The sequence below is a fragment of the Streptomyces sp. genome (assembly GCF_035645055.1).
Lineage (GTDB): Bacteria > Actinomycetota > Actinomycetes > Streptomycetales > Streptomycetaceae > Streptomyces.
Genome location: NZ_DASQNH010000084.1, coordinates 57,672 through 108,139, shown reverse-complemented (window position 1 = coordinate 108,139; position 50,468 = coordinate 57,672). Strand labels below are relative to the sequence as shown.

Sequence of the window (50,468 nt, the reverse complement as noted above, 5' to 3'; positions counted from 1 at the left end):
TGGAGTCTCGCCGCCAAGTTCGGCAGCGGTGATTGTTTTTGGTCAACTGACGCCCCGTTGAACCTAGTTGAGCTGCGGTAGTTACAGAGGGTTCCAGAGGTATTGGCTGAAAGTCACCGGCGGTGCATGATGGTCGTCCGCCTGGGGGCGAATTGAACGGCATCTGCGCTGCCTGCCTTGCGAGCAGGGGCGGGCGGCGCGGGCAAACGGAGGCGATATGTCGCATCAGTACTCGTCAGCCGTCTACCACCTGGACTTTTCAGGTCGCATCCCTTCGGGTCAGCTCATCCACGTGGAGGACCATCCCGGCGAAGTGGCCGAGATCTACCTTCATCGGCTCCACGTGCGGAGCCCCCTCCTCTGGCAGATCAACTGGCTCACCCGTCAGCAGGTGGGGTACGGCCTGTGGCGTCAGCGATGGACCGAGGACGGGCGGATGTGCGCGCCCGCCGAGGGTCTCGGCGTCGCCGTCTCCCGGTGGGACATCGTGCCTGCCTCGGAGATGCCGAGCGACTGCTACGTCTTCCCGGTCGAGGACGACGGCAGCTGCGTATGGCTCATCCGGGTCGGCTACTGCACAGTCGAACTCCAGTCCGAGATGAATCGGATGCTTGAGCGCATAGCGGGCGACGGGTTGTGGCTTCAGGATTGGTATGGAGACGTCCGGACCACCGCGCTGACGCTCCCGGCGCCCTCCGGGCTGGCACCCGTGCTGACCCCATAGGAGGTGCTGAAAGTGACGGCGCCCCCGCAGGTAGCGGGGGCGCCGCGGTCCCTCCCGCTCCGCCTGGGGGGCTGATGTGGGAGGGCCGTAACGAGAGGGGGGTGGCTGATCATCTACACCGGAACTTCCCGGTCCCTCGCTAGATCAAACAATGTAGGCCTACGCCTACTGACAGAGGATCTTGAACCGGCGACGGTGGGCGGGTGCCGTCTGCCTCGCCCCCGCCGGATTGGGTGCTCGCCCGCCGCCGGGCTGTAGGTGACCGCATCCGCGCCGTGCGCCTCAATGCCAACCTCACCCAAGAGGCGGTCGCCCTCGCCGCCGGCGTCGACCGGCCGTCTGTCGTGCGTATCGAGCAGGGACAGCAGTCGCCCACCCTGGACACCCTGATCCGTCTCGCCGACGCGATCGGCGTGCCGCTCGCGGACCTCGTCCGCTGACACCCGGGCAGCGAGAGGCCCCGCCCATCCGCCACGGGGGGAGCAGACGAGCGGGGCCTGGTCCGGTCACGGCTTGCTGATCACGAAGGCTCGCACCGGACGCTCTTCCTTCGGGTCACGCGACGTCGGCTGCTGCGTGCGCTTCCACGCCGCAACCAGTTCCGCGTAGCGCGGGTCGATCCACTCGGACATGACCACCTCCTGGCGGGCAGGCTATGCCACGCCAGGCTTCTTCGGCTTCGGCGTGATGACGATCGTGCAGTCCGGGGCGTGCTGGCACTTCGCCGCCACCGACACAAGCGTCTCGTCGGACGGCGGCCCCCACAGCTCCGGGTCCGCTTCCCAGCCGAGGCTTGCGATGGTCTCTCGGGTCCGGTCGATGATCGGCGGGTCGTAGTTGGTGGGGTCGTAGCCCGGGTAGTGGTGGACGAAGCTCCCGCCCAGGCTCTCGCACAGCTCGGCGTACATGGCGGTGTGCAGGATCAGAGCGTGCCAGCCCTCATCCACGATTCGCGATGGGGCCAGACTGACGCCGGGGTTCTTGGCGCAGGCCGCGACGAACTTCATCGCCTCCTCGACGATGTGGCCAGCCAGTGCCTCGCTCATGTCGGGGTTGGCGTCCATCACCGTGCTGCGGACGCTGGCGAACTGGTCGTCGGTGATGAGCATGCGCGCGAGTGCGGGCACAGCGGGGTTGTCCGGCGGGTCCATGGGGCCCGGAGGTATGGTCACGGGGTCTCCTTCGCTTGGTGCGGATGGGGATGGCCCGCCCGGGTCGGGGCACCTTGCCGGGTCTGCCCGGCCTGGGCGGGAGTGGGATCCGCTGTCCGGCGCGGTCGGCGGGCGCCGGGAGCGGGGGTCTACATGAGCCGGGCTATGGCCTCAGGGAGAAACAGGCCGCGGGCCCGGTGCTCACGCCAGAGGCTACTGTCGTCGTGCTGGTCGTAGTGGGCGCACAGCTCGCAGCCGTCCGCGTGCGGCGACGGGACGACCTCGGGGTGCTCGGCGGCGATATGCCGGGCTACGAGGATCTGCGCGAGGAATCCGGTGTCCGACTCGTCGTGCAGCAGGGCGATCATCAGATCGTCCATCAGGTCGCGGCAGGCGTCACAGCTCGTCAGGGGCGGGCGCAGGATGGGCCAGTGGATGGGCTGGGGCAGCGGCGGCCGGTTCGCGGTCTGCGTCATCGAGTCCTCCGTGCCCGGTGGTGGTTGCGGATCTCCACGTTGCAGTCGCTGACCCGCGACCAGTCGCCGACGGCGCGTGCCTGCTCGCGCTGTTTCACCAGGGCCTGGCAGACGTCGCAGTCCTTCAGCGGCTCGGGAGGGTCCGGCAGACCGAGGTCGAGGGGCTTCTCCTGAACGCTCACGATTCGACCTCGCGCAGGTTCTCGTAGTGGTCGCAGAGGGCGTTGACCGAGCGGGCGAGCCGTTGCGCGTGTGCGATCCGCGCGGGAAGGGCCTGCCGTGGCTCCAGGCCGAGGCGCATGCGGGCCTCTCCGATGCCGGCGTGGGCGCACGCGCGGGGCACGTCGTCCTCCGGGAGGCGGGCGGCCAGGGCCTCAACGACGGGGATGGCGAGCATGAGGTGGCCGCGCAGCTGGAGCGTCAGCGTGTCCAGCTCGTCGTCGGACGGCAGTTCGGCGTCCTCAACGAGCAGACGGCGTGCGGCGGTACGCATCGCCTCGACGTCCAGCGGCGTCGCGTCCAGCACGTCTTTCGTGAGGATCACCGGACTGCCTCCAGGCCGCGAGGTGCCGGAACGGAGTGGACCAGGCCCAGGGCCTCGGCCAGCTGTGTGAAGAGGCGGTGTGCCTCTGTGCGGGACAGGACCAGGTCCACGTCGCCGCGGCGCTCGTCGACCGCGTACAGGGCGAGGGGCACCCGGACCTCGCCGGTGACGTGGACGGTGGTCAGCGGTTCGCCGCGGCGCGTGGACGCGTGCAGTCGTGCGGGGAGCATGCCGTACCCCGTTCAGTAGGCGACTGAGTGCGGAGCGTCACCGTACTGATGCGGGCAAGAGAGAAGGGGGACAGATTGTCCCCCTGTCCCACTCTGTCCCCCTGGTCAGCCGGTCGCGATGCCGACCTTCTCGGCGAGCGCGCCTGCCTCCCTGCGCATGGCCCGGGGAGCGTTCCGCCACAGGTCGGCGGCCACGGTCCGGGCGGACGGCGTGTAAGCGACGGTCTCGGCGCCGATCCTGTGGGCCATCTGCATGACGTGCAGGGCGGCGGTCCGGTCGCCTCGCTGGAGGTGCCCGCGGGCGACCTCGACCCACAGGCGGGCCTGCCGCTCGACCGAGGGCATGGTGTCGGGGTCGATGTCGTCGGCCAGGCCGATCGCCTTCTGCGATTTACGCAGGTCGGTGGCGACACTCACGGCGTGGAAGTCCACGTTGGCGCGCCCGAACACCGTGCTCGGGTGCACGTAGCTGGCGGGTAGGGACTTGGCGACCTGGTCGCCCTTGTCCCAGTACCGCCAGGCGTCGCCCTCGCGGCCCTCGCGCGCGGTGGTGACTGCGGCGTGCAGCTGGAGCGCGCCGTAGATGCCGCGCCAGTCGTCGGGTGCGGAGTCCAGGTGCGGCCGGATGAGGTCGGCCGCCTCCAGAACGACGCGCAGCGCCTCCTCGGGGTAGCTCGTTTCGCGCAGGATGTTGCCCATGTTCCAGGCCGCGGCCGCGATCGCTGCGGGCTGATCGGCGTCCTGCGCGGCCGCCAGCGCGCGGTCCGCGACGACCCAAGCGAGTTCGGCCGGCGCGACGTAGGCGGTGGCCTGCCCGGTCAGGCGGTAGACATCGGACAGGGCGACCAGCGCGGTGCGTCGCTGCTCGCCGTCGAGGGTGCGCACGGCTGCCTCGATGTCGCGGATCAACTCGGGGAGAACGGCGCCCACTTCGGTGCGGTTGTGCTGGGAGGTGTGCCACAAGCGCCATGTCTGGTCGACGCGGCCCTGGAGGATTGCCGGTTCTATCGGTGTGTCAGAGCGTCGGGCGGTCAGTGTGCGCTGCATGACAGCGGCCCAGATGCCGGGCATGGCCGGGTGGGGCAGCCTGCCAAGTGGTACCGAAGCGGCTGGCCCGTCGGTGCCGGTGATGACGGCCAGGTCGTGGACCTGGAGGGCGGCGGCCAGACGCAGCAGCAGCGTATGAGAGCGCAGTTCGCGTTCGCCCGTTTCGATCTTCTTCAACCAGTCGCTACTACGACCGCAAAGCTGTGCGAGTGCGGCCCGAGACATGCCGCGGGACTCCCGCAGGACCCTGATCCGTTCGCCGACGCTGAGTTCCGCTGAGAGATCCAATGGTGCCCCCTTGGGTGCCGGTGCCGGTGCCGTTGTCGTCAGGGTAAGGCGGCCGTCAATGTCGAACATGACGAATGGCCCCCTCCCGCCCGAAGGCGAGAGGGGGCATGAGGTCATGGGTACTGTCGTCGCTGCGGGTCGAGGCCTGCGGACAGCAGGTTCCCGCCGCCGCTCGGCTCCGGGTTGGGTGCGCCATCGCGGCGGCAGACGAGGGCGTCGGGGTCCCAGCTCGGGGCCTGGAGGCTGTACCCGTCGGGGCAGGAAGGTCCGGCGGGCCCGGGTTCCCCGCGCTCGCCTTGCGGTCCCTGCTCACCTTGAGGCCCCGGCGGGCCGACCGGTCCGGCCGGGCCCGGTTCCCCTTGCGGTCCTGGCGGTCCTGCCGCGCCTGCCGCTCCGGGCTCCCCTGCGGCACCCGGTTCACCTGCGGCGCCCGGCTCGCCGGCCTCCCCGGCGGCTCCGTCTCCTCCGCGTGCCCCCGTCTTCCCCGGCGCGCCGGAGGGCCCAGCGGGTCCGGGCGGGCCCGGCTCACCCTGTGGCCCTGGCGGGCCGGACGGTCCTGGCGGGCCGGTCACCGACGGGCCGGGCTCGCCGCGGCTCCCCGGGGGCCCGGCCACAGGCTGCGCCCCAAGAGCTTCCACCTGCCTGGCCAGTGCGTCCCGCGCTGCGTTGGCGGTGTGCAGATCGTGGCTGAGAGCCTGGACGCTGAGGACAATCCATGCGACCGCGGCCCCGAGGCCGACAGCGGCGACGACGGTCCACGCGTTGCCGCGCCGCCACCGGCGCTCCTCGGTCCGCATCTGCGACTGCGTCACGGTCAGGCCCCCCGAGTCAGCAGGATGATGACGGGCAAGAGGATTCCGATCAGCGGCACGATCACAGCGCCGATCAGCCAGCGCCTGGTGGTGACGAGCCGCTCGGCGTCCTTCTCCCGCAGCGTCTCCAGCGTGGTGACCCGCGCGCCGAGTGCCTCGTGGCGCAGGTCGTAGATGCGCTGGTCGACCTTCTCGTCCATGCGCCGGCCGAGCTGCTGGATGTCGTCGCGGAGGTCGACGAACCGGTCCTCGAACCGCCTGACGACCTCGCCGAGGGTCGGCTCATCGGTCACGTGCTGCTCCGATCAGAGAGCGGTCGGCCTGGCGTGCTGCGAGGCGGGCGCGGTGGGGGAGGCCGGGGAGACCTGGCCTCGGGTGATGAACATCAGGACGGAGAGGACCAGTCCGTTGATGGCTGCGGTGGTGGTGGGCTGTACTTCATAGCCGAAGGCGGCGATGGCCGAGGCCAGGGTGGCGACAAGGGTCGTGAAGGCCTGCACGGCGATCGGCCGGGTGAGGGCGGCGGCGATGGCGCCGAGGATCGCGGAGACGCCGGCCACGGTCCAGCCAGCTTGCTCCTCGGTGAGGCCGACGTTGAAGGTGACGACCAGGCCGAGGATCGCGCTGAGGCTGTTCAGCCAGAGCGCGGGTTCGCGTCCGAAGATCTTCATGGTGGTCTCTTCCTAGACGGGCTGCGCCAGCTGGCGGCAGCCGATGACGGTGCCCGCGCTGTCGCGGACTTCGCGGTAGGGGACGAGCAGATCCGACCGGCGCGGCGCCAGGGCCAGCGCGACGGGCAGTGACACGACGTAGGAGACGCCTGCGTGGCGGCGGGGCAGGCCCTGGGCGTGCCCGTACTGCACCACCTCGACCGGGACGCCATCGCGGTACTCGCGGGACAGCGGCACCACGCCGAGCCGGGCCGGGCGCTCCCCGGGTTCGATGACGTGCAGGAGGCCGGGCACCAGGTCGTCGATGCCGTCGGGCCGGTCGTCCGCGTAGAGCCTGATGGGGTGCGGGGTGAGGTTGACGATCACGCCACCACCCGGAACCCGTACTTCTGGCCGAGGCGGGTCAGGGAGTCCCGGCCGAAGTAGCCGTCCGCAGGCTCGCCCGGCTTCCGGCCGCGGTAGCCGCACCGCTCCTGCCACTCCGAGACGGCCGGCCGCGTCCGACTGCCGAGGGAGCCGTCGACCCACCGCAGCGCCAGGAATCCGGCCTTGTACAGGGCGGTCTCGACGATCAGGCCCTCCGCCCGGTAGGTGGTGCCACCCTGCGGCAGGCCCGGGTCGCGGCGCTGCGCGGCCTGGATGTGCGCCAGGCTCACCGTCGGTGGCTTCGATGGGGTCGACGGGGTCGGCGGGGCCGTCGGCTTCCCGGCCCGGGCGATGATGGCGGGCAGCAGCTCGGCGTGGAACTGGGCCGCCCGCCTGTCGCCGGGGCACTTGGTGCCGGAGGGGGACCACTCGGGGTGCATCCGGTGGATGCCGAACCCGGGGTCGTCCCAGTCGCGGCAGGCCCGCAGCGGGATGCCGTGCGTGCGGTGCGCCCACACGCCGAGATCGGCTAGCGCGTCGAGCTGGTCGTCCGTCCACGAGTCCGAGGCCTTCGTGTTGGAGGCGGTCTCGACGCTGACGGCGCCGGTGCCATCCGACCTGAGGTTGGCCCTGTAGTTGGCGTCGGCGCGGGTGGTGGTGGAGAGGTACTGACCGAGGCTGCCGTCGAAGTCGCAGCCAAAGTGCGATTCGAGGCTGGTGCTGTTCTTCCAGTAGGCGTACAGGCGCTGCTCGTCCCACGGGGCGACGATGCTGTGGAAGATCAGCTGTGTGGGTCTGATCGTGGGCTGCTCGCGTGCTTCCGGCTGCAACTCCAGCCGGACCGCGTCCGTGTACCAGGCCATGGGGCCTCCAGACATGAGAAAGGCCCCGGCCAACTGGGCGCGGGGCGGGCGGTAGAGGGTGGTCAGGTGGCGGGCTCGACGATCAGCTCGCGGGACGCGAACGACGCGGTATCGGTGCCCACGGACGACCTCATCAGCAGGCGGGTGTTGTAGGTCTCTCCCGGTGTGAGCCCGGTCAGCAGATGGACCACGCCGCTCCGGGCGAACGTGTTGCCGTAGTGGCTGGCGCCGATCGCGTCGACCGGGGTCTCCACGACGGTGCCGGCGCCGACGGTCCCACCGAGGCGGGTCTCCGGTGCGAGCAAACTGCCCGACGTCGCGGATGAGTTGACCATGCGGGCCGCCGCGTGGATCTTCACCCGGCCCGTGGTCGGCGCGACCCACACGACCGAGCAGTCCGCGCCGGACGTGGTGTACGCGGTCGACGTGGTCGTCACCGTACTGGACTGCGTGTCGGCCACCGTCGGCGGCGTGTCCGCCGCTTTGATGATGCTGCCGGGCGGCAGGTCAGGCATGCGCCCTCCTCCTCAGAGTGCTCGGACGGCGGGCCGTGCGAGCGTCACGGCCTGACCGGCCGTCTGCGGTTTGATGACCCCGTTCACGGACCGCGCCACCGTCATGATCTGCGGGTTGATGACCTCGAAGTTGTCGTACCTGATCTCGACCGTGGCCGCGTTGGTGTTCGTCGCGGGCCGACTCGACCGAGTGCCGATCTGATAGGCCGACGCGAGTGAGGTGTCGGTGCCCTCCACATGCCAGACGCTGGGCTCAGGAGCAGAAGCGAGCCAGGCCTTGGCCCTCAGCTGGCTGCCGCGGCCCTGGAACCGCACCCGGACGAACTGCCCGGGGGTGTGCGAGAAGGGCAGCGTGTAGACGCTGCCGACCGCCGTGTTCGCCCCGGCGAGCAACTTGCGGATGGACAGGACGACCGAGTTGCCCACGTTGAACCCAACTCTGGCCTGGTACATGTTGCTGGCGTCCTGCATACGCGCTGTCGGTCCCCCGAACAGGGCGTCGCCGGCCGCCGTGGCGCTGGTCGTGACGTCGCAGTACAGGTCGAAATCGGCGTGCACGGCGTTCACGGCGGTGCGGCGGGAGACGTCCACGGTGGTGAGGACTTGCACCCCGTACCCGGACTGGACGGCATAGTCCGACGCGGCCCCGCCGCCGACGACGGCCCACGGCGTGCCGGTGTCCGGCGAGCCCCAGCCGCCCGCGACGGTCCGGGAGAAGGTGTCCCGCAGCCACGATCTGACCACGCTGGCTGCGACCTCCTCGCCGCCGACCGTCAGCGCCAGCGGCATGTCCGCGGGCGCAGTGGTCCACGGCAGCCCGGCCGTGGTCAGGACGTGCAGAGTGGTAGCGTCCGCCGTCGCCGCGGCGGCCAGCTGGCTCCCCGAGGACTCCCGCCGGGCCAGTGAGAAATCGTTCCGGACCGCCACCCTCCACGGGGTGGCCGGGGCGCACACGAGATCGATCTCCCACGTGCGGACACCGATCCGCTCCGTGTAGCCCTGCACGAGCAGGTCGACGGGGCCGGGCGGCAGCCAGTCCGGCAAGTCCGTGATCCGGATCAGGTCGCCCTCGACGAGATCGAGGACGGAACCGATCAGCTCCGGTGCCTTGTGCAGGCGGATGGTGATGACCGGGTAGCGTGCCTCGTCGACGGTGCCGAGGTGCATACGCCAGTACGCGATGGGCTCCGTCTGCGAGTCGGAGTACAGGTTGAGGGTGACTGTGTCGTCGTAGCGGCCGACCCCGGCGGGCGGCGGGCTCACCGAGAGGGGGCCTGAGGTCAGCTCCGCCCGGCCCGACGAGCCGCCGATGCGTTCCACGGTGACGTCGTTGCGGACGGTCGAGTCGTCATCGATCGGCTCCAGCCGCCCCAGCGCCTTCGACCCGTAGGACAGGATCAGCACGGGCGCCTGGTTGTACTGCGACGTCCGCGAGCGGTACCTGAGCCCCAGCCGCTCGCGGCCCTCGACGAGGATCCCGCCGTCCGCCTGTTCGCACTGGAACAGCTGCTCCAGCAGTGTGGCCGGACGCTGAGGGCCCATCCGCGTAGTCTCGCTCTGCGCGCCGGTGACGAGGATCGGTAGGCCCTCTTCGCGCCCCAGCCTTAGCAGACGGGCAGCGGCGGTCTCGCCGAGGTAGCCGTCATCGGCTCCGTCGAAGATCTTCGTGTCCGTGGCCTGGAACACGGCGACATGGCCGATGACGGTGCCGTCCATGCCTACGCCGAAGGAGCTGCGGATCTGGCGGACAGTGCCGACCTGCCCGGGGAATGAGCGGGAGTGAAAAACCCCGGACGCGCTGACGTTGAGCCAGGCGATATCGACATCGACGTTCGCCCCGTTCTGCCGCGCGAAGATGCGCAACCGGTTGTTGCTGCCGAAGAAGTTCGGGGTCGTGCCCGCCGTGCTGCTGACGGACAGCAGCTGGGTGCCGTTGGCGTCGAAGGCCCTGAAGCGCACATTGTCGGTCTGAACCTCCACGGTCCAGCGGGTGGCTGTGCCGGTAGTCGCCAGCTCGAAGAACGTAGCCAGCGCGGTCGGCGCCGTGGGGATGCGGTAGACCATCTCGACCTGCCACGGCCCGGTGCCGGACGCGGGCGGCGGGACGTCAGCCGACCAGGCTGCTCCAGCTTCCACGACCGGCAGGGGAGCCGACCCGAAGAACGAGTCATCGCTGGCCATCGCGAAGTTGGTCAGCTTCGCGGGCTTCACGCCCCGGATAGGGCTGGAGGCCCGGTTGGCCTCCCTGTCGTCCTCCATCGGCCAATACGCGATCAGCGTGGGATCCGACGGAATACGGCGGCGCAACGTGGAGGCGAGGAGCTTCTCACCCGTGTTCAGGCGGCGCAGGATGCCGGCGCCCTCGCCCTCCACCGTGATCAGATGTCCGCCTCGGCTCCACTCGGCCGGCCAGTCGGAGTACTCGCCGACGAACCGAATCTGCCGGTTGGTGATCTCCGCGCCGCCGGACGGTGTCCACGTACGGCCCACAGCATCCACGAAGGAGACCGCGCCCGCCGCGGGCTGTGAGAAGTTCGGGTTGGCGACGATGGTGCCGTTGATGCCGGAGCGCAGCTCGAAGGCGTGGATCCGGCCGGATGGCCGCTCGAAGCCAAGGTCCGGACTGTCACCCACGACGACAGGCGCTGTCGAGGAGAACACCGAGGTGATCCCCGTGTTGACGACCGGGGCACCAAGCTGCGTCCAGGGCCCGGCGATGGTGGGGGCGGTGTAGAAGGTCACCACGTGGCCACCCGACCCGTTATCCACGTCGAGTGTCGCCCGCACGGCGAGGCGCCCTGAGGGAGGCACGGCGATCGGCGAGGTCGAGGTGTACTGCGAGACGGTGGAGCCGTCGGCCGTCCAGCGCCAGATGAGACAGCCGTTGGTCCACACGAAGAGCGCCCACGACCGTTGGTTGCCCGGCACTCCGTACTTCGAGGCCAGCTCCCGGGAGTTGCTGGCGGCGAACCACGTGTCCAGGGTGGCATCCACCCTGACGTCGAGGTCGCCTGTGATGCCGAGACTCGGGTGGTCGGGTGTAGAGGCTCCGTTGCCCGCCGTATCCGGGAGCCACAGGTACCGCTCTCCGGCATGGAAGCTGACCCGCATCGGAGTGTTACGGCCGATCTTCCCGTAGTACGGGCTGCGCGGGTTGCGCGGCGAGAAGAGGCCGTTCGGCGACTTGAGGGTGAGGGAGCAGGAGGCCGGGTCGACCGTTGCTCCCTCACCCGTGCGCCCGCGGGTGTGCGTGATGATGTCGCGCAGCTGCGCGTACTGCGTGACGTCCGTCCATACGCCCCCGATCTGGAACTCCACCGTTGTGCCAAGCGGGTCCTCCGGGAACGCCATCAGCGGCTCCTCCTTCCAGCCAGCACCAGGTCGACGTCGCCGCCGCCCTTCTTCCGGATGCCGCGCCGCATCCGCTCCACCAGGTAGTCGTCCTCACCGCGGCCGGACGAGTGCATCTCCAGCACGATCCGCTGCGACGCGGAGGCGCGCGCCCGCGCGCTCGCCATGTCCCACGAGCCCGGCGCCGGCGTCTCCACCAGGGAGGCCATGGACCGGTTGACGGCCCGACGGCCGCCCTCGATGCCCTGCCGCAGGCCCTCCGCCGTGTATGCGCCGACCTGCGCCATCACCCGCGACGGGCTCTTGATGCCCAAGGCCTTCTTGATCGCCTTGGACATGCTCTGCGCGATCCGCATCATCTGCGTCTCGATCGCCTTCTGCTGCGCCTTCAGCCCGCGCACCAGGCCCTGCCCGGCCCGGATGCCCGCGCCGTACATGGCGTTCCCGGCCGTCGCCCCGGCCTGCCCAGCGGCAGTGACGAGCGCGCCCTGTTCCTTGTTGATCGCCTTGATCTGCCCGCCGGTCGCGTTCGCCAGCGCCGCAGCGGCAGACGAGCCCTGCTCCACCCCGGCCTGCGCGATCTGCGCGATCAGGTCTGACCTGACGCCCTTCTTCCGCAGGGTCGCCAAGTTCTTGGCGAACTGCTCGGCGGCCTTACGGTCGGCCTGGAGCCCGGCAAGGATCGTGTCCGCGGTCTGCGGCCAGCCGCCGGTGTCCTGGCCGGTGATGTTCGCGCCCTCCAGGACGCCCTTGCGCACGTCTGCCGCCAACTTGTCGCGGGCCTTGATCTGGTTGGCGAGCATCTTGGTCGCGGACTTCATCCGGCCGGCGAGCCGGGCCTCTCTGTTGGCGAGCGTGAGCAGCTGCTTCGTGCCCGTGGCAATTCGGCCGAGGGCTTTGGACCGTTTCTTGCCCGGCGACAGGGCATCCCGGACGATGTCCGCCAGCTTGGTCGACGCGGCGCGGACCTGCTTCGACGAGCCGGTCAGCCCCTGCACGAGACCGCGCGCGATCCACTGGCCCTGCTTGGCGGTCACCTTGGACGGCGACGCGATGCCCAGGGCCTTCGCGATCGGGCCGGGGATCACGCTCTTGGCCCATCCGATCAGCGTGTCCTTCAGCCAGCCGCCCATCGATTTGATGCCGGACCACAGGCCCCGGACGATGTCCGCGCCCTTGGACACGAGCAGACCACCGAGCGAGCCGACAGCCCGCGAGATCGAGGCGGGCCAGTTCCTCATCCACGTGACCAGCTCCCCGGCCTTCCGGACCGCGGCGTCCTTCATCCGGGAGAAGTAGCCGAGCACCAGCCCGGGCACCTGGGCGAGCATCATCACCGCGGTGACGACGCCGCGGACGGCACCCTTCACCTTGTCCCACACCCACCGCCAGGCGGCGGACGTGTACTTCTTGACGCTGTCCCAGTTCGCGATGATCAGCGCAGTTAGGCCGACGATCGTCGCGATCACCCAGCCCACCGGGCCCATCGCCACCAGCCACTGCGCGGCCATCACAGCCGCCCACGCGACCGCCCGCGCCGCCATCAGAGCGAACTGCCCGACGGTCACCGCAGCGACCCGCAGCACGGTGGCCAGGAAGGTCACCGTCATCCGCACGCCGGCGGCCACCCAGGCGGCAGCCACCCGCAGCGCGTTGGCCGTAGCCGACGCCGCCATCGCCAGGAACGCCCCGACCGCGCGCAGCTGCATCGCCACCCACGCGCCGGCCGTACGCAGAGCCGCGCCCACCTGGATCGCGGCGCCCTTCACGGCCGCCGCACCCGCGGTCACCCAACCCCACATCACCCGCCCGGCCGCGGTCATCGCGGTCACGCCCATGAGGACGAGCGCGGGCACCAGCACAGCCGTGATCGCCAACCCGGCGACCTTGAAGGCGGTCGAGTGCTCCTCGACAAAGCGGAAGAGCTTCATGAGAGCCGGGATGGCCTGGTTGCCGAGGAAGTCGACCAGTTCCTGCATTGCGCGCCGCTTGAAGGCCTCGACGTTCGCTCCCGCGTTGTCGCGCAGGGAGTCGCCCATCTTGTCGGCGGCACCGCCGACCTCGCCCAGTGCGCTCGTCGCCTTAGACGGGTCCAGCGCGAACAGTGCGCGCTGGGTGTCCTCGGCCTTCGTGCCGAACAAGGCCAGCGCGATGGCCTGCCGGTCGCTCTCGCTGCCGACACCGCGCAGGCCGTCGAAGACCTTGTCCAGGGCTGCGCGAGCCTCCGGGCCGCCCTCTGAGAACGCCGTCTGCATCTCCTTGCCGGAGAGGCCGATCTTCTTGAATGCGTCGTCGACTGCCTCGCCGCCGCCCTGGGTGATCAACACGAACTCTTTGAGGCTGTCGGCGATGACGTCGGTGTCGCGAGCGCCCGCCTGCATGCCCTGGCTGAGCAAGCCCGTCGCCGTCTTGGCGTCGATGCCTGTCTGCCGAAAGATCGTGGAGTACTCGTTGAACGTGTCCATCAAGTCATCGGCCCTGGGGCCCATGACCTGGAGGCCCCGGGTGAAGATGTTCAGGGCTTCCGTGCCGTCCTTCGCCAAGCCGGTCTTGATGGCCTGGCCGACAGCGTTCGCCGTCTGGCCCAAGTCCAGCTCGAACGTGGTCGCCAGGTCAGAGACCTTGGTCGCGAGGGACTGGAGTTGAGCCTCGGTGGCCTGCGGCGGGGCGATGCCCGCCCGCATCGTGGCCGAGATCGCGTCCGCCGCGCTCTGGAAGTCCTGCGTGACGGCGTCGGCGTACATGCGTCCGGCGATACGCCCGTACCGCTGTGCCTCCGCCGGCGTCGCTCCGAGCTGAGCGCCCAGCCGCCCCGTGATCTGCGACTGCTCCATCGCCTGCGCGAACGCATTCATCATCACTGCGCCGGCCGCCAGCCCTGCGGCAGCAGCGACCATCTGGAGGCGGCCGAGGCGGGACTCGGTCTCCTGCACTGCCTCGTCGGCCCCGTCGGCGGCGCTGTCGGTGAGCCCGTCACCGACGGCGTCCCCCGCGCGGCGGCCGGCGGCGACGAACTGCCCGCGCGCGTTGCGCAGGCGGCCGTCGGTGCCGCGGACGATGCCGTCACCGAGCTGCTCGCCGACCTCGTCGCCGGTTCGCTGAGCGTCGTCGCCCATGCGCTGCCCGGAGGCGCGGATGGCGTCCTCGGTGCGGCGCAGGGCGGGGTCCACGGCGCGGTCGTCTACGGACAGAATCGCGTTCAGCTCGCCGACGGTCAGCGCCACGGCTACCTCCTTCGGGGTGTGCGGGGGTGGTGATCCTCGGGAGGCGGCGCGAAGTGGCGGTGAAGGCGCGTCTCGGCGGAGAGGAGGCCGAGGATGCGGACCTTCAGCCACCGCCAGGTGCGGCGCTGGAGGATGCTGTTGCCCTCGGCGCGGCCGTCCTCGACGTCAATGCCGTACTCGCTGTGAAGGTCGGCTTCGATGAGCGGCCACTGCTCCAGCAGCCTGTCCCAGGTCAGGTCCGGGGCGCCTTGCCCCGTCCGCCCCTGCTTCGGCGCTGGGATCCCGCCCTCGTACCACTCGTAGAGGCCGGTGACGGGGTCCCGTTCGCCGCGGCCGACTCCGAGGAGCCGCGCGACGCCTGCCGACGCTCCGCCCTGTTCCTCGCTTTTCCCGGTTGCTGGCCCGTTCGCCAGAACTGCTCGGCGGTCTCCTTGTCGGTGGTCACCCAGAACATGGCCGTGAGCGCGACGTGCTTGAACGCGCCCCACTTCAACTCCGTACGGAGACGGTCGTAGGCGTCGCCGAGGCACATCCGGTACAGGTCCAGCTCCTCCTCGTCGTCGAGGACAGGGCTGTCCGGGGCCTTCCCGCCGGCGGCGAGCCGGGCCGCCAGCGAGGTGATCCGCTCGATACGGATGCCGTCCTCGGCGGACGGCTCCTCGATGCGGTACACGCGGGTCTGCCCGTCGCGGCCCTTCACGGGGAGGTCGAGGTAGTCGTCCAGGAACGCGTCGAGCGCCTCGAACGTGGTGCCGCCGCCGGCCATCAGGCGACCGGGTTCGTGATCGGGAGCAGCGGGCCGGTGCCGGTGAGGGTCATCTCGACCTGGTCCAGGGCGGTGTACTCGCCGCCGGACGGCGCCCAGGTGACCAGGGCGGTGCCCTCGTAGGCCTCGGGCAGGCCGTTGCGGTCGAAGTAGCGGACGTGGACCTCGGAGGCGGAGCCGAAGGCCAGGCTGGCGAGCCGGAAGGCCTCGTGGGTGGGGTGATAGACCTTCACCGTGTCGTTGATCTTCCGGTTGATGGTCACCCCCAGCTCCCAGGCCTGGCCGGTCTTCGTGTTCTCGGCCCAGCCCTCGCTGTCGTAGCTGGAGCTGTCCTCGATGTTCGGCTCGGCGGAGGGGTTGAACTCGGTGATGCCCGGCACCATCTGCCAGTCCGAGCCGTCCTTCGCGGCCGACATGTCGATCTCCAGCCGCCACCGTCGGGCGAGTGCGGTCACCGGGGTGGGTGTGGCCATTGCGGTCCTCCTAGTCGATCAAGTGAGACCCGGACCGCGCGGTCCGGAAGTAGAAGTTCGAGGTCAGTTCCATGCGCCCGTGGGCGTCCTGACCGATCCACGCCTGCGACTGCCGCCACGACAGGGCCACGTGGATGCCGCCGCAGGCGTAGTGCTGCCGGTTGTGCAGCGCGTCGAACACCGCGTCGGCGAGGTCGTCGATCACGTCCGGGTCGCGGCCCGCGCGGATGCGGAACTGCACTCCAGTGATCGCGTTCGTGGTGTCGTCGTCCGCGACCGGGTAGGCGGTCATGCCGATCGCCCGGTCCGGCTGGTCAGGCATCACGGCGCGGAAGATGCCGGTCTCGTGCTCCTCAACCACGCCGTCGGGTCTGAAGACGCCGACGCCGGCCTCAGCGAGGAGGCCGGCGATCCCGTCGAGGAGGCTGCTGGTGTAGCTCACCGCATCGCCCGCCTCAGCTCGGCGGCGATGAGCGCGGCGACCTCCTGGCGGCTGGCGTTGAGGCTGTTCTCCAGATACTTCGCCGTCCGACCAGGGGCATGACGCCAGGTCAGCTCCTCGTGCTGGCGCACCGCGTACGGCCCGTCGAAGCTCACCATCCCGGTCAGCGACGGCACGTCCACGCTCGCTGTCCCGGTGGACTGGAGGTACCCCTCGTCGAGCGGCACCCGGTCCGTGGCCAGGCCAAGGACGTGTTCGGTGCCGAAATACAGGCCGCGGGCGGCAGCTGCGCGTAGCTCGCGTGCCGCTGCTGCCGCCTCGAAGCGCATCCGGAAGTTCTGCGGCACGGCGGCCTCCCACTATTCGAGTTGGACTATTCGAGTTGGATCTCCACGTGGTTCGGGGTGCCGAGCCCGCGGCCGTCGCGCCGCGCGGTCTGGATCACCTTCGTGACCCGGCCCGAGGGGAGCGTCACCCGCGACAGTGGCGGCACCTCCTGCTCCTCCGGGCCCGCATACGCGGTGGAGGTAGAGGTGACCTGCTCGCCGCCCGGGTTGCGGACGGCTCGTGTCGTCTCGTCGACCAGGCAGCGCACCGTGCGCGCGGGCCCGTACTTCGGTCCCTTGCTGGTGTTGCCGAGGTAGGCCTCGATCGTGATCGTGTGCACCAGGAAGCGGCGCGGCAGACCGGGCATCAGACCGTCCAGGCGACGAGACGGAACCGGTCGCCCGGCAGGGACCGCAGCGCGCGAAGCATCTTCGGCGCGTAGTACGACGGCCCAGAGCGGTTCTCGCCGGCGCCGTACTGGATCTGCACCGAGCCGATGCTCACGCCCTGGAGTGGGCCGCTGATGTCGTTCTCCACGCCGACCTCCATCCAGAACTCGGCCTGCGCACACACGGCTTCGGCCAGCGCGGAGGCGACGACCGGGTCTGACGGCAGACCGTCATCGGTGGTGTCGTAGACGGCCGGGACGAGGAAGTCCCGCTCCAGCATTCGCGACGCCTCCAGCAGCAGGCGAGCCGAGTCGAGCGGCGGCGCCGCACCGAGGTACTCGGCCAGCTGCGTCGTCGTCGCATACACCCGGCCCGTCACGCCCACGGCCGGTGCCGGGGCTACGGAGACGACTTCGTGCTGCACGCTCGCGCCGGTCCCGGTGACCGTCCACGACAGCCGCCACAGCCCCGCCGCGGTGTAGGTGAGCGTGGCCGTCCACGTCTTCCCGCCGTCGGCGGTGCCGGTGGTCGGTGTGGTGACCGCGCCGCTGGGCGAGGTCACGGCGAGGACGGCGCTGGTGGTGGCGTCGTGCGGGTCGACGGTGAGGGAGGCGGTGACGGTGTCGCCGACGTCGGGCATGGTCAGCCTCCTGTCGTCGTGGTCGGGGTCAGGGTCGGCCTGCTGGTGGAAGGCGTGAGCGTCGGCCCGGTCGTGCTCGGGGTGAGGCGGCGGGCCGGCCGGGGCAGGCGCGCAATTGTGCCCGCGCGGGCGCGGGTGCGCGCGGCGCCGAGCTGGACAACATGGGCCGCGCTGATCGGCCGCGCGGTGACGGCGGCTTGGGCGGCGCCCAGGGTGTGGGTCTTCTGCCCTGCCAGCGGCCGAGCGGCGACCGCGGTGCGAGCCGCGCCGAGGAGGGCCAGGCTGGTAGGCAAGTTGACGTTGTCGACCTCGGCGAAGTTGTTCGCGCCGTCGGTGCGGGTCGACTCGATCAGCAGCGACAGATCCGCGTCCGCCACCCACGCCGGGGACGGCGAGGACCGCAGCACGGTCCAGCTGGTGCTGTCCGGGGAGACCTCCCACAGCAGCGTCCCGCCGGTCTCCCGCAGCCGCAGCCACGCGTGCGCGACCGGATCGTACGGCGGGAAGAGCGCGCCGCCGTCCGCGTAGCCGGTCCGGGAGTACAGGCCCATCGCGCCCTGGGCCGTGTCGATGATGAAACCGGCGTCCGTGCCGCCGGCCGAGCTGAGCACCAGCAGCGACAGGGCAGCCGTGGACGTCGCGCCGTTTGCTGGGGGCGGGTAGGCCCGCAGCAGAAAGTGGCTGTCCGCGAGGGTGTAGATCGTGGCCGAGCGGAGCCCGGAGAACCCCCCGACTGTGCAGGGGATCCGGGCTCTACCGCCGCTGGTGCCCGGGTCGCCGTAGGAGTTGGGCCACTTCGTGGTGTCAAGTGCGCCGGTGAAGCTGTCCTCCAGCGTCTCCAGGACCGGCATGCCAGCCCTCCTCCCGGGCGGGTCAGGCGTTGGACTCGACCATCACGCCGTCGGCGTGGACGCGGGCGACGATGTCTGTGCCGTCCGGGGTGACCGCGAAGTCGTGGTAGGTGAGCGGCACGAGCTGGGCGTCCGTTCCGCTGGTGGTGTCGGGGTCGTAGGCGATGACGAGCTTCCCCGTCGGCGCGCCGGTCGCGAGCGGCCAGCTGATGTCGTTCGCGTCGACCGAGGCGGTGTTCGCGACGTCGTTGACCGACACCACCACCCCGGTCAGCGCCACCCGCCCCATCGACGTCTGCTCCGTAGCCGGGCCCGCCAGCAGGTCGGCCACCGTGTCGTAGTCCTGGAGCAGATCGTCCGAGGGCAGTCCGGCTGCCTCCAGCGGGATCGCCACCAGGCCGTCGGCGGCCAGCGGGAGCCCGGCATAGTGCAGGATCCGGCCCTTCGCGATGTTGGCCACCACGTCCGCCATCGGCGGCCTCCTCTCTCAGGCGCGCGCGAGGGGGGCCCACCGCCAGGGCCTCCCTCGTCGCGGATCGGGTCGGCTACGCGGAGGTGCCGACGATGCAGATGTCGTACGTCACCGTGGACCCGCCGGCGCTGTTGGCGACCTTGAGGATGTCGCCGGTCGAGGCGGTCACGGCGTACGTCGTGGGGTCTGCCGCGCCCGCGACCACGCCGAGTGCAGCGCCGGGCCGCAGTGTGATCGTTCCGGTGGCGTTGAGCAGCGTGGCCCAGGCGTTGCTGGTCGCGTTGCCGATGATCACGTTGTTCGTGTTCGCTGACGACGCGGCGATGAACAGGCCCTTGACCTTGGCGAATGTGATGCTCGCGCCGAAGGCATCGGTGAGCACACCGGCCAGGTCGAGGTCTTCCGACCCGGACGCGGCGATCGTGCGGCGGGCGGAGTAGACCTTGTCGGCCCTGCCCGCGCCCGTGCCGGAGGCCAGCGTCACCGACCGGGACAGGCCAGCCGGGACCCGGCCAGTGCCGAGACCCGACGCCTGGGACAGCTCGGCGAACGCAGCGACCGCGAGCGTGCTGGAGAGCGCCATGCTCTACGCCCCCTCGCCGTACTTCGCGATCAACATGTCCTTCGTCAGGCCCGGGATCTCCTGCCGCTCCTCGTCGGACACCGCCCGCTTCAGCGCGTACTCGATCCACGTGTCCTTCGAAGCGGAGCGGGCCGGCGGGTCGCCGGCCTCCTCCTGCTGTTCCTTGAACTCCTCCTCGACGGCCGCGCGCGGGCCCTCGGTGTCCGTGAGCGCGGTTCCCGGGGCGGTCTGCGGGCGCTTGAGGACGCTGTCCGGGGCGGTCGGCTCGGGCGTTTCGTCGCCTTCCAGCCGCTGCCAGTTGTCCAGTGCTTCCAGCCGCGCGTCTTCGGTCTCGCGTTCGACGACCTGGCCCGTGTTGTGGTTGTGGTAGCGGATCATGCGGCGTCAGCTCCCTTGATCAGCACGGCACGGTCGGGGTCGAGTGTCTTGGTGCCGTACAGGCAGTCGACGCTGACGACGGTCTGCTTGTACTTGATGTCGTAGTCGTATACGACGCGCAGGGCGAAGCCCTTGTAGTTCATGATCGTGGCGTCCTGCGCGCCGGGCGGGACCTCCAGCGTGCGGGTCACCAGCGCGAATGCCGTCTTGTGAAAGGCGACGTCGACCTCGGTGGTCGGCTGGCCGGTCGCGGGGGTCGCGGCGGGGCCAGCGATGTTCTGCGTCATGAACGGGTCGAACCCGCTGACCCTGGAACCGAACTGCGCCTCCGTCAGACCCACGGTGGAGCCGCGGTGGTCGGCGTACCGCCACGCCTTCTCCGCCACCCAGCGGGCCTTCGTGCGCGGGCCGACCACGACGTACCGGTCCGCCTGCGGCACGTTCTTCGTGTCGAGGATCGCGCCGGCCTCGATGAGGACGCGAGAGTCGGACCACGGGTACTCGCCGTCGGCGTAGTTGTGGTCCTCGCCGTCCGCGTTCTCGGTGACCGCGCCGACTTCCTGCGTGATGTCGTCGCGCAGGGCGAGGATGTCCCGGTCGATCTTCTGGGCCATGGCCTCCATCGCCGGGTCCAGGAGCTGCTCGCCGAAGTCGTTGATCTCCAGGGTGAGCTGCTCGGTCGTGACGGTGAAGCTGACGTCCGGCATGTGGTTCAGCACCACCGGGAAGCCGGACTCGGTCGCGTTCTGCGGCACGATGCCGGTCGCCCGGTTGAACTCGTTCGCCGTGAACACTGCGGGCTTACGCACGGTGATCGTGTCGCCCACGCGGCCCGCGAAGTCGGCCTCGTAGTCACGGTGCACGAGCTGCGCCATGTGCGTGGCCTCGTAGAGCGTGGCCAGGGCCCGGCGGGCGATGGTGTCGGGGGTGAGGAACGTGTTGGCCATGGGGCCCTCTCTCTAGGTCACCCGGTGCGCGCCTTCCGGCGCGCCTCGCGGTGGGCTTCGATGGAGTCGTTGTCCTTGGGGCGTCCTCCGGTGCCTCCGGAGAAGTCGCCGCTTGTGCGCGCGGGCGCCTGGCTCGCGGCCTTGAGCTTGGGGTTGGCCTCGACGGCCTTCTTGATGGCGTCGGCGACCTTCTTCGCGAACCCCTCCTCCGAGGGGTCGAGGCCCTTGATGGAGTTCAGGAAGGTGCGGGAGTCGGTCAGGGCGTCGGGGTCGGCGCCGTGGCGGCCCGCGCTGCGGTACACGGCCAGCTCGATCGCGGTCTCGCGGTGCGCCGCGGTGGCGCGCTCGATCTCCGCGGTCAGCTTCGCCGGGTCCGGCGCCTCGTCCTTGTCGTCCTTGATCAGGCCGAGAGCGCGGCCCATCTGCTGGACGAGTTCGGCCTTGGCCTCCTCGGCGGCGTTCTTCTTCGCCGTGGTGCGGGCCTTCGCGGCATCGGCGTTGGCCTGCTTCAGCTCCTTGCGGAGCCGCTCCAGCTCGGCGGCCGGGTCCTCGTTCCTCTTGGCGGGCGGCTTCGGCTTGGGCTTGTCGTCCGTCGCCGTACCGTCGCCAGAGGAGTCGTCGCCGGTCCCGCCGGCGCCGTCGTCCTCGGACTCGTCTGCCCCGTCGTCACCGTTGTCGCCGCTGTCGGATCCGGAGTCGTCTCCGTCCCCGCCGTCGGCGTACAGGTACGGGTCGAAAGGGCCCGTGGCGTAGGGGTGTGCCCAGCCGACGTCTTCGCCGTTCCGGCGCTGGCGGGCGAGGGTTCGCTTGTTCATGCGTGCACTCCTGGTGCGCGTCGTGGTGGAGAGGCCCCGCGCCTGGCGGGGGTCATGCCATCCGGCCCGCACCGGGCGGGCGGAAGCTTCTGGCCCCGTGACCTGGGGCGAAAGGGAGCAGGGGGAACAACTGAGACGGGCGGGCTTACCGTGTGCTCATGACTGATAACCAGAGCGAGTCTCAACTCGCAGACCAGGCCCGCGCCGCACTGCTCGATGCCATCACCAAGGCTGCGCAGAGCGGCCGAGGGGAGAACGCACGTCACCTCGCCGAGGCGTACGGCATCGTCACCAAGTCCGCACCCCGGAACGCGGAAACAGCCATAGGAACCGCCCAGTACGACGACAGGCGCCTGGAGGGGCGCCGGTAGTCACCGGGCTGTCGTGAGCTGCTCGCGGTGCGACTTGCGCGGCAGGCCCGTCTCCGCGACCAGCTCACGCACCCGCCCCTGATACGCACGCACCCGTGCCCGCGCGGCCGTACGCGCGGCATCGGTCATCGCCGCAGCCTCCAGCCGCTTCCACTTCCGGATCTGCCGCTCCAGATACCGCTGCTGCTGCGACTGCTCATACGTCGCCCGCGCCGGATGAGGCTCCGGCCGCCTTGTCAGCCCTGGCAGGAAGGCGCTCACGGTGTGCCGGCAGTTCGGATGCTGCAGCCCAGCCGCCCGCGCCTCATCCAGCGACCCAGCCACCTGCACCGTGACCAGACGGCCGTCGTCGGTCGCATGCTCCACCCGCACTTCACGCGCGCCCGGCGCCCCTGTACGCACCAACACCTTCCGCTCCCAGGGCTTGCACAGAGGGCACTCCTCCGGCGCCTGGGACACGATCACCAGATCCACCCCGGCCGCGCCGAGCCGCTCGGTGTGCGCCTGGATCGCGGCCCGGCCGACCGCGCTGCGGGTGGCCATCTCGATGTACGACCGCATGTCCCAAGATCGGCCGCGACTGTCGACGAACCCCTTGACGCCGCGGCCGGCGAACTCGTTGAGGGCAGTCTGCGCGGCCTGCCGCCGGGTCTGCGCTCCGAGCAGCGGCGCCGCCGCGGCCCGCCCGATCACGTCCCGGTACACGTCGACCGCCTGCCGCAGGATCCGCACGTACACCGGGCGGGTGTCCTCGATGAGGGCCTGCGCGAGCCGGTCCACCGCCTGCGTCCCGGGAGGGATCGCCGCGACGGTGGGGGCGAGCGCCCCCAGTTCGGCCACGGCAGCGTGCGCCCCTCGCTCGTAAGCGTCGGCGACGGCCCGCTGGATTGCGCCGGAGGCGTCGCCCTGAAGCGCGGCGATGATCTCCTCGATGGCCGTCTGGAGGTGGCCGACCGCGGTGAGCTTCATCTGCACCCACGCTGGGCTGTCGATGCCCTGGGCGAGCGCCTGACGGATCCGCTCGATGAGCGTGCCTTCGGCGGCCTCGTACAGGTCCGCCACCGCGGCGGCGAGGTCTTCGGCCATGGCCGGGGAGACGGGCACGGCCGATCACCCCCCTACGGCAGGTCTCCGAGCTGCATCGGGTCGGGCACCGCGGTGCCGGTCTCCTGCTGGATCCGCGCCACCTCGGCCTGCACCTGGTCCTCGTCCCACTCCGGGTGCGCCATCCGCACCAGGGTGTCCGTCGAAGCCGCCTGCGCCCGCCGCAGCACGTCAGCCGTGTTCGCCAGCGCCAGCGGGTCCTCCTGCACCGAGTCCTCGAACTCGACCGTGGGCCGCTGCGGCACGAGGGCGCCGCCGTAGACGTACTGGTCGACTGCGAGGAGCGCTTCCACCAGATGCGCGAGCGCCGGCCGCCAACGCAGAATCTTCCGGCCGCGGGTCGTCATCGAGCGGCGCTCGCGGGCGGTGACCTCCGTGGCGGTTACGGCGACGTCGCCTCCGATGCCGAACGTCTGGCCGCTGTATCCGGCGGAGCGAAGGATCTGGTTGACAAGATCCTCTGCTGTTTCCTTGTGCTCCCGCACGCGGATCGCGAACTGGGCCACGGTCAGCTGGCTGCTGGCGTCGCCGCGAGCCAGCATCTCCAGCCCGGCGAACGCTTCCTGGTCCGGGTCCCACGACGCGCCGCGTCCTGGCCCGGCCGACTGAAGGTAGGCGTTCGGGACGATGATGCGGCCCTTGCCGAGGCGGATGTCCCGCATCCAGCTGGAGTAGGTCTCGTCGAGGGCGTCCATCAGCGGCTCGACGCCGTCCAGGTCGCTGCGGCCGAGGTCTTTCAGCTTCGGCTGGCTACGCCAGCGGCGGCTGCTCTGGTTGGGGATGTGGACGACGTCCAACTTGTTGTACCCGGTGGGGATGCTGCCGTCCTCGCCGACCAGGGCGGCAAAGCCTGCGGTCTCCTCGCTGTCCTCCAGCGGGACCGGCTGGCCGAGTTTCTCCGCGGTGCCCTGGTACAGACCGTGCAGGATCACCCCGGGTTCGTGTCGCTGAAGCCACCGCCAGACCTGTCCGTCCTGCTCGCGGACGACCTTCCAGAACGTGACCGCGCTGAGCCTGCCCCAGGTGAACTCGGGGACAGCCCGGTCGGCGTGCTCCGCTGTGATCCACGACCGGTCCGCGATGTCCTTGTCGTACACCGGGCGGAGGTACACCCCGCCGAGCGCGGCGCCGACCTCGGCGGCGGTCTGGAGAGTGGCGAGCATGCCGTCGTCGGTGAGGTCATCGAGGCGGGCCTGGGTGGTGTCGTCGTCAACGGTGAACCGCGGCGGCTCGGAGAACAGGAGGTCGGCGGAGCCGCCGCACAGGTCGCCAGCGATGGGCACGTGCAATTTCGTGCGCCGCTCGCCGGGTGCGGTGGGGGTGCCCCACCACCAGCGGGCCAGCCTACCGACGACGCCACCGGCGAACTGGTAGCGCTTCGGGTCGGGGCCGATGCCCGTTCCGCCGCCGTAGAGGCGTTCGAGGCGGTCGATGTCGCCGCTCCACCAGGTGTCCCAGGTGTTCATCGCGTCGAGGGCGGGGCCAAGATGCGGCGGGGGCCAGGGAGCGTCACCTGCGGGCAGCGACATCAGACGCCCTCCCGTTCCATCAGCAGGTGCGCCAGTCCCAGCCAGGACGTGGCGAGTTCGTCGAGCCGCTCCATTAGAGCGAGGTTCGTCTCCAGCTCGGCCGCGCGCAGCAGCCGTGCCGCGTTTTCAATCGCAGCGTCGGGGGTGATCCGCTCCTCGGGGCTGCTGGACATCAGGCGGCCACCTCCAGTCGAGTCGGCAGGTACGGCCGCCACAGGGCCTCGGTCGTGCGCACCCCGTACCGCAGCGCGTCGCAGCTGTGGTCGTTCTCCTTGATCGGCCGGTCCTCGCCCCGCTCGGCCGCGCCGTCGTCCCAGCTGTAGCCCGGGAGTTCGTCGATCAGGCCCTGCGCGGACTCGTGCACCAGCAGGTCGCCGGTTGAGAAAAGACTGCTGACCGTGCGGATGCCGTCGAGGACCGAGTTGTCCGCCGCCGTCACACCGCTGACGCCGTCGCGGTGCAGCTGCTCGATGTACGACGACGCGGATGGGTCCACGATCGTCCATTCCGGCTGCACGCCCATCACGTTGGTCTGAGGCTGCGGCACTCGCGCGAGCCACTGACGGCGGGCACGGGAGTACTCGGAGTCCGTCATCTGCCGACGCGCGGTGCGGGAGTCGTGCCGGTACTCCGAAACCACGTACAGGCGCCGGTCCGTGCCGACGCCGATCAGGACATCGGCGTACGGGTTGACGGTGCCGTAGTCGATCGAGTCGCACAGCCACCGCTCGATCTGCGGCAGCGTCCGAACGACGTGCCGGTGCGCGTCGAACATCTCGTAGATCGCGCCCTCGGACTGCACCCAGTGCCCGGCGATGAAGCGCCGGTACCACAGGCCGACGTACTCGGCCTTCAACGAGGCCACGTAGGCCGGGTCGAGGGCGGGGTTGTCGTCGAGGGTGAAGTGCCACTGGCGGAGGTCGAGGTCTCCCTGACGGTCGAGGAACTCCTTCTTCAACCAGTGGCCGGGGTTGTCCGGGTTGGTCGTGGCCATCAGCCGCGCACCAGGTACCGACAGGCGGCCCAAGAGCTGGTTCCAGAAGCCGCGCGGGATCAGCGTCGCCTCGTCCACGTAGGCGAGGCAGGCGGTCAGGCCGCGGAGGCGGCCCTCGGCACGGGAGTCTGCTGCGCCGATCAGGTGGATCGTGCGACCGAGGACGGTCGCGGTGGTGGCGCCCCGGGTGTGCTGCACCAGCCGGGCTACCGGTCCGAACAGCGTCTCGTCTTGCAGTGGGTCGAGGACGTTGCGCTCGATGGTCTGGAGGGATCGGCCGACGATGACGATCAGTCCGGACGCCGGCGCGGCGGCGACCGCGATGAGGAAGGCGATCAGCGAGGAGATCGTCTTGCCCGACCGGATCGCCCCGTGCCACACGTTGATGCGGGCCGTGGCGTCGGCGATCGAGCGGATCTGCTTGCGGGACAGGGGCAGCGAGTCGAGCATCAGCCCTCCTCGCGATCGTCCTCCCCAGTGTCCAGACCGGCCAGCCTGTTCAGGCCCTCGGCGAGGGAGCCCAGCATCGAGCGGGCGGCCTCCACTCCGGGGTCGCCGTCGAGCTGTTCGAGCTTGACGGCCTGGTTGAGGTACTGGGTGATGGCGCCGGCGAGTGCCTTCTCCTCCTGGCCCGGCACGTGGTCGAGGTGCTCGGTCTCGATGCCGTTGACGGTGCTGGCCGTGAACTGGAAGCCGCCGTGCTCGGCGGCGTCGAGGCGGTCAAGCAGCTTCTCGACTCGCGCGTATGCCCGGTCGACGATGGCTGCGCGGCGCGCTTTGGCGTCGGTCTTGCGGGCCTCGGTGGCGACCGCGGTGGCCGTACGGTCGAAGGTGAGGTCCATCTCGGCGGCGTACACGCTGATCGTGCGGGGTGAGCGCTGCATGAGGGTGGCGATCTCGTTGCGGCCCTTGCCTTCGGCGTGCAGCCGTCGCAGTGTCTCGCGTTCCTCGTCGCTGAACTCGCCGCCCTTGCTGGTCTTGGGCGCGACCACGTGCACCTCCTCGGGGCATGCGAAGGCCCGGCCACCGTGTGGGAATGGCCGGGCCGAGTCAGCGGGACATCAGACCTCGCAGAACTTGAGGCCCTTCAGCGCCTCGTTGATCTGCTTGCCCTGCGCCTCGGTCGTCGTGACGTCCTCGAACGTGAACCGCTGCGAGGCGAAGTAGTCGAGGTTCTGGGCGCCGCCGTTGATCGCCATGCACTGGTTGCGGGCGGCGTCGATCGCCTTGTCCTCGTGCTTCCCGAGGTCCGGGTTGGCGGCGCGTAGCGCCCGGAGCAGCTCCTCGCGGTCGGCGCCGGTGGGCTCGGGCGGGAGGCCGGCGGCCTTCGCCGGGTCATCCTGCTGGCTGGCCGAGGCGGAGGCGCTGGGCTTGGTGTCGTCACTGCTGTCGTTGCTGGAGCAGGCGGCGAGTGTGAGCGCGGTGATGGCGACGGCTATGACGGTGCGGAGTCGCATGGTCCCCCCCTGGAGCGGTGTGGATGAGGGGGCATCATGCCGTACCCGGTGTGATCGTTTCCGGGCATGCCAGATCTGCGGCTCAGTGTGAGGCATGATCGCGCGGAACGCAACTACGGCCGTAGTGCTGATTGCCTCAGATGGAACGCACGAGGCCCCGCCGTCCACGGGGGGAGACGGCGGGGCCGGTTGTCGGGCGCTACTCGACGCGAGCCACCAGTGTGGCAGGACGGCGTCAGGTCAGCTCATCGACGTCGGCCACACCGTTCTGCTCGCGCATCGCCCGATCGGACTGGATGGTGAACCGCCGGCGCTGCTCCGGCGTCCACGCGGCCGGGTTCTTGGGCAGCCCGGCGACCGTGTCCCGCAGCTGCTCGGTCTCGCTCTTGCGGTTGAAGAGGGCCATGATGGCGGTCTCCTGTCTCGTGATCGGGATGGGAACCGGGGCGGCCGGTAGCTGGCAGGCGCAGGCCGCCCCGGTGTTCAGCGAGTGGGCTACTTGCCGTCGCTCTTGGTCATCTCGGCGAGGTTCTCCTTGGGGTAGACCGGCGGTAGATTCGCCGGTAGATCGGGGTAGATCGGCCGGTAGACGTGCAGGTCAGGCGGCGGTAGACGGCGCGGTAGACATCTCGCCGGCTACAGCCGGGGAAGGGGCCAGATCGGCCCGCCGCACACCCCTCGTCGGGCTCTTGGAGCCGGGCACCTTCACTTTGGGCTGGACGGGGATGTGAAGGGCCTCCAAACGGGCCCTCAGGTCGGCCACCTTCCAGCCCTTTCCGTGGCCCTGCTCCTGGAGGTGGGCGAGGACGGTGCGGAGGTGCACCGCGTCGGCGGTCCCCATGGCCTCCAGCAGGAGGGCGCGCACGGCGTCCAAGTCGGGCTCCGCGGAGGCCTCGTCGTCGGCCGCGGGGGCGGCCGTCGTCCCGGCCTTCCAGGCGGCGCGGATCCACCACCCGACGAGGAGCCACATCAGCCACGGCAGGGCGCGGACGACTGCCCACAGGGCGTAGGCCGCGGCGCCGAGCACGGCCAGGCGCAGCAGCGGACCGAGGGCGGCGCGCCACCCGTCGAGGTCGTCGCGGCGGCCGGCGCGCACCCACGCGGTGAGGGCGTCGGTGCGGCGCTGCCAGACGAGGGCGCTGCCGCGGCACAGCCGGTCGGCGGCGGTGGTGCGGGCGGCCCACAGAGCGAGTTGGCGGCGCATCACAGACCGTTCTCCAGGATGGTGCGGCCCTCGGCGCCGATGGCGTTGACGAGGTCGGGCCACCAGCCGAGGAGCTCGGCGACGCCGGGCAGGAACCCGAGGACGGCGAACGAGCAGATGCCGCCGACGATCCGCCGCTTGTCCTGCTTCCCCGAGCCCTTGAACAGCAGGATCACGCCGAGCAGGATCAGGCAGACCACGATGGCGCCCTCGTAGGTGAGGGTGCCCATGCGGCCGGTCGGCATCGGCGCCGCCCCGGACGTGCCGGTCACCTTGGACACGCCGGCGTCGCCGCTGCCGGTGAAGATGCCGGCGATACCGGCTGCTCCCCAGCCGAGCGCGCCGCCGATGCAGATGGTGGCGAGGGAGCCGAGGCCGGCGCCGCTGGCGTAGGGCACGAGGGCCTTGGGGTCTCGGCCTCCCTTCCACCAGGGGCGCAAGTTGGCGTAGAGGATGCCGAGGGCGACGGCGGCGCCGGCGAGGGATAGGCCTACGTTCATCGGGGGACTCCGGTGAGGAACTGGATTGGGTCGTACCAGGAGAGGGCGCCGAACGCGCCGATGAAGGTGACGGCGAGCGCGAACAGGCGTAAGGGGCTGCCTCCCTTGCGGACGATGGCGGTGATCGCGAGGGTGAGGGGGATGAGGCCGAGGGCGTAGCCCCAACCCACTCCCCAGTCCTCACGGGCGAGGCTGACGGTGAAGTGCCACGTGGTGGCGACTGAGTAGCCGGTGTGTGGGATCGGTGTGACGGCCAGCGTCAGCCCGGTGACGGCGTGCCAGGGGCGGACGTACCGGCCGAGCCAGGCTGTAATCCGTTCCCAGCGGGACGGTTCCGGATCGGGTTCCGCCCACGCCAGCACGACCTCGTGGACGTGACGGATCTCTACGGGGCGCGGCTGCGGATCGGGTGGAACGGGCGTCGGATCTGGCACTGCGGGTGGGGGCGGAGGGGGCGGCGGTGTCCGCCAGGGCGGGGCTTCACCGGGCTCCGGCGGCCGGGCGGGGAGCGGGGCGCCGGCGGGGATGATCCGGGTGGGGGTGACGGGGCGGGGCTCGGGGTCGTGCATGGGTGGCTCCTGGTGGCCGAGGGGGCGGGCGCCGAGGCGGCGGAGGTGGTGGCGGGCGCGCAGCTCGTCGCCGCCGGGCGACGGCCGCGCGCCCATCAGGCGCCGACCCGGAGGGCGCGGAGGTAGCGGTCGACGCTGCTCTGCGGGACCTGCTTGCCGGTGGCGTTCCGGACGGTCCGGAGGACGGCTTCCGGGTCGCGGATTCCGGAGTCCCAGGCGTTCCGGACTGCTTCCTGCGTGGTCACGCGGCCCGAGCGGATCGGGCTGACCTTGGGATCCGGATCTTCCGAAGTGGGCTCCGGAGTTCCGGGTGCCTCCGGAATTGCGGATCCGTTCTCCTCGGGGGTTCCGCCGAGGCTGCGCCGCTCGGCGTCTACGAGGGCCTGGCCGCGCTGGAGTTCCCGCCGGATCGGGATCATGGCGAGCTGGCCGTCGACCTTCGCGCGACGGGCGGTCACCCACTGCTGGGTGCGTGGGTCGAGCGGCCGGGCGTGCACGCGCATCGCCATCGACCAGCCGCCCTTGGCGAGCGCGGACACGACCGCGCCGACCGCACCGATCACCCACGTGTCGGCGATGAGGTAGCCGTGCGCGAAGACCGCGCCCATGGACACGGCGAGCGCCCACCGGCCGGCCCGCCGCGCGACCTGCGCCCGTTCGGGGTCGTAGCGCAGCAGCCACTCCACGCCCATGCACATGATCCAGCTCGCGTCGAAGGCGACCGCGGCGGCGTAGGCGACGGCGGCGATGGTGACGGCGGACAGGAGGTCGCCGATGCTGGCGGTCGTCCAGGCAAGGGACGCAGTGACGAGGATGATGGCGCCGATGGTGACGGCGGTGCGGACGATGTGGTCCCAGTCGCGGGGCGGTGCGGGGACCTCGATCTGTTCGCGGTCGAGGACCATCTCGGTGACGCCGTCGACGGTGTGAGGGACGAGCCGGGTCCGCTCGATGGTGCGGGTCTTCACGGTGCAGCTCCAAGAGGTGGCCGCCCCGCGCCGGGGGAATGTCGCGCGGGGCGGCCGGTCTGGTGGTCAGCTGTGGTCGTCGGTCCAGCCGAGGCGGGTGCGGATGTCGGCGCCGGCGGCGTAGTCGGCCTGGCAGGCGGCGACGGTGGCGGGCTGGGTGGCGACGCTGCCGAGCTGGGGCTCGTAGTGCTCCGGGCTGTGCTGCTCGGGCTGCTGGTCGGTACCGTGGGGCATGGTCATCTCTCCTGTTCACGGCAGGTGGATGGCTGGCCCCGACCCATGTGGAGCTGCAACTCCGGGCCGGGGCCTTGTTGCTGAGCGGAGACCAGGGCGGCCTCGCCCGACCAAGCTAAACCCCGGGGTTGTGGTAGCGCAACCCCGGGGTTAGGGTCGTGTTGGCCGCACCGCAGAGAGGAGCGCGGTAGTGGCAGACCAGCCCGAGGAGGTGACACGCCTGGTGGAAGCCATCAAGGCGTTCGAGGCGATCGAAGACGACGAGGCGTGCGCCGTCGCCGTGTCGCAGGCGTTGAAGGACTGGACCGGCCACCAGACGAGGCTGCGCCAGCTGCGGCAGCAGCGTGTCCAGGCGCTCAAGGCGCAGGGGAGGACGTGGGAGGAGATCGGCCGGCTCCTCGGTGGGATCAGTGCGGCGCGGGCGCAGCAGATCGCGGCTGGGGTGAGCGGGGCGTCGCGGCGGAAGGCGGAGACAGCGAAGCGGGCGGAGGCGTCCGATGGATGAGTTCGTGGAGTGGCTGCGTGCCCAGCTCGACGAGGACGAGCGGATCGCGTTCTCCGCCGGGCACACGCTGGGCGGTCAGCTCGCGCTCGACTGGGAGGTGGCTGGCGCCGGCGTAGGCGTATGGACCGTGGAGCGGCCAGTGAACGAGCCGCCCGTGGTGCCCGAGACGCTGATGGAGGACATGCCTGGTTACGAGGCGGCCCGGGCGAGGGCTCTGCATATCGCGAGCCACGGTCCGGCGCGGGTGCTGCGCGAGATCGACGCCAAGCGTCGGATCCTCGTCGAGCACGCGCTCAACGGCTGGGTTTGCACCACCTGCGATACCGGGGAAGTCGAACAGGTCTTTCCCTGCCCGACGCTGCGCATCCTCGCCCTGCCCTACGCGGACCGGTCGGGCTACCGCGACGAGTGGCGGCCGTAGCCACGCCGCATCGCAGCCCCCGTCTCGCGGTCGAGGCGGGGGCAACCTGGGCCTCCGGCTCGAAGTGTGATCATGCGCGTCATGTACCAAATTAGATTACAGGGGGTATGGCTTGGGGGCTGGCCATTCGGAGCATCCAATGTACGAACCCAAATATCACTCCCCAGGACTGTTCACCCACGGACTGCATGTATATGACGACCGGATCGAATTCACCTTCGATCTCTATGTCTCAGTGCCGCCACTGGGGAATCCAACCGCTATAAGGCGCTTTCTATTCCGCAGTTACAACCCTGGCGGCCTGCGTACCTATCAGGCGAAGCAAGGCGTCGAATCGTCTCACGGACTGATGGGCGGACCAGCCATCCACGTGCCGCCTTTCACGGACGCGCGGCTATTGACGATACCCGATTCGGCTCCCGTATCGCTGACTCAGAGGCTGCTGCTGTACGTGAATGTGTTTCGTACGGAGATGTGGGACGTTACCTTCGAAGCCGGTGTGAGCGGCTTCGACCTGCACGGACATTGGAGCTGAGCGGCAGGTCGACACGGGGGCGTCCTGCGCCCGCCGTACGATCCGCAGGTGGCACACACCTTCGAAGAACTCGTCGAGATGCAGCGCGCCGCGGACGAGGCGCACGCCCAGGTGCTCCAGCTGCGTGACGAGTACGGGCCGCCCGCCCACACCGAGTGGACCCAGCAGCAGACTCAGACGTACGAGACCGCCTGGCGGGCCTGGCGCGACCTCGCCCGCGACATCCAGGCCGCCGTCACCGAGCACGCGCGCGATGAGGGGCGATCCCGCTACGAGGTCGAGGCGGACGTGAAGAAGGCCGTCCGGCACCCGGAGAGCTAACTACCGGCGCGCGTCGACAGCCGGTACTCGCCGACCCACAGCGGATCGGTGGCTGCCTCGTCCACCGGCTGTGGAGGCTGCGGGCGAGCCGCAGCCCAGGGTTCGACGGGGCCCCAGTGGCGGTCGATCTGCCGACGGGCGCGCTCGATGGAGGGGTACGGGCGGTGCATGGTCGTCAGGATGGCAGACGGAGCAGCCGCGGGTGCGTCCCGCGTCAACTCTGCGCATTCTGGACGCATGGCCAGCGACCGCCCCGTGATCGTGTATCCGCCCGACGAGACGGGCGGCCGGCGGGTACGCGCGGACGGCACGATCTTGGGGCTGGCGTACTCGGTGCAGGACGTCGCCCGGTTCATGCAGGAGGCCGGGCTTCAGGACTGGGACGAGATGGATGTGGTGCGGTCCTCGCTGATCGAGTGGCGCGGCGGCGGGCCCGACGTCTGGGGCCGGTGAGCGATGTCAGTGATCGCCGCTATCGTCCCGCCATGGATTTCGGAGACATACCCGCGTGGCTGGCACTCGCCTTCTCGGCCGGCGCTCTGTGGGTCAGCATCAAGACCAGCAGCGACGGAAAGAAGTCGGCTGACGCTTCAGCGCGCTCCGCGGCCGCCGCTGAGGCGGCACTCGCACTCCAGCGGCAGGAGGCCGAGGAGCGCCGGGCCGCTGAGGAGGAGGCCGCGCGCCCGCGCGTTGACCTGCGTGTCGAGTGGGTGCGGAAGAGCAAATACCGGATCGTCAATCACGGTGACGCGGTCGCGTCGAACATCACGTGCCTCAATGTCCCAGGGATTTCGCGCGCCCTGGACGAGCCGTTCACCCTGGAACGGCACGGCGCGCACGAGTTCATCATGAGCGGCTCGATGCAGGAGCCGATGCCTGCCTTCCTGCGCGTGGTGTGGGACGGCCAGGAAGAACCGGTGAACCTGCTGATGCCATGACCGACCAGGGAGCGGCCCCCCCACCGCGCTTTAAGGGAGGGCCGCACTGGATCAGGGCTGGGGCGCAGGCTCAGTGCGCAGGTACACGTAGACCCACAGCGGGCCGTCATCTGCACCCGTCCGAGGACGGGGCGTATAGACGTCCTGCATGCCGTTGCCGTCCTGGTGGATCAGTTGGTCGGGCGGGCTGAGCGGGTCGCCAAACAGCGGGAACGTTCGACCGTCGAGGGGACCGCCCTGGGCGAGGATGCCGTCGGGGATGCGCGTGGTGTCCACTACCACTCCTAGTTGTTGAGGCCCCGCGCCTGCACACCATTCTGCGGCACGCCACTGACAGTTGCCCCAGCCCGGCCGTTAACCGCCTCAGGATGTCGCGGCCACCCATGCCACGACAGCGAGTGCAGCGAGCAACAGTGCCCACCCGGTGAGCCGGATTGCGAGCCGCCGCCGATCCCAGGCCTCCTGGCGGCGCAACTGCTGCTCCATCTCCCGGCGGTAGTCCTCCGGCTTCATGCCGCGATCACCCCGCCCTCCGTCCAGATCCGTCCGCACCCGGTGCAGTGCGCGACCGGCACCCGGCCCTCACCGCCGTGCACGTCGATCGTCCCGCCGCACACGCACGGCTGCTCCAGCGTCCGCCGCTGCGCCGCGATGTCCAGCGCGCGCTCGACCCGGGCCGCGGCGCCGGCAGCGACGTTCCCGATGCGCTGCTCCTCGACATCGGTGAGGCGGCGGCACGGGCCGGGCGCGCGCTCGATCCGGGCCAGCAGCCACAGCGCGGCGTGCGGGGCGGTTCGCCGGCCGGTGTACTTCCAGCGGCGCGGGTCGACGAGGTCCGCGTGGGCCAGCTGCTGGCGGCGGCGCCGGTCGGCGGCGGCAGTGTCCGCCTCGCGCTGGGTGGCGTATGGGGCCACGGCGGTCCGGCGGGCGGTCGGCATGGGGATGGGTGCGCGCTGGGCGGCGTGGGCGATGTCGTCGGCGCAGTGGACGAGGGCGGCCTCGACAACACGCATGGTGTCGAGGATGTGGAGGCGGATGGGGACGGGCCGGTCGCCGAGCTGGATCGGGTCGCGCTCCAGGGAGCGGAGGTAGGCGGCGTGGTGGCGCTCGTACTCGATCTGTTCGGCGTCGGCTTGGTCGAGGCGGGCGAGGTAGCCGCGGAGGCCGAGGCCGAAGGCGCCGAGTTGGGCGGGGGTGCCGGCGGCTTCGCGGAGGTCGGTCCAGTGGAGGGCGATGGTGCGGAGGTGGGTGGCGGTGGTGGTCATCGTGCGCTCCGTGGGGCTGTTGGGCGGTACGGTGGGGCCACCGGATGGGGCGTGCCTGGCCTGGCAGGGTCGGAGGGCGCGCCCCTTCGTCGTACTCAGATGCTTGGCGGCAGGGTGATCCGGCTCGGGGACCGCGAGGCGCGGCGCACCGCGCGCCGGAGGTCGGCTTGGATCGCCCGCTGCATGGACTCGCTGAGCCGCTGCATCGTGCCGTTGTCGGGCGGAACGGCGGGCTGCTCCTGGTGCAGCTCGACGGAGGTGATGCCGGGCACCTCGTGCCACTCGCCGTCGTCGCCGAGGATCTCCAGTCGTACGGTCATCGGTTCCTCGCGATCTCGCAGCGCCCGGTCTCGGTGTGCTGCTCGGCGCAGGCCGGGCCGCAGCGCTGCGCCAGCTCGGCCGCGGTCGCGGCGATGTGCTGGTACTTCTCGGCGGTGGTGTGGCCGTCCCACAGCGCGCGCAGGTCCAGGGCGCCGACGCGCTCGACGTGCTGGAAGAGGTCGGCGTCCCGCGGGGCGATGTGCCAGCTGCACTGGCGTCCGCCGATGGTGAGGTAGACGATCTGCCAGCCGGGCTCCTCGACGTCGGGGGCGTAGGTGATGACGGCGTCGTCGGTCATGGCGGCGAGGAGGGCGACGAGGTGGGCGCGCTCGCGGTAGGCGGTGTCCCGCTCGGCCTCGGCCTTCTCTGCGCGGGTCCGCAGCGTCTTGGTGCGGCGGGCCATCAGTTCCTTGGTGTGCGCGGTGACGTCGTCGGCGATGTCGGCGCGCTTGCAGCACTGGCTGTCGCAGCCAGGCACGGCACTGCACGGTGGTCCTTCGGGTTCGGTCGCTTCGGTCGCTGCCGGGCCGGATGGCTTCACCATGTCGGTCGGGTACTGGGTGCAGCCGCCGCACAGGCCGTCGAAGGTCGGGGCGGCTGGGTGCTGCTCGCAGGGCTGGGTCACTTCTTCCTCCGTGCTGCGCGCGCGAGTGCGCGGCGGGTCTGCCGGTTCGGCGGGGTGGGGTCGGGGGCGTCGTCGTCGACGAGCTGTTCGACGCGGACGAGGTGCTGCTCCCAGGTGACGCCCGGGGCGGGCGCGTGCTCGCCCCGGGGAGTCGACGACGGGCCGGTCATGACTCGGCCCTCGCCTGCTGCGCCGCAGTGTCTTCCGTCGTCGCCGGAACGCACCGCGACGGCTCAGCAACCAGCCACCCCGTCCCCGGCATGTCGCACGAGATGGCCGCCGGGTGCCGATCGACGTACACCAGCGTCCGCTGGACGGCGGCCATGTGTTCGTCGCAGACCAGCGAAAAGTCGGCCTTCGGAGTGAGCCACCAAGCGATGTGCCAGGTCGCCGGTGTCCCGCAGGCGGGGCCGCCGGGCGTAGGGGTGCTCAGACAGAGCAGGCGTCCGAGCCGGGGCGTCGGACCATTGAGGTGGGGGAAGGTCATGCCGCGCTCCGGCGAGCGATCGTCCGGCACGTCCTGTCGTGCTCGGCGCCGGCGGATGTCCACCAGCGGTCGCAGCATCCGTCGTCCAGTTGGCGGCGGGCGTCGGCGGGCGGGAGCTGCTCGTCGGCGAGGGCTGCGAGCAGGGCCTGTTCGTGCCGGGCCCGGATCCGGCGGTCCTCGATGCGGTAGCAGTCGGCGACGCTGAGGAACACGGTCGCGGCAGTGACCGCGGGGAGGGCGTACAGCCAGTGGTGGGTGGCGAGGTAGGCGGCGCTCACGCTGAGGGCGGCGGCGAGGGCGTAGCAGGTGTGGGTGGTGCGGCGGGCTGGGGTCACAGGTAGCTCCCGGTGAGCGTGATGGTCTCCATGTCGCGGACTTGGTAGCGGGTGAGCTGGTGGCGGAGGTCGCGGTCGTGGGGGTCGAAGTCGTCGTCCTGGTCCTCGTCGTCCCAGTCGGGGTCGTAGTCGTCGAGGGCGAGCTGGTCGACTGTCACGGCTGCTCGACTCGGGTGAGCCGGGCCCGAATCCACTCGGCGTCGGACTCGGCGACGTGCGCACCAGCGGCCCGCTCGACGTACAGGCGGATCGGCTGGCCGTCGCCGTCCCGCTCGGGGGCGACGTGGACGTGCCAGGGCTGGGAGCCGCTGTCGGCCGGGGTGTGCCCGTCGGGGCAGTGCGGGCAGTCGCCGCGCGGGGCGGGCTCGGGGTCGTCCCAGACGATGCGGGTGTGGCCGCCGTGCCCGTGGACGTGCTCAGCGTGGGCGAGGTTGTCCCAGAAGACGGTGGAGGGGCGCTCGCCGAGCCAGCGGACGGACACGGTGCCGTCAGTCCAGAGGATGCCGTCGGCGACGCGGCCGGTGCCGGAGACGCCGGTGATGTCGGTGGTGCGCTGGAGGTGGAAGCGGCGGGGTTGGGTCATCGGGTGCTCCTTCGGGTGAGGTTGCGGAGGGTGCGCCCGGCCCGGCCGAGGCCGAGCAGGGCAGCGGAGATGAACGGGCCGAGAACGACCGCGACGCCGAGCGCGCGGCCGATCACGCGGCTTCCTCGTAGTCGGGTCGGGTGCGGCGGGCGAGTCGTCGGGCTTCGCGCCGGCCGCGGGCCCAGGCGGGGCGGGCGGTACGCCAGGCGAGGCGTGCGGTCCAGGCGCCGGTCGCGGCGGCGGCGAGGATGAGGATGCTGGCGACGGTGGCGAGGAGGGTGAGCCAGGCGAGGGCGGCCCAGCCGAGGGTGATGAGGGTGTCGATGGCTTCGGCGATCACGACGGCGCTCCGTCCTGTCGCGCCTCGACGGTGGGGCCCATGGCGGACTCCAGCAGGAGCCTGGCCGTGATGTGGTTGCCCGCTCTCAACGCGTCCAGCGCGCGGTCCACGGTGGCCCGGTCGACGGCCGGGCCCTGGGCGGCCGGTGTCTCGTCGGCCATGCGGCGCAGCTCGTCCTCTGCCTGGTCTGCGCGCAGGATCTCTGCACCCAGTTGGCGGCGCACGCCGTCGATCTCCCGCTCCAGAGCCCGGATCTTCTCGCTGTACTCCAGGACGGTCTTGCCGCGCCGCCGGGACTCCTCGCCTACTTCGTCGCGGCGCCGCTGTACGGCAGCCAGCTGCTTCTCGGTCTTGTTCAGCTCGCAGCGCGGGCACACGGGCTGCCCGTCTCGCATGGGGATGTCCATGCCGTCGTGGCCGTGCCAGCGGAAACCGCACTCGGGGTGCTCGTAGTACGGCGACAGCGGAGGCTCGGCGGCCTGGTCGACGGGCGGCGGCAGCACGGCCAGCACCGCGTCGGCCGACTCTCGGTACGCGGGTTCCATGCCCGTCTCGTGCAGCGGTACAAGGTGGCTGGGGTGATCGTGGCCGTACAGCGCCTCGGCGATGCGGTCGCGGAGCGCGGCCCGCTCAGCGAGGTAGGCCTGGAACGCCTCGACGGCCTGGCGGTCGCCGTCGCTCATCCGGTAGTTCGGGTTGTTGCCGCAAGCGGGGCCGGTCGGGCGGTCGGTCATCGGGTGGCTCCCGTCGGGGCGCAGCTGGGGCAGTAGTCGCGGCCCTCGACGTCGCTCCAGCCCTCCGCGGCGAGCTGGGCGCGGTGGGCGGAGGCGAGCAGCTGGCGGGTGATCGGCTGCAGGCTGGACGTGATGGACCACTCGGGGCAGTCCTCGCCGGCGCAGGTGACTTGGTGGGTGTGGGGCATGGTGTGGCTCCTGTCGGATGTGGTGTGATCGGTGGGGTGGCCGCCCCTGCTTGCTTCAGGGGCGGCCGTCCTGCTGCTCACTGCTCGCTGGTCCTGTTCGCCAGCTCCAGGAGCACGTCGGCGTGGCACGGCTGGTCGGGCGGGCACCAGCACATGAGGTCCCGGCCGGCCAGCTGACGGCGTGCAGCCGCGGCCAGGCCGGACTGCGAGGCGGCCCAGCTCCCGTACCAGTCGACGGCGACGCGCCGGGCCTCATGCTCGTGGCGGCCGCCGTAGACGACGCCCTGGGTTCGGGAGTCGATGACGGCGTAGGTCGGGCCGCACTGCTGGACGAGGTACGGGTTGCCCCATCGGGTGCCGCGGCCGACGTAGCGGGCCCCGGCGGGTGCGCGCCAGCCCTTGGTGCGGCGGCGCTGGATGCGGCGGGGCTGGGTGTCGAGGGCGATCTGACGCACGGTCATGGCGGTCACTCACCCGTCTCGGCGGCGGCCGGCGCCGCGTGCGTCGGGCAGAAGTCGTCGCCGTCCTCGGTGTGCTCCCAGCCCTTGCTCTTCACCAGGTGCTGGCGGGCGACGGCGAGACGTTGGGTGCTGGTCATGCCCTCGTGGACCATGTAGTCGGCGGTCTCCTCGGCGCCGCAGTGGTCGCAGAAGACGGTGATCTGCGTCGGGTAGTACGGGCTGTCGGGGTCCCGGACGATCGCGTTGACGATCTCGGGGGTGAGGGTCTGGGGCTCGTCGGGCTGGCAGGGGACGAGGTTCGAGTGGGCGTCCTTGCCGCATCCGCAGGGGATGCCGGTGCGGCCGTAGGTGAGCGGGTCGGGGGTCGGCTGGGTGGTCATCGGGGTCCCTTCGTGGGTGGCTGGATTACGCGCGGGGCTGGCTGTAACCGGATGCGCGCGGGCGGGTGGTTGGTCGGCGTGCTGGTCAGGCGGTGGGCGGCTGCGTCTCGCGCGGGTCGTAGGGCCACGCCATGTCGCGCGTCCCCCACGGGGCCTTGTGCGAGCCTCGGTGGCCCTTGGCCTGGGTGCAGCGGGTGTCGGTGTGGTGGGGGTAGAAGGCGCCGCAGGCGGGGATGCGGGCGCCGGTGGCGATCCAGTCGGCGACGTTGGCCCAGTCGCCGTCTCGACCCTTGATGACGACCTCGCCGAAGAGGGCGCGGAAGGCATCGGCGAGGACGGCGGGGGTGCTGGGGCTCTCCGCGGCGGGCTCGTAGCGGGCTTCGTAGTCCTGCTCGGTCATGCGCTGTGCCTTTCGTGGTCGGTGGTGGGGTGCTGGGGGCGGTCGGGGTGGCTGCCGGTGGCGGGGTCGCATCCGAGGTGGGTGTCGTATCCGCGGTTGGCCCAGTCGGGGTTCATGGGGAGGGCGCAGATGGTGCAGATCGGGCGTTCGTCGTCCCGGGTCCCGGGGTCCCCCTCCGTACCTCCCCCCGCCTTAGAGGCGGGGCGGGGGGAGGGAGGTCGGGGAGGGACGTCCCCCGGGGCTCCCCCGGGATTCGGGGGGAGGTTTGACCTGCGGGTTTGCGTGTTCTCCTCGGAACTCCCCCCTTGATCGTGGGGGAGTTCGCTTTCAAGATCGCGGGGGAGGTTCGGGGGGAGGTCATTTCGGGCATCCCGAACCTCGTCGAAGGAGTCCCTCCGCTTGCGGATCCGGACGGCCTCCTCGACCTTCTCCTTGCGCATCGAGATGCCGTACTCGGCGCACCACTTGATGACCCGGGGGCTGCCCCACTTCAGCGGGACCGCGGCCTTGTCGAGCACGCTGACGAGCCACTCCGGGGTGCCCTTGACCAGCTCGGCGGGCCGGTGGTCGAGGGACTCCAGCACGACCGATGTGACCGGCCGGCCGTCGGGCTTTGCTTCGCCGTCGAGGGTGATGACGCGCAGCCCGAATTGGAGGTCGGCGCCTTCCTCGTCGTCCTTCTGCTTGCCGACCTTGACGGTGACGATGATGTTCTTGGCGTTGTCGCCCTTCTTCGACACGTGCAGCTCGGACTGGAGGGCGCCCTTGGCGGAGGAGGCTCCGCGGCCGTGTTCGCCGACGTGGCCGGTGTGGTGGACGACGAGGACGCAGGCGCCGGTGGCGCGGCGGAGGTCTTCCATCCGCTCGATGACGACGCCGACTTCGGTGTTGGAGTTCTCCTCGACGCCGACGGAGACGCGGGCCTGGGTGTCGATGACGATCATCTCGGGTGCGAGGCGGCGCATCGCCTCGATGAGGGTGTCCCACTCCGGGCCCATCGCCTGCACGGGGCGCGGGAGGAAGAGGACGTTGTCCATGCGGACGCCGTAGTGCTTCTCCCAGGCGCGGACGCGCTTGCGGATGCCGCGGGCGCCCTCGGCGACGAGGTAGACGACGGTGCCCTGGCGGACGTAGTGGCCGTGCCACTGCATGCCGGTGCCGACGTGTCCGGCGAGGTCGATCGTGACGAAGCTCTTCATGTGGCCGGACGGGCCGATGATGCGGGCGAGGGAGTCCAGGTGCAGGAGGTCGCCGACGAGCGGCTCCAGCGTCGGCATGTTGTCGAGACTGGAGGCATCGAGGAGTTCCGCCAGCAGCGCGTCGGCGGGGTCGCCGGAGCGGCCGGCGGCGCGTTCCTTCTGCCGCTTCAGGTAGTCGTCGATGAAGGTGACGGCCTGGCCTGGCTCGGCCTCTGGTGAGGTGGCCTGCTGGACGATCAGGCGCCCCAGTTCGGCCTCGGCGCGCAGTTCGGCGCGGCGGCGGACCTCGCGGGCGTAGTACTCGGGGTTGCCGCCGTAGTCGCCGAGGCGAGCGACGTAGACGAGGCCGCCCGCGCGGCGCAGCTCCTGGCGCTTCTCCAGCTCGATACGCAGGGACATCGGGTTGACGGGCTCACCCTTGTCGTACAGCTCGCCGAGGACGTCCCAGATCAGTTCGTGGGCGGGCAGGGCGAAATCGCTGCGGGTGAGGATGCCGCGGATGGCGGGGATCTGCTTGGGCTGGTGGATGCAGCCGCCGAGGACGTACCGCTCAGCCTCATGTTGGTCGGGGCCGTCGTGGTCCGCCTGCTGGTGCGGGATATGGCGGACGTTGCTCACGGGCGGTCTCCTAGAAGAGCGTGGTCGGCGGGCACTGGTGGGTCAGGAGGTGCTGGTGGGGGCAGTCCGGCGGGTGCCGTCCGGTGGTCCAGCGCAGGCGGAGGGGGCCGTGTGCGCGGCGGGGCAGGCACCAGACGAGGTCGTGCGGGGTGCTGGCTGCTGCGGCGGGCCCGTAGGGGCGGGGTTCGTCCGGTGGGGGGAGGTCGACGCGTGCTTGGAGGGCTGCGCGGTCGCCGACCCACTGGACGAGGAGGGGCTGGCCGCAGGCGGGGCAGCGGGTGTCGTCGCCCCGCCTGCGGCCGGCCATCAGGCCGCGCTCCCGTTCATGACCGGCACGTCGATCTGCTCGCCGATCGCGGTGACGACGTCCGTGAACGCGGTGCGCAGGATCTCCGTAGGCCGCTCCAGCTTGTAGCCGAGGCGGAGGCCGTCCGGGGTGATGCGGTGGCGGAGACGGGCGGTGAGCCGGTAACCCTCGCTGCCCTCGAACGGCACCAGGCCGATCTTGAACACCTCAGGGATGGTCAACTGCCCCTTCTGCCCCGCCTTGGCCTGGGTGGTCTCGACGTACTGGAACTGCCGCTGCCCGCTGCTGAGACGGGTGGCGGACTGGAAATCGACCTTCGTGGCAGCCTGGAAACTCTGGGCGATCTCCAGCATCTCCGCGGCGGCCGGCTCCAGGAGTTCGGAGACGTGGTCCTCCAGGAACTCGGCGAACGTTTCCTGCCCGAGCAGCTGACCGTCGTTGCGGATCCACTGCTCCCAGGCGTCGGTCTTGCGCAGGGCGAGGTGGAGGCGGTGTGCGGCCCAGCGGGCCCCGTCGGGGGTGTGGGCGTCGAGGACGGCGGTGACGGTGAGGCGGTCGCTGTCGGCGTAGACCTCGCTGTAGTCGTCGTGGTGCTTGTCCCAGTACGCCAGGAAGGACTGGGCGTCGCGGACGGTGGTGGTGCCCGCCTTGCGGGTGGGGTTGTCCTTGTACTGGTCGCCGGTGAGGTCGATGCGTTCGACGCCGCGCGGGGTGGTGACGACGTAGTAGCCGCCGGTCTCCAGGCGTTCAGGCTTGGCGGCCTGCTGGGCGATGTCGATGACGGACTGGGTGCCGTCGAGGTCGGCGGCCATGCCGCTGGTGTAGGTCGTCACGGTTTCAGGCGTCCTTGTACTCGGTGGTGGTTGGGGCGGTGCGGAAGTCGAGCGCGATCTGGCGCGGGTCGTTGCGGGTGGGATTGCCGTCGTCGTCGACGAAGTAGATGGCGGCCGGCGGGGTGCTCTTCGGCGCCTTGAGGTCGGACTCGACGCTGATGGCGAGGGGGTCGCCCTCGACGTGCCCCTTGGACGGCTCGACGAGGACCTTGATGACGAGCTGGCCCTTCTTGCCGTGGGTGGAGACGGCCTGGAGGAGTTCGTGCAGCTCCTCGCTGAGGGCGTGGTGGACGCGGCCGTTGAGGTGGCCGACGAGGAACGCGGCGAACTCGGCGGGCTGCGTGCCGGTCTCCGTCTCGGGCTGGTGGATGGTCATGTGGAGGTGGTGCCTTTCTCTGGTGTGGTGCTGGCGGGTCAGGTGGTCTGGTGGCTGATCGCGGCCTGGGCAGCGCGGTAGGCCTGCGGGGTGGAGCGGCGCTTGCCGGAGGCGATGGCGCGGGCGTCGTGGACGCGGCTGTCGGACAGCGGGGACGGAGTGGTCCAGGCGCCGGCGGGGAGGCCGGGCCCGGGCTTGATCTCGTCCAGGCCTTGGAGGGCTCGCGGGGTGTGAGCTGGGCAGCACGGTCCCGTGAGGTACGGGCGTACGTCCCGGGTGGCCCCGCAGTGGCGGTGCTCGGCGCCGATCCAGTGGCGGCACCTCATGCCGCCGCCTGCTGCTGGGCCTTGCGCTGCCGGTCGTAGAGGTAGCGGCGGGCCCGGGGTGCCAGGCCTCCACGGACGCCGTGCCTGCTCTCGTGTCCGCAGCCGCCCTCCTGGCGGAGTGCATCGTCGAGGCAGGCCTGGCGGACCGGGCAGGCGGCGCAGACCTGCTTGGCGAATTCGAGCTTGGCGCGCTCGCCCGGGCGGGGAAACCAGACGTCGCGGAGCTTGCGGAACTCGGGCTGTGCGCAGAGGGCTTGGGTGTACCAGCTCATCGGGTGATCACCGCCGCTCGCTCCGGCCACTGGCAGCCCGCCAGAGCCTCACGCTGCCCCGGCGAGACCTCGGCGAGGGGGAAGCCGAGCCACTCGTAGCCGATCGCAGCGAGCGCGAAGCCGTCGCACTCGTCGTTCGCGGCGGGCCCTTGGAAGGTGCGGCCGAAGATCTGCTCGGCAGCCGCGCGCATCTGCGCCTTCGATGCCTTGCCGTATCCGGCGAAAAACAGCTTCAGCGAGGACGGCGGGATGATGGCGTACGGGATCTCGCGGCGCCACAGCCAGTGCTGCACCATGACCCGGAGCCCGGCCAGTTCCTCGTGCCCGCCCTGACCGGCGTGTCCGAAGGACGGGCCTTCGAGGACGACCAGGTCGGCGGCCTTGAGGAAGCTGCCGATCTCCTGCATGAGGTAGGCGAGGCGGGGGTGGCCGCGGAGCGCCGTCTTAGGTTTGACGTAGTCGGTCCACTCGGCGGAGCCGATGCCGGTGCAGCGCAGGGAAAGGTCGCCGCCGATAACGAGGGGTCGCCGGGGCCCGGCCGCCGCGGGGGCGGCCGGGGCATCGGTGGTGAGATCGAAGAGCGTGGTCACTGGGCACCACCGTTCTGGCGGCCCTGCCACTGCTCCTCGGTCAGGTAGCCCTCTGCTTTCTTCCGCTCGGCGTACCGCTCCTTGGTGTAGGCGTTCTCCGCCAAGCGGCAGGGCTCGCACAGCGGCTCCTTGCGGTACCGGTGCTGCCGGGCGCCCCGGTAGGTGCCGTGGGCGATGGGCTTGCGCTGGCTGCCGCCGCGGGGGCGCTTGAGGCCGATGTCCTTGATGAGCTGGTCGAGTTCGGCGTCGGTGAGTTCAGGCACCGTCGGCCTCCTCTCGGGCGGTGATCGGGGTGGGTGCGTCAGGACTGGGGTTGCGGCAGTCGAGGCAGATCAGCTGCCGCGTGACCCGCAGGCGGGCGTGGACCGTGACCCGGCCCTCCGTCGCGCACAGGGCGGCGACCTTCTCCAGGGCCTCGACGGGCGGCGGGAGCGGGGTGCCAGCGCGGCGGCGGCCGGTCGGCTTCGGCCAGCTGCGGGCGACGGTGACAGCACCGACGCCTACGGCGGTGATGGCACCGGCGAGGGCGGTGGCGAACTGGCTCACGGGGCCTCACCACCCGCGCGCTGCGCCGGGATGAACGGCCACTCGGTGCGCACGCCGTCCGCCCACGACTCCTTGCCGGGCGTGCGGGCGAAGTACTCCCGAAGGCTTTCGGCCTGCTTCCGGGCCCACGAGACCTGCCACAGGTGCAGAGCACTGATCGGCGCCCCACCGATCCGGGGATCTTTCGTGGCGATCCGCCACGCCACCCGGCACGCGGCGATCGCGTCTGCGTCCGCCGAGTGCGCGCCGTCGAGCGCGACCTCGTAGTGGCGGCACAGGTCTTCGAGCTTGCGCCCGCCGCGCCGGTACGGGTCGATCTGCTTGTCCAGCACCCGCGGGTCGACCACAAGGAGGTCGTCGCCGACGATGTCCACCAGGGGCTGCACGCCGTGGCGGCGGGCTTCCCTGTCCAGGATGGTCAGGTCGAACGAGGCGTTCATCGCGACGACCGGCAGCCCGGCGAGCACCGACTCGGCGAGCGCGGCCACCAGCTGCTCGACGACCTCGGCCGCCGGCCGCCCCTCGGCGCGGGCCCGCTCGGTGGTGATGCCGTGGACCTTCGCGGCCTCCTCCGGGATGTCGATCCCGGGGTCGGCGAGCCAGGTGAAGGACTGGGTGGGGGTGCCGCCGCCGCACTGGACGACGCAGGCGGTGACGATGCGGTCGGTCTCGACGTCGACTCCGGTGGTCTCCAGGTCGAATCCGGCGAGGCGGCCCTCGAACCAGGCGGCCATCAGAGGTCACCGCCCTTGAGCGCGGTGAGGAAGGTCTCCAGCTGCGCGACGGTGGCGGAGGAGGGGTGGAGGCCGCCATGGCGCTGGGCGAACGCGGTCTCCAACTGGGCGGTGGTCATGCCGCGCGGTCCGGCGGCGGCCATGATCTGGAACCACATGGCCTCGGCGGCGGCCGGGTCGGGGGCGTCCACGACCTCGGCCTCGTACACGCCCTCGTCGTCCGGCGTCGGCTCAGGGAAAGCGTCGCCGTAGTCGGCCGGGTTGAGCTGCCGTTCGACGTCGTCCGGGTGCGGGCCCTCCTGCTCCGGCTGCTTCACCGTGGCGCCGAGCGCCGCGGCCCGCGCCGTGAGCGTCTTGGCCAACTCCTCGTCCATCTCACGGCGCTCGACGGCCTGCTCGTACAGCGCGCGCACCTCGGCCGGGGTCTTCGCCGCTGCGGCGAGCGCCGCGTAGTCCGGACGGCCCGAGGTGATTGCCACCCGCTCGGGGCCCGATGCCACGGCCTGTGCGCCGCCGCCGGTGATCTGCCCGGCCATCAGCGCGGCCGGGGTGATCTCCACGTCCAGCGTCGGCACCATGAACCGGGCCGGGCCCTCGTTGCGCTGGACGAGCTTCTCCTCCATCCCGAGCCACCCGGCGACGTACCCGCCGGCCTGCGCAAGCAGCTCGGCGGCCGGGGGCAGGGTGATCGCGGCGTAGTAGCCCTTGGAGATCAGCAGCCACTGGCCGAGCGCGGGGACGTCGCGGAGCATGACGTTCACGCGGGTGGTGATGGCGCACTGCCGCTTCTCGGGGTTGCACAGGCAGGGGCGGTCGCTCTTGTGCTCGGTGACGCCGTCGCAGCGGCGCTGGCACTTCGATCCGGCGTACAGCTCGTACCACTGGGAGACGGCGTCGCGCGGGGGGATGAGGACGGGGAGCCGGTCGGCCTTCGAGTAGACCTCGAACTCGCTGGGGCCGCCGTTTGCCGGCGTCCAGGGCTTCACCTCGCCGCCGTAGAGGTTGGCGACCTCGGTGAGGATCTCCCGGGAGGGTGACGTGAAGCGGAACTTGTTGAGCTTGGCCGGGCGGGTCTTGCCGCTGGCGGTCGGGACGACGTGGCCGAGGCGGATTTCGCCGAGCTGCCGCATGCGGCGCTGGAGGTCGATGATGGGCATCAGGCAGCCCTCTCTTCGCTGATGGTGGGGAGGGTGAGGGCGGGGCGGATGACCGTCTTGGACAGGCCCGAGGTCCACTCGGCGTTCCGCTTGACGGTGAGGAAGGCGTCGAACACGGCGTCGTCGGCGACGGCAGGGATGAGCCGGTAGCCCTCCGGCCGCAGGTGCAGCACCACACCGGCCCAGAACGTGCGCGGCATCGGGATCTTCGTGCCGTCCCGTAGCCACGCGACGCGGGCCTTGCGGTAGGCGGCCATCTGGAGCGAGGCCTCGGGGTACACGCCCTTGAGGTCCAGCTCGCCGCCGGTCTTGGTGTCACCGCAGAAGACGGTGTCCGCTGGGATGTCCACCTCGAAGTACGCGGCGAGCGCGGCAGCGATGAGCGGGGAGCGGAGCAGGTAGTCGAGGGTGCCCGCGTAGCCCTCCTCCTCGTTGCCCACGACCATCTCGGAGGCCTCGAAGGTGACCTGCCACTCCTCGACGAAGCGGAGGAAGTGGTCTAGGAACGGGGCCAGCTCCTCGTCAGTGAGCAGCTCGGCGGGCATCGGCGTGCCCAGAACGTGGGCTTCGATGAGCCGGTGGACGGCGGAGCCGACGTCCTTGCGCTCGTCCTTCTTGCGGGTGTGGGCGCGGCGGAGCCAGTCGTACGCCTCGGTACGGCGCTCCGGGTGGAGGGAGGAACTCACCAGGTACGGGAGGTTGTTCATCGCCGTCTCGGCGGTGATGTTCCCGGCCCAGAAGGTGAGGGCGTCGCCCTTGGAGCAACCCTGTTCCAGGATGGTGGTGACGCGGCGGAGCTTTAGGTCGGTGCCCTTGACGCGGTACCAGCCCTGGCTGGGCTTGGGGATTCGGTCGGTGCCGGTCGGCTCCTGCTTGGTGCGGGAGCGGCGGCCGGCGGCCGGGGCCTGGCGGGCCCCGGCGCGCGCGGTGGTCGTCATCAGGCGGCGTCCTTGAGGTTGAGAGAGGCCAGGGCGGCGGCCCACAGCTGGCGGCGCAGGGCCTCGGCGGGCGTGCCATCGAAGGCGTCGCCGTACGCCTCTTGCTGGCGGGCGGCGATCTCCCGCGCAGCGTCCGGGCCCACCCAGACCTCACCGCGCTCGATCTGTCCCAGGACCCGCTCGGTGTCGGGCGACATGTGGACGCGACGCTGGTCGTCGCGGGCGATCCGGCTCACGGGCGGCCGTCCTTCCGGGTTGTGCGTGGGGTGGTAGATGCGGCGGCCGTCGAGGTCGACCACGGTGAGGAGCCCGTGCCGGGCCAGGCCGCGCAAGTCCTTCCGGGTCGTGTTCCGGCCGGTCGTGGGCCACGGCGAGCCGGTCATCAGCTGCTCCGCGAGCTGGGTGGTGACCGGGCGGCCGTGCGCTCTTATGGCGGCGAGCAGGTAGCCGCGCCGGGTGGACTGCTCAGGCACGGTTGCTCTCCCTCTGGGCGGGCTCGTACCAGCGCACGCCCTTCTCCTCGAACCGGATCAGGTGGCCGCCCGCAGCGAGGGCGGCAAGGTCGTGCGACGCGGTGCTCTGGCCGATCGACGTGAAGCCGAGCTGGTGCAGGGCGCGGAGGGCGCGGCCGGACTTCCACCCGCCGCCCTCGGCGAGGACCACGTTGAGGAGCGCGGCTTGGCGGGCGGTGTCGGCGGGCCGGTCAGCGATGGTCCGGAACGAGGCGAGTGCGGCCCCCTCGTCCGCGGAGTGCTGGTGCAGAAGGCGACGCACCTCCCGCACGTCCACGTCGTCGGGGCGGACCACGACCCGCAGCGTGCGGACCAGGCCGCGCAGCATGGCCAGCTCACCCGGGTACGCCTGCGCGTCCAGCTCGAACTCGCGGACCGCGGCCTTGATGAGGTCGTCGGCGGTCAGGTCGTCGAGCACTACGCCGGTGCCGTACGCCTCGGTTAGGGCGCGGCGGATGTCGTCGAGGGCGCTCATGCGGCAGCACCACCCTCGCGGCGCTGACCGTGGATTGGCGCGACCGCCGGCCGCTCCGGCGCCAGCGCCCGCAGCCGATCCGCGAGCGCCGTCACCTCGCCGCCGTACACCGGCAGCTCGTAGCCGACCGCGTCCGCGATCTGCTCCAGCAGCAGCTGCTCCGGGGCGTGCCCGTCGTGCCCGCGCTGGACGCCGCGTTCGTCGGCGAACTCCAGCAGCAGGGCGAGGAGTTCCTCGTCGTCGGCGATGGTGGTGAGGACGTGGGTGAGGTAGTGCTCCACGTCCAGCAGGGCCCCGGTGGGGATGCGGCGGACGTAGAGGCGGTACGGGCCGGTGATGGCCGGGCGGCGGAGCAGGCGGTGCCAGTAGAGGCGGAGGCGGTTCACTCGTCGGCCTCCTCGTCGTACGCGGAGGCGACGTCCAGCGCGGTGACGGCGTAACCGGTGACGGACTCCTCGTTCTGACCGGCGACCACCGTCAGCTCGGCGACGCCGTCCTCCTCGTCCTCGATCCAGTCGAAGGTGAGGTCGGTCCCCGTCGGCCACGAGCGGCGCTCTTCCGCCTCGCAGTGCGCGCGGGCCTCGGCGGCCGTGGTGTACAGGCCCATCTCGATCGAGTCGTGCGACGCCCGGTGCACCTTCGGGGTGGTCTCGCCCGGCTGCATCGGCGTTCCGACCGTCGCTTGCTGGAGCAGGTACAGGGCGCCGAGCGCGGCCGTGCCAGGGTCTTCGAGGTCGTGGCAGAAGGACGCCAGGGCTGCCCGCCCTTCTACGGCGGCCTTCTCCAACCTGGCGATGCGGTCCCGGTCTACGCGCAGCTGCTCGGCCGCGTCGGACAGGGCCTCGTTCGTGGTGTGCCGCTCCGTCTCCAGCTCCGCGACGCGGTTGATCAGCCAGTCCACGGCCGGGGCCAGCGTCTCGCCGAGCGGGAACGGAACCTTGCGGTCCTCGCCGTTCGGCGCCAGCGACCCGCGCATGTTCAGCGCGTCGTTCTGGAGCGCGACCAGCCGGGCGCGGCGTCGGTCGCGCTGTTCCTCCAGTTCGATGACTCGGAGTCGGGCTGCGTTTCGCTGGTCCCGAGTTTCCTCCAGCGTGCTTTGCAGGGCGCACGCGATTTCGTGCAACGCCTTCTCCGTACCGGAGTCGTAGGTCGCGGTCGACCAGGCCTTCGTGCGCTCGCCGTATTGCGCGAGCCGGACTTCGGCCGGGGTCAGGTTGTCCTGCGGGATGCGGTGCACGTCCGTCAGTCGGGCCCGGAGTCGCTCCAGCTCGGCGGCGGTCTCGGGGGCCTGGAGCAACTGCGCCGACTCCAGGGCCTCGGCGAGCATCGCGGGCGCCGTGTGACCCTGCCGCATCGCGGCGGCGATCACAGTCTCGGCCACGCCTCGCAAGGTCGGCCTCGATCGGGCGGGCATCGGCAGGGCGCCGTACTCGCGGACAGCGGTCTCCAGGTCGCGAATCGGCTCGGTCATGCCGCCACCGCCTCGGTGGCCAGGTCCAGCCCGAACCCGGTCAGGTCCACGGTCACCCCGTGGAACACGCCGACGGCCGCCAGCCACGCGTCTCCGCGGAACGCCTTCAGGACCACGTCGCCCGGGCCGATCTGAAGGGCGGCCCGCCACGCCTCGAAGGCGCTCGGGGAGTCCGCCTGGAGGTGGAGGACGTGCGTGCCGGACGGGAAGGTGATGTAGGGCTTCGGCAGGTGGCCGAACATCCGCACCAGCTCGACCAGTGCCTCGGCGACCGGCGCCGTGTCGACGAACGGGGCGGTCACAGGCACGCTGACCTGCGGGGCGGGGGAGGTAATCTCAATGGTCACGGGGACCTCTCTTCGATGGTTGATGGGGTCGCCGAGTCGGGGGTCGCTCGGGCCGGGAAGCTGTGAGCGGCCCTTCGGCGCGTTCAGGGCTGGATCAGCCGGTGATGACGGCGGCGGCCGGGCGCCGGCGGCGCCGCGGCTTGCTGCGGCCGTCGACCTTGTTGCGCATCAGCGCGGCGATCTCGGCGAGGTCTGTGTCGCTGAACATCAGCTGGCCGGCCATGCGGTGGCAGGGGAACCGAGGACCGTCCTTCGGCTTTCGGTTCACGCCCCGGCGGAGCCAGTCCTGGCCGCGCTTGTCCTCGGGGTCCTCGGTGGCGAGGCCGAGTCGAACGGTGGCCTGCTTGAGGTTGTAGAAGTTCTCCAGGACGGGCTCAGGCTTCTTCGGGGTGCGGGCGGGCGGCGCCGTCGTGGCTGCCATGGCTGTCCTTTCCGTGCTGCTCCTCGGGCGAAGCGAGGAGCGACTCGTCGTCGGGCTGGATTCGCAGGGCGGTGCGCAGGCGCTGGTACGTGGGGGGCCGCATGTCACGTCGGTCGCCGTTCTCCAGCTGGCTGAGGTAAGGGCCGGTGATGCCGGCCTTCCTGGCGCACTGGTTGCGGGTGAGCCCGAGTTCTTTGCGGCGGGTGCGGATGGCCGCCCCGTCCACCTGGTA

General features: G+C 71.0%; 83 protein-coding genes (2 of these 83 cut by a window edge). 10 read left to right on the top strand and 73 right to left on the bottom strand.

Annotated elements, in window-relative coordinates; genetic code table 11:
* From VE614_RS27695 to VE614_RS27685, 3 genes are all read left to right on the top strand, one after another.
* Positions 1-32, top strand: partial view of an XRE family transcriptional regulator gene (locus VE614_RS27695; RefSeq protein ID WP_324942921.1) — the 3' portion only. 376 nt of this gene lie to the left of the window's left edge; the window shows 32 of its 408 coding nt (coding positions 377-408); its start codon lies off the left edge, out of view; the stop codon is at positions 30-32.
* Between the two features lie 185 nt (positions 33-217).
* Complete coding sequence (locus VE614_RS27690; protein WP_324942919.1) at positions 218-724, top strand: hypothetical protein; 507 nt, start codon at positions 218-220, stop codon at positions 722-724.
* A 203-nt stretch (positions 725-927) separates the two neighbouring features.
* Entirely contained in the window at positions 928-1,164 is a 237-nt protein-coding gene (locus VE614_RS27685; RefSeq protein ID WP_324942916.1) for a helix-turn-helix transcriptional regulator, read from the top strand.
* 66 nt (positions 1,165-1,230) lie between these two features.
* On the opposite strand, the gene VE614_RS27680 is transcribed toward VE614_RS27685, so the two are convergent.
* From VE614_RS27680 to VE614_RS27555, 26 genes are all read right to left on the bottom strand, one after another.
* Complete coding sequence (locus tag VE614_RS27680; RefSeq protein ID WP_324942913.1) at positions 1,231-1,356, bottom strand: hypothetical protein; 126 nt, start codon at positions 1,354-1,356, stop codon at positions 1,231-1,233.
* Between the two features lie 21 nt (positions 1,357-1,377).
* Entirely contained in the window at positions 1,378-1,875 is a 498-nt protein-coding gene (locus VE614_RS27675) for a hypothetical protein (RefSeq protein WP_324942930.1), read from the bottom strand.
* A gap of 149 nt (positions 1,876-2,024) precedes the next feature.
* On the bottom strand, positions 2,025-2,351 hold the full coding sequence (locus tag VE614_RS27670; protein ID WP_324942910.1) for a hypothetical protein: 327 nt from the start codon (positions 2,349-2,351) through the stop codon (positions 2,025-2,027).
* On the bottom strand, positions 2,348-2,533 hold the full coding sequence (locus VE614_RS27665; RefSeq protein WP_324942907.1) for a hypothetical protein: 186 nt from the start codon (positions 2,531-2,533) through the stop codon (positions 2,348-2,350). The genes VE614_RS27670 and VE614_RS27665 overlap by 4 nt, the downstream gene beginning before the upstream one ends.
* Positions 2,530-2,895 (bottom strand): DUF6415 family natural product biosynthesis protein, encoded by a 366-nt coding sequence (locus tag VE614_RS27660; RefSeq protein WP_324942904.1) that lies wholly within the window; start codon positions 2,893-2,895, stop codon positions 2,530-2,532. Before VE614_RS27660 ends, VE614_RS27665 begins: the two co-directional genes overlap by 4 nt.
* Complete coding sequence (locus VE614_RS27655; RefSeq protein ID WP_324942901.1) at positions 2,892-3,125, bottom strand: hypothetical protein; 234 nt, start codon at positions 3,123-3,125, stop codon at positions 2,892-2,894. Before VE614_RS27655 ends, VE614_RS27660 begins: the two co-directional genes overlap by 4 nt.
* 105 nt (positions 3,126-3,230) lie before the next feature.
* Complete coding sequence (locus VE614_RS27650) at positions 3,231-4,460, bottom strand: helix-turn-helix transcriptional regulator (RefSeq protein ID WP_324942927.1); 1,230 nt, start codon at positions 4,458-4,460, stop codon at positions 3,231-3,233.
* 814 nt (positions 4,461-5,274) lie between these two features.
* A complete protein-coding gene (locus tag VE614_RS27645; protein WP_324942898.1) occupies positions 5,275-5,565 on the bottom strand; it encodes a hypothetical protein in 291 nt (96 codons plus the stop codon).
* A 12-nt stretch (positions 5,566-5,577) separates the two neighbouring features.
* On the bottom strand, positions 5,578-5,943 hold the full coding sequence (locus VE614_RS27640) for a hypothetical protein (protein WP_324942895.1): 366 nt from the start codon (positions 5,941-5,943) through the stop codon (positions 5,578-5,580).
* A 12-nt stretch (positions 5,944-5,955) separates the two neighbouring features.
* Positions 5,956-6,309 (bottom strand): hypothetical protein, encoded by a 354-nt coding sequence (locus tag VE614_RS27635; protein ID WP_324942892.1) that lies wholly within the window; start codon positions 6,307-6,309, stop codon positions 5,956-5,958.
* Positions 6,306-7,172, bottom strand: coding sequence for an N-acetylmuramoyl-L-alanine amidase (locus VE614_RS27630; protein ID WP_324942889.1), 867 nt, complete (start codon positions 7,170-7,172; stop codon positions 6,306-6,308). The genes VE614_RS27635 and VE614_RS27630 overlap by 4 nt, the downstream gene beginning before the upstream one ends.
* Before the next feature lie 62 nt (positions 7,173-7,234).
* Complete coding sequence (locus tag VE614_RS27625) at positions 7,235-7,687, bottom strand: hypothetical protein (RefSeq protein WP_324942886.1); 453 nt, start codon at positions 7,685-7,687, stop codon at positions 7,235-7,237.
* Positions 7,688-7,699: 12 nt separating this feature from the next.
* Entirely contained in the window at positions 7,700-11,038 is a 3,339-nt protein-coding gene (locus tag VE614_RS27620; RefSeq protein WP_324942883.1) for a hypothetical protein, read from the bottom strand.
* Entirely contained in the window at positions 11,038-14,262 is a 3,225-nt protein-coding gene (locus VE614_RS27615) for a phage tail tape measure protein (protein WP_324942880.1), read from the bottom strand. The genes VE614_RS27620 and VE614_RS27615 overlap by 1 nt, the downstream gene beginning before the upstream one ends.
* 232 nt (positions 14,263-14,494) lie before the next feature.
* Positions 14,495-15,028, bottom strand: a complete 534-nt coding sequence (locus VE614_RS27610; protein ID WP_324942877.1) for a DUF7426 family protein — start codon at positions 15,026-15,028, stop codon at positions 14,495-14,497.
* Positions 15,028-15,501: a phage tail tube protein gene (locus VE614_RS27605; RefSeq protein WP_324942874.1), complete on the bottom strand. Its 474-nt coding sequence runs from the start codon at positions 15,499-15,501 to the stop codon at positions 15,028-15,030. The genes VE614_RS27610 and VE614_RS27605 overlap by 1 nt, the downstream gene beginning before the upstream one ends.
* A gap of 10 nt (positions 15,502-15,511) precedes the next feature.
* Positions 15,512-15,943, bottom strand: coding sequence for a minor capsid protein (locus VE614_RS27600; RefSeq protein ID WP_324942871.1), 432 nt, complete (start codon positions 15,941-15,943; stop codon positions 15,512-15,514).
* A complete protein-coding gene (locus VE614_RS27595) occupies positions 15,940-16,290 on the bottom strand; it encodes a hypothetical protein (protein ID WP_324942868.1) in 351 nt (116 codons plus the stop codon). Before VE614_RS27595 ends, VE614_RS27600 begins: the two co-directional genes overlap by 4 nt.
* Positions 16,291-16,316: 26 nt before the next feature.
* On the bottom strand, positions 16,317-16,637 hold the full coding sequence (locus VE614_RS27590) for a hypothetical protein (RefSeq protein ID WP_324942865.1): 321 nt from the start codon (positions 16,635-16,637) through the stop codon (positions 16,317-16,319).
* Complete coding sequence (locus VE614_RS27585) at positions 16,637-17,299, bottom strand: hypothetical protein (protein ID WP_324942862.1); 663 nt, start codon at positions 17,297-17,299, stop codon at positions 16,637-16,639. Before VE614_RS27585 ends, VE614_RS27590 begins: the two co-directional genes overlap by 1 nt.
* 2 nt (positions 17,300-17,301) lie before the next feature.
* A complete protein-coding gene (locus tag VE614_RS27580) occupies positions 17,302-18,150 on the bottom strand; it encodes a hypothetical protein (RefSeq protein WP_324942859.1) in 849 nt (282 codons plus the stop codon).
* A gap of 22 nt (positions 18,151-18,172) precedes the next feature.
* Positions 18,173-18,622 carry a hypothetical protein gene (locus tag VE614_RS27575; protein WP_324942856.1) on the bottom strand — a complete coding sequence of 150 codons (450 nt, stop codon included), beginning with the start codon at positions 18,620-18,622 and terminating at the stop codon, positions 18,173-18,175.
* Positions 18,623-18,695: 73 nt separating this feature from the next.
* The gene (locus tag VE614_RS27570) at positions 18,696-19,205 is read right to left on the bottom strand and encodes a hypothetical protein (RefSeq protein WP_324942853.1); all 510 of its coding nucleotides are present in this window, start codon (positions 19,203-19,205) and stop codon (positions 18,696-18,698) included.
* Positions 19,206-19,208: 3 nt separating this feature from the next.
* The gene (locus VE614_RS27565) at positions 19,209-19,583 is read right to left on the bottom strand and encodes a hypothetical protein (RefSeq protein ID WP_324942850.1); all 375 of its coding nucleotides are present in this window, start codon (positions 19,581-19,583) and stop codon (positions 19,209-19,211) included.
* Positions 19,580-20,530 carry a P22 phage major capsid protein family protein gene (locus VE614_RS27560; RefSeq protein ID WP_324942847.1) on the bottom strand — a complete coding sequence of 317 codons (951 nt, stop codon included), beginning with the start codon at positions 20,528-20,530 and terminating at the stop codon, positions 19,580-19,582. Before VE614_RS27560 ends, VE614_RS27565 begins: the two co-directional genes overlap by 4 nt.
* A gap of 17 nt (positions 20,531-20,547) precedes the next feature.
* Positions 20,548-21,345, bottom strand: a complete 798-nt coding sequence (locus VE614_RS27555) for a hypothetical protein (protein WP_324942844.1) — start codon at positions 21,343-21,345, stop codon at positions 20,548-20,550.
* A gap of 158 nt (positions 21,346-21,503) precedes the next feature.
* Between VE614_RS27555 and VE614_RS27550 the strand changes: the two genes are divergently transcribed.
* Complete coding sequence (locus tag VE614_RS27550; protein WP_324942840.1) at positions 21,504-21,716, top strand: hypothetical protein; 213 nt, start codon at positions 21,504-21,506, stop codon at positions 21,714-21,716.
* On the opposite strand, the gene VE614_RS27545 is transcribed toward VE614_RS27550, so the two are convergent.
* From VE614_RS27545 to VE614_RS27490, 12 genes are all read right to left on the bottom strand, one after another.
* Positions 21,717-22,802, bottom strand: coding sequence for a phage minor capsid protein (locus tag VE614_RS27545; protein ID WP_324942837.1), 1,086 nt, complete (start codon positions 22,800-22,802; stop codon positions 21,717-21,719).
* A gap of 32 nt (positions 22,803-22,834) precedes the next feature.
* Positions 22,835-24,349 carry a phage portal protein gene (locus VE614_RS27540; RefSeq protein WP_324942834.1) on the bottom strand — a complete coding sequence of 505 codons (1,515 nt, stop codon included), beginning with the start codon at positions 24,347-24,349 and terminating at the stop codon, positions 22,835-22,837.
* Positions 24,349-24,522, bottom strand: coding sequence for a hypothetical protein (locus VE614_RS27535; protein ID WP_324942831.1), 174 nt, complete (start codon positions 24,520-24,522; stop codon positions 24,349-24,351). The genes VE614_RS27540 and VE614_RS27535 overlap by 1 nt, the downstream gene beginning before the upstream one ends.
* Complete coding sequence (locus tag VE614_RS27530) at positions 24,522-25,793, bottom strand: PBSX family phage terminase large subunit (RefSeq protein ID WP_324942827.1); 1,272 nt, start codon at positions 25,791-25,793, stop codon at positions 24,522-24,524. Before VE614_RS27530 ends, VE614_RS27535 begins: the two co-directional genes overlap by 1 nt.
* A complete protein-coding gene (locus VE614_RS27525; protein ID WP_324942824.1) occupies positions 25,793-26,335 on the bottom strand; it encodes a helix-turn-helix domain-containing protein in 543 nt (180 codons plus the stop codon). Before VE614_RS27525 ends, VE614_RS27530 begins: the two co-directional genes overlap by 1 nt.
* Before the next feature lie 69 nt (positions 26,336-26,404).
* Positions 26,405-26,800, bottom strand: a complete 396-nt coding sequence (locus VE614_RS27520; RefSeq protein WP_324942821.1) for a hypothetical protein — start codon at positions 26,798-26,800, stop codon at positions 26,405-26,407.
* A gap of 235 nt (positions 26,801-27,035) precedes the next feature.
* Complete coding sequence (locus VE614_RS27515) at positions 27,036-27,206, bottom strand: hypothetical protein (protein ID WP_324942818.1); 171 nt, start codon at positions 27,204-27,206, stop codon at positions 27,036-27,038.
* Positions 27,207-27,398: 192 nt separating this feature from the next.
* On the bottom strand, positions 27,399-28,004 hold the full coding sequence (locus VE614_RS27510; RefSeq protein ID WP_324942815.1) for a hypothetical protein: 606 nt from the start codon (positions 28,002-28,004) through the stop codon (positions 27,399-27,401).
* Complete coding sequence (locus tag VE614_RS27505; protein WP_324942811.1) at positions 28,004-28,504, bottom strand: hypothetical protein; 501 nt, start codon at positions 28,502-28,504, stop codon at positions 28,004-28,006. The genes VE614_RS27510 and VE614_RS27505 overlap by 1 nt, the downstream gene beginning before the upstream one ends.
* On the bottom strand, positions 28,501-29,169 hold the full coding sequence (locus tag VE614_RS27500; protein WP_324942808.1) for a hypothetical protein: 669 nt from the start codon (positions 29,167-29,169) through the stop codon (positions 28,501-28,503). The genes VE614_RS27505 and VE614_RS27500 overlap by 4 nt, the downstream gene beginning before the upstream one ends.
* Positions 29,169-30,041: a protein transporter Sec31 gene (locus VE614_RS27495; RefSeq protein WP_324942805.1), complete on the bottom strand. Its 873-nt coding sequence runs from the start codon at positions 30,039-30,041 to the stop codon at positions 29,169-29,171. Before VE614_RS27495 ends, VE614_RS27500 begins: the two co-directional genes overlap by 1 nt.
* Before the next feature lie 66 nt (positions 30,042-30,107).
* Positions 30,108-30,275 carry a hypothetical protein gene (locus tag VE614_RS27490; RefSeq protein WP_324942803.1) on the bottom strand — a complete coding sequence of 56 codons (168 nt, stop codon included), beginning with the start codon at positions 30,273-30,275 and terminating at the stop codon, positions 30,108-30,110.
* 190 nt (positions 30,276-30,465) lie between these two features.
* On the opposite strand from VE614_RS27490, the gene VE614_RS27485 reads away from it, so the two are divergent.
* The 4 genes from VE614_RS27485 (at position 30,466) to VE614_RS27470 (ending at position 32,057) form a co-directional block, all read left to right on the top strand.
* Complete coding sequence (locus VE614_RS27485) at positions 30,466-30,780, top strand: hypothetical protein (protein WP_324942800.1); 315 nt, start codon at positions 30,466-30,468, stop codon at positions 30,778-30,780.
* Positions 30,773-31,201, top strand: a complete 429-nt coding sequence (locus VE614_RS27480) for a DUF6221 family protein (protein ID WP_324942797.1) — start codon at positions 30,773-30,775, stop codon at positions 31,199-31,201. The genes VE614_RS27485 and VE614_RS27480 overlap by 8 nt, the downstream gene beginning before the upstream one ends.
* A 139-nt stretch (positions 31,202-31,340) precedes the next feature.
* On the top strand, positions 31,341-31,736 hold the full coding sequence (locus VE614_RS27475) for a hypothetical protein (RefSeq protein WP_324942795.1): 396 nt from the start codon (positions 31,341-31,343) through the stop codon (positions 31,734-31,736).
* Between the two features lie 48 nt (positions 31,737-31,784).
* Positions 31,785-32,057 (top strand): hypothetical protein, encoded by a 273-nt coding sequence (locus VE614_RS27470; RefSeq protein ID WP_324942792.1) that lies wholly within the window; start codon positions 31,785-31,787, stop codon positions 32,055-32,057.
* Here VE614_RS27470 and VE614_RS27465 read toward each other — a convergent pair.
* Positions 32,054-32,227, bottom strand: coding sequence for a hypothetical protein (locus VE614_RS27465; RefSeq protein ID WP_324942790.1), 174 nt, complete (start codon positions 32,225-32,227; stop codon positions 32,054-32,056). The two genes, VE614_RS27470 and VE614_RS27465, sit on opposite strands and share 4 nt — an antisense overlap.
* 67 nt (positions 32,228-32,294) lie before the next feature.
* Here VE614_RS27465 and VE614_RS27460 point away from each other — a divergent pair, with 67 nt between their 5' ends.
* Positions 32,295-32,510: a hypothetical protein gene (locus tag VE614_RS27460; RefSeq protein WP_324942788.1), complete on the top strand. Its 216-nt coding sequence runs from the start codon at positions 32,295-32,297 to the stop codon at positions 32,508-32,510.
* A gap of 32 nt (positions 32,511-32,542) precedes the next feature.
* The gene (locus VE614_RS27455; RefSeq protein ID WP_324942785.1) at positions 32,543-32,995 is read left to right on the top strand and encodes a hypothetical protein; all 453 of its coding nucleotides are present in this window, start codon (positions 32,543-32,545) and stop codon (positions 32,993-32,995) included.
* Positions 32,996-33,046: 51 nt separating this feature from the next.
* On the opposite strand, the gene VE614_RS27450 is transcribed toward VE614_RS27455, so the two are convergent.
* The 34 genes from VE614_RS27450 to VE614_RS27285 form a co-directional block, all read right to left on the bottom strand.
* Positions 33,047-33,271 (bottom strand): hypothetical protein, encoded by a 225-nt coding sequence (locus tag VE614_RS27450; protein ID WP_324942782.1) that lies wholly within the window; start codon positions 33,269-33,271, stop codon positions 33,047-33,049.
* An 87-nt stretch (positions 33,272-33,358) separates the two neighbouring features.
* Positions 33,359-33,508: a hypothetical protein gene (locus tag VE614_RS27445; protein ID WP_324942779.1), complete on the bottom strand. Its 150-nt coding sequence runs from the start codon at positions 33,506-33,508 to the stop codon at positions 33,359-33,361.
* Positions 33,505-34,260, bottom strand: coding sequence for a hypothetical protein (locus VE614_RS27440; protein WP_324942776.1), 756 nt, complete (start codon positions 34,258-34,260; stop codon positions 33,505-33,507). The genes VE614_RS27445 and VE614_RS27440 overlap by 4 nt, the downstream gene beginning before the upstream one ends.
* Positions 34,261-34,355: 95 nt before the next feature.
* Complete coding sequence (locus tag VE614_RS27435; protein ID WP_324942773.1) at positions 34,356-34,580, bottom strand: hypothetical protein; 225 nt, start codon at positions 34,578-34,580, stop codon at positions 34,356-34,358.
* Entirely contained in the window at positions 34,577-35,059 is a 483-nt protein-coding gene (locus VE614_RS27430; RefSeq protein WP_324942770.1) for a hypothetical protein, read from the bottom strand. The genes VE614_RS27435 and VE614_RS27430 overlap by 4 nt, the downstream gene beginning before the upstream one ends.
* Before the next feature lie 143 nt (positions 35,060-35,202).
* A complete protein-coding gene (locus VE614_RS27425; protein ID WP_324942767.1) occupies positions 35,203-35,376 on the bottom strand; it encodes a hypothetical protein in 174 nt (57 codons plus the stop codon).
* A gap of 313 nt (positions 35,377-35,689) precedes the next feature.
* Positions 35,690-36,028 carry a hypothetical protein gene (locus VE614_RS27420; RefSeq protein WP_324942764.1) on the bottom strand — a complete coding sequence of 113 codons (339 nt, stop codon included), beginning with the start codon at positions 36,026-36,028 and terminating at the stop codon, positions 35,690-35,692.
* Positions 36,025-36,186: a hypothetical protein gene (locus VE614_RS27415; protein ID WP_324942761.1), complete on the bottom strand. Its 162-nt coding sequence runs from the start codon at positions 36,184-36,186 to the stop codon at positions 36,025-36,027. The genes VE614_RS27420 and VE614_RS27415 overlap by 4 nt, the downstream gene beginning before the upstream one ends.
* Positions 36,183-36,611 carry a hypothetical protein gene (locus VE614_RS27410; RefSeq protein WP_324942758.1) on the bottom strand — a complete coding sequence of 143 codons (429 nt, stop codon included), beginning with the start codon at positions 36,609-36,611 and terminating at the stop codon, positions 36,183-36,185. The genes VE614_RS27415 and VE614_RS27410 overlap by 4 nt, the downstream gene beginning before the upstream one ends.
* Before the next feature lie 112 nt (positions 36,612-36,723).
* Complete coding sequence (locus VE614_RS27405; RefSeq protein WP_324942755.1) at positions 36,724-36,951, bottom strand: hypothetical protein; 228 nt, start codon at positions 36,949-36,951, stop codon at positions 36,724-36,726.
* Entirely contained in the window at positions 36,948-37,685 is a 738-nt protein-coding gene (locus tag VE614_RS27400; RefSeq protein ID WP_324942752.1) for a hypothetical protein, read from the bottom strand. The genes VE614_RS27405 and VE614_RS27400 overlap by 4 nt, the downstream gene beginning before the upstream one ends.
* Positions 37,682-37,873, bottom strand: a complete 192-nt coding sequence (locus VE614_RS27395; protein WP_324942750.1) for a hypothetical protein — start codon at positions 37,871-37,873, stop codon at positions 37,682-37,684. Before VE614_RS27395 ends, VE614_RS27400 begins: the two co-directional genes overlap by 4 nt.
* A gap of 77 nt (positions 37,874-37,950) precedes the next feature.
* On the bottom strand, positions 37,951-38,334 hold the full coding sequence (locus VE614_RS27390) for a DUF4326 domain-containing protein (protein WP_324942747.1): 384 nt from the start codon (positions 38,332-38,334) through the stop codon (positions 37,951-37,953).
* Between the two features lie 5 nt (positions 38,335-38,339).
* The gene (locus tag VE614_RS27385; RefSeq protein WP_324942744.1) at positions 38,340-38,714 is read right to left on the bottom strand and encodes a hypothetical protein; all 375 of its coding nucleotides are present in this window, start codon (positions 38,712-38,714) and stop codon (positions 38,340-38,342) included.
* An 85-nt stretch (positions 38,715-38,799) separates the two neighbouring features.
* Entirely contained in the window at positions 38,800-39,114 is a 315-nt protein-coding gene (locus VE614_RS27380; protein WP_324942742.1) for a hypothetical protein, read from the bottom strand.
* On the bottom strand, positions 39,111-40,931 hold the full coding sequence (locus VE614_RS27375; RefSeq protein ID WP_324942739.1) for an AAA family ATPase: 1,821 nt from the start codon (positions 40,929-40,931) through the stop codon (positions 39,111-39,113). Before VE614_RS27375 ends, VE614_RS27380 begins: the two co-directional genes overlap by 4 nt.
* Positions 40,932-40,941: 10 nt before the next feature.
* Positions 40,942-41,238: a hypothetical protein gene (locus VE614_RS27370; RefSeq protein ID WP_324942736.1), complete on the bottom strand. Its 297-nt coding sequence runs from the start codon at positions 41,236-41,238 to the stop codon at positions 40,942-40,944.
* Positions 41,238-42,071: a DUF2303 family protein gene (locus VE614_RS27365; RefSeq protein ID WP_324942733.1), complete on the bottom strand. Its 834-nt coding sequence runs from the start codon at positions 42,069-42,071 to the stop codon at positions 41,238-41,240. Before VE614_RS27365 ends, VE614_RS27370 begins: the two co-directional genes overlap by 1 nt.
* A gap of 4 nt (positions 42,072-42,075) precedes the next feature.
* A complete protein-coding gene (locus VE614_RS27360) occupies positions 42,076-42,447 on the bottom strand; it encodes a hypothetical protein (RefSeq protein ID WP_324942730.1) in 372 nt (123 codons plus the stop codon).
* A gap of 38 nt (positions 42,448-42,485) precedes the next feature.
* Positions 42,486-42,773, bottom strand: a complete 288-nt coding sequence (locus tag VE614_RS27355) for a hypothetical protein (protein ID WP_324942727.1) — start codon at positions 42,771-42,773, stop codon at positions 42,486-42,488.
* Positions 42,770-43,045, bottom strand: coding sequence for a WhiB family transcriptional regulator (locus tag VE614_RS27350; RefSeq protein WP_324942724.1), 276 nt, complete (start codon positions 43,043-43,045; stop codon positions 42,770-42,772). The genes VE614_RS27355 and VE614_RS27350 overlap by 4 nt, the downstream gene beginning before the upstream one ends.
* Entirely contained in the window at positions 43,042-43,635 is a 594-nt protein-coding gene (locus VE614_RS27345) for a hypothetical protein (protein ID WP_324942721.1), read from the bottom strand. Before VE614_RS27345 ends, VE614_RS27350 begins: the two co-directional genes overlap by 4 nt.
* On the bottom strand, positions 43,632-43,898 hold the full coding sequence (locus tag VE614_RS27340; RefSeq protein ID WP_324942718.1) for a hypothetical protein: 267 nt from the start codon (positions 43,896-43,898) through the stop codon (positions 43,632-43,634). The genes VE614_RS27345 and VE614_RS27340 overlap by 4 nt, the downstream gene beginning before the upstream one ends.
* Positions 43,891-44,181, bottom strand: a complete 291-nt coding sequence (locus tag VE614_RS27335; RefSeq protein ID WP_324942715.1) for a hypothetical protein — start codon at positions 44,179-44,181, stop codon at positions 43,891-43,893. The genes VE614_RS27340 and VE614_RS27335 overlap by 8 nt, the downstream gene beginning before the upstream one ends.
* Complete coding sequence (locus VE614_RS27330; protein ID WP_324942712.1) at positions 44,178-44,915, bottom strand: 3'-5' exonuclease; 738 nt, start codon at positions 44,913-44,915, stop codon at positions 44,178-44,180. Before VE614_RS27330 ends, VE614_RS27335 begins: the two co-directional genes overlap by 4 nt.
* A complete protein-coding gene (locus VE614_RS27325; protein ID WP_324942709.1) occupies positions 44,915-46,072 on the bottom strand; it encodes a hypothetical protein in 1,158 nt (385 codons plus the stop codon). Before VE614_RS27325 ends, VE614_RS27330 begins: the two co-directional genes overlap by 1 nt.
* A complete protein-coding gene (locus VE614_RS27320; RefSeq protein WP_324942708.1) occupies positions 46,072-47,010 on the bottom strand; it encodes a hypothetical protein in 939 nt (312 codons plus the stop codon). Before VE614_RS27320 ends, VE614_RS27325 begins: the two co-directional genes overlap by 1 nt.
* A complete protein-coding gene (locus tag VE614_RS27315; RefSeq protein WP_324942705.1) occupies positions 47,010-47,483 on the bottom strand; it encodes a hypothetical protein in 474 nt (157 codons plus the stop codon). The genes VE614_RS27320 and VE614_RS27315 overlap by 1 nt, the downstream gene beginning before the upstream one ends.
* Entirely contained in the window at positions 47,476-47,997 is a 522-nt protein-coding gene (locus VE614_RS27310; RefSeq protein WP_324942702.1) for a hypothetical protein, read from the bottom strand. Before VE614_RS27310 ends, VE614_RS27315 begins: the two co-directional genes overlap by 8 nt.
* Complete coding sequence (locus VE614_RS27305; protein ID WP_324942699.1) at positions 47,994-48,383, bottom strand: hypothetical protein; 390 nt, start codon at positions 48,381-48,383, stop codon at positions 47,994-47,996. The genes VE614_RS27310 and VE614_RS27305 overlap by 4 nt, the downstream gene beginning before the upstream one ends.
* Positions 48,380-49,468, bottom strand: coding sequence for a hypothetical protein (locus VE614_RS27300; protein ID WP_324942696.1), 1,089 nt, complete (start codon positions 49,466-49,468; stop codon positions 48,380-48,382). The genes VE614_RS27305 and VE614_RS27300 overlap by 4 nt, the downstream gene beginning before the upstream one ends.
* On the bottom strand, positions 49,465-49,815 hold the full coding sequence (locus VE614_RS27295; protein ID WP_324942693.1) for a hypothetical protein: 351 nt from the start codon (positions 49,813-49,815) through the stop codon (positions 49,465-49,467). Before VE614_RS27295 ends, VE614_RS27300 begins: the two co-directional genes overlap by 4 nt.
* 94 nt (positions 49,816-49,909) lie before the next feature.
* Positions 49,910-50,236: a hypothetical protein gene (locus VE614_RS27290; RefSeq protein WP_324942690.1), complete on the bottom strand. Its 327-nt coding sequence runs from the start codon at positions 50,234-50,236 to the stop codon at positions 49,910-49,912.
* Positions 50,190-50,468 carry the 3' portion of a helix-turn-helix transcriptional regulator gene (locus tag VE614_RS27285; RefSeq protein WP_324942686.1) on the bottom strand. It continues 21 nt past the right edge of the window, so the window shows 279 of its 300 coding nt (coding positions 22-300); the start codon falls outside the window, past its right edge; its stop codon occupies positions 50,190-50,192. The genes VE614_RS27290 and VE614_RS27285 overlap by 47 nt, the downstream gene beginning before the upstream one ends.

Coding starts and splice junctions, on each gene's coding strand:
- VE614_RS27465 (WP_324942790.1), bottom strand. CDS start 32,227: ATGCACCGCCCGTACCCCTCCATCGAGCGCGCCCGTCGGCAGATCGAC.
- VE614_RS27490 (WP_324942803.1), bottom strand. CDS start 30,275: ATGCCCCACGGTACCGACCAGCAGCCCGAGCAGCACAGCCCGGAGCAC.
- VE614_RS27610 (WP_324942877.1), bottom strand. CDS start 15,028: ATGGCCGGCGGCGGCACCACGTTCGAGGCGCTCGACGCGTTCCTGGAC.
- VE614_RS27640 (WP_324942895.1), bottom strand. CDS start 5,943: ATGAAGATCTTCGGACGCGAACCCGCGCTCTGGCTGAACAGCCTCAGC.
- VE614_RS27530 (WP_324942827.1), bottom strand. CDS start 25,793: ATGCTCGACTCGCTGCCCCTGTCCCGCAAGCAGATCCGCTCGATCGCC.
- VE614_RS27300 (WP_324942696.1), bottom strand. CDS start 49,468: ATGACCGAGCCGATTCGCGACCTGGAGACCGCTGTCCGCGAGTACGGC.
- VE614_RS27565 (WP_324942850.1), bottom strand. CDS start 19,583: ATGATCCGCTACCACAACCACAACACGGGCCAGGTCGTCGAACGCGAG.
- VE614_RS27585 (WP_324942862.1), bottom strand. CDS start 17,299: ATGCCCGACGTCGGCGACACCGTCACCGCCTCCCTCACCGTCGACCCG.
- VE614_RS27545 (WP_324942837.1), bottom strand. CDS start 22,802: ATGGCCGAAGACCTCGCCGCCGCGGTGGCGGACCTGTACGAGGCCGCC.
- VE614_RS27570 (WP_324942853.1), bottom strand. CDS start 19,205: ATGGCGCTCTCCAGCACGCTCGCGGTCGCTGCGTTCGCCGAGCTGTCC.
- VE614_RS27480 (WP_324942797.1), top strand. CDS start 30,773: ATGGATGAGTTCGTGGAGTGGCTGCGTGCCCAGCTCGACGAGGACGAG.
- VE614_RS27625 (WP_324942886.1), bottom strand. CDS start 7,687: ATGCCTGACCTGCCGCCCGGCAGCATCATCAAAGCGGCGGACACGCCG.
- VE614_RS27630 (WP_324942889.1), bottom strand. CDS start 7,172: ATGGCCTGGTACACGGACGCGGTCCGGCTGGAGTTGCAGCCGGAAGCA.
- VE614_RS27310 (WP_324942702.1), bottom strand. CDS start 47,997: ATGAGCGCCCTCGACGACATCCGCCGCGCCCTAACCGAGGCGTACGGC.
- VE614_RS27395 (WP_324942750.1), bottom strand. CDS start 37,873: ATGCCCCACACCCACCAAGTCACCTGCGCCGGCGAGGACTGCCCCGAG.
- VE614_RS27515 (WP_324942818.1), bottom strand. CDS start 27,206: ATGGCCCTCTTCAACCGCAAGAGCGAGACCGAGCAGCTGCGGGACACG.
- VE614_RS27580 (WP_324942859.1), bottom strand. CDS start 18,150: ATGCCGGTCCTGGAGACGCTGGAGGACAGCTTCACCGGCGCACTTGAC.
- VE614_RS27360 (WP_324942730.1), bottom strand. CDS start 42,447: ATGACCATCCACCAGCCCGAGACGGAGACCGGCACGCAGCCCGCCGAG.
- VE614_RS27380 (WP_324942742.1), bottom strand. CDS start 39,114: ATGACCGAGCAGGACTACGAAGCCCGCTACGAGCCCGCCGCGGAGAGC.
- VE614_RS27435 (WP_324942773.1), bottom strand. CDS start 34,580: ATGACCGTACGACTGGAGATCCTCGGCGACGACGGCGAGTGGCACGAG.
- VE614_RS27680 (WP_324942913.1), bottom strand. CDS start 1,356: ATGTCCGAGTGGATCGACCCGCGCTACGCGGAACTGGTTGCGGCGTGG.
- VE614_RS27690 (WP_324942919.1), top strand. CDS start 218: ATGTCGCATCAGTACTCGTCAGCCGTCTACCACCTGGACTTTTCAGGT.
- VE614_RS27330 (WP_324942712.1), bottom strand. CDS start 44,915: ATGGCCGCCTGGTTCGAGGGCCGCCTCGCCGGATTCGACCTGGAGACC.
- VE614_RS27505 (WP_324942811.1), bottom strand. CDS start 28,504: ATGAACGTAGGCCTATCCCTCGCCGGCGCCGCCGTCGCCCTCGGCATC.
- VE614_RS27575 (WP_324942856.1), bottom strand. CDS start 18,622: ATGGCGGACGTGGTGGCCAACATCGCGAAGGGCCGGATCCTGCACTAT.
- VE614_RS27425 (WP_324942767.1), bottom strand. CDS start 35,376: ATGACCGGCCCGTCGTCGACTCCCCGGGGCGAGCACGCGCCCGCCCCG.
- VE614_RS27510 (WP_324942815.1), bottom strand. CDS start 28,004: ATGCGCCGCCAACTCGCTCTGTGGGCCGCCCGCACCACCGCCGCCGAC.
- VE614_RS27445 (WP_324942779.1), bottom strand. CDS start 33,508: ATGAAGCCGGAGGACTACCGCCGGGAGATGGAGCAGCAGTTGCGCCGC.
- VE614_RS27670 (WP_324942910.1), bottom strand. CDS start 2,351: ATGACGCAGACCGCGAACCGGCCGCCGCTGCCCCAGCCCATCCACTGG.
- VE614_RS27655 (WP_324942901.1), bottom strand. CDS start 3,125: ATGCTCCCCGCACGACTGCACGCGTCCACGCGCCGCGGCGAACCGCTG.
- VE614_RS27290 (WP_324942690.1), bottom strand. CDS start 50,236: ATGGCAGCCACGACGGCGCCGCCCGCCCGCACCCCGAAGAAGCCTGAG.
- VE614_RS27350 (WP_324942724.1), bottom strand. CDS start 43,045: ATGAGCTGGTACACCCAAGCCCTCTGCGCACAGCCCGAGTTCCGCAAG.
- VE614_RS27675 (WP_324942930.1), bottom strand. CDS start 1,875: ATGGACCCGCCGGACAACCCCGCTGTGCCCGCACTCGCGCGCATGCTC.
- VE614_RS27475 (WP_324942795.1), top strand. CDS start 31,341: ATGTACGAACCCAAATATCACTCCCCAGGACTGTTCACCCACGGACTG.
- VE614_RS27370 (WP_324942736.1), bottom strand. CDS start 41,238: ATGGCCGGCCGCAGGCGGGGCGACGACACCCGCTGCCCCGCCTGCGGC.
- VE614_RS27550 (WP_324942840.1), top strand. CDS start 21,504: ATGACTGATAACCAGAGCGAGTCTCAACTCGCAGACCAGGCCCGCGCC.
- VE614_RS27400 (WP_324942752.1), bottom strand. CDS start 37,685: ATGACCGACCGCCCGACCGGCCCCGCTTGCGGCAACAACCCGAACTAC.
- VE614_RS27500 (WP_324942808.1), bottom strand. CDS start 29,169: ATGGGCGCGCGGCCGTCGCCCGGCGGCGACGAGCTGCGCGCCCGCCAC.
- VE614_RS27590 (WP_324942865.1), bottom strand. CDS start 16,637: ATGCCCGGTCTGCCGCGCCGCTTCCTGGTGCACACGATCACGATCGAG.
- VE614_RS27555 (WP_324942844.1), bottom strand. CDS start 21,345: ATGAACAAGCGAACCCTCGCCCGCCAGCGCCGGAACGGCGAAGACGTC.
- VE614_RS27535 (WP_324942831.1), bottom strand. CDS start 24,522: ATGTCCAGCAGCCCCGAGGAGCGGATCACCCCCGACGCTGCGATTGAA.
- VE614_RS27320 (WP_324942708.1), bottom strand. CDS start 47,010: ATGACGACCACCGCGCGCGCCGGGGCCCGCCAGGCCCCGGCCGCCGGC.
- VE614_RS27620 (WP_324942883.1), bottom strand. CDS start 11,038: ATGGCGTTCCCGGAGGACCCGCTTGGCACAACGGTGGAGTTCCAGATC.
- VE614_RS27560 (WP_324942847.1), bottom strand. CDS start 20,530: ATGGCCAACACGTTCCTCACCCCCGACACCATCGCCCGCCGGGCCCTG.
- VE614_RS27540 (WP_324942834.1), bottom strand. CDS start 24,349: ATGTCGCTGCCCGCAGGTGACGCTCCCTGGCCCCCGCCGCATCTTGGC.
- VE614_RS27440 (WP_324942776.1), bottom strand. CDS start 34,260: ATGACCACCACCGCCACCCACCTCCGCACCATCGCCCTCCACTGGACC.
- VE614_RS27410 (WP_324942758.1), bottom strand. CDS start 36,611: ATGACCCAACCCCGCCGCTTCCACCTCCAGCGCACCACCGACATCACC.
- VE614_RS27385 (WP_324942744.1), bottom strand. CDS start 38,714: ATGACCACCCAGCCGACCCCCGACCCGCTCACCTACGGCCGCACCGGC.
- VE614_RS27390 (WP_324942747.1), bottom strand. CDS start 38,334: ATGACCGTGCGTCAGATCGCCCTCGACACCCAGCCCCGCCGCATCCAG.
- VE614_RS27455 (WP_324942785.1), top strand. CDS start 32,543: ATGGATTTCGGAGACATACCCGCGTGGCTGGCACTCGCCTTCTCGGCC.
- VE614_RS27325 (WP_324942709.1), bottom strand. CDS start 46,072: ATGCCCATCATCGACCTCCAGCGCCGCATGCGGCAGCTCGGCGAAATC.
- VE614_RS27605 (WP_324942874.1), bottom strand. CDS start 15,501: ATGGCCACACCCACCCCGGTGACCGCACTCGCCCGACGGTGGCGGCTG.
- VE614_RS27355 (WP_324942727.1), bottom strand. CDS start 42,773: ATGAGGTGCCGCCACTGGATCGGCGCCGAGCACCGCCACTGCGGGGCC.
- VE614_RS27520 (WP_324942821.1), bottom strand. CDS start 26,800: ATGCGACTCCGCACCGTCATAGCCGTCGCCATCACCGCGCTCACACTC.
- VE614_RS27460 (WP_324942788.1), top strand. CDS start 32,295: ATGGCCAGCGACCGCCCCGTGATCGTGTATCCGCCCGACGAGACGGGC.